The 57,671-nt window shown below is 44.5% G+C and carries 41 protein-coding genes and 1 pseudogene (1 of these 42 running past the window's edge); 18 read left to right on the top strand and 24 right to left on the bottom strand.

The annotated features are described in order from the left end of the window. Window positions 1-1,425, top strand: the final stretch of a protein-coding gene (locus ACNKW2_RS03000; protein WP_419147229.1) for an efflux RND transporter permease subunit. It extends 1,656 nt beyond the left edge of the window; 1,425 of the gene's 3,081 nt are visible here — the last part of the coding sequence; the start codon falls outside the window, past its left edge; the stop codon is at window positions 1,423-1,425. Between the two features lie 769 nt (window positions 1,426-2,194). Here the strand turns inward: ACNKW2_RS03000 and ACNKW2_RS02995 are convergent. The 6 genes from ACNKW2_RS02995 to ACNKW2_RS02970 all read right to left on the bottom strand — a co-directional run bounded on the left by ACNKW2_RS02995 (window position 2,195) and on the right by ACNKW2_RS02970 (window position 10,382). Then, window positions 2,195-3,283, bottom strand: a complete 1,089-nt coding sequence (locus ACNKW2_RS02995; protein ID WP_419147228.1) for an alkene reductase — start codon at window positions 3,281-3,283, stop codon at window positions 2,195-2,197. A gap of 19 nt (window positions 3,284-3,302) precedes the next feature. Beyond that, window positions 3,303-4,211 (bottom strand): EamA family transporter, encoded by a 909-nt coding sequence (locus tag ACNKW2_RS02990; protein WP_419147227.1) that lies wholly within the window; start codon window positions 4,209-4,211, stop codon window positions 3,303-3,305. Beyond that, window positions 4,208-4,906 carry a uracil phosphoribosyltransferase gene (upp, locus tag ACNKW2_RS02985; RefSeq protein WP_419147226.1) on the bottom strand — a complete coding sequence of 233 codons (699 nt, stop codon included), beginning with the start codon at window positions 4,904-4,906 and terminating at the stop codon, window positions 4,208-4,210. The genes ACNKW2_RS02990 and upp overlap by 4 nt, the downstream gene beginning before the upstream one ends. A gap of 52 nt (window positions 4,907-4,958) precedes the next feature. After that, window positions 4,959-5,636 (bottom strand): phosphoribosylanthranilate isomerase, encoded by a 678-nt coding sequence (locus ACNKW2_RS02980; protein ID WP_419147225.1) that lies wholly within the window; start codon window positions 5,634-5,636, stop codon window positions 4,959-4,961. A 522-nt stretch (window positions 5,637-6,158) separates the two neighbouring features. Further along, on the bottom strand, window positions 6,159-9,860 hold the full coding sequence (locus tag ACNKW2_RS02975; RefSeq protein WP_419147224.1) for a YobI family P-loop NTPase: 3,702 nt from the start codon (window positions 9,858-9,860) through the stop codon (window positions 6,159-6,161). Window positions 9,861-10,058: 198 nt separating this feature from the next. After that, on the bottom strand, window positions 10,059-10,382 hold the full coding sequence (locus ACNKW2_RS02970) for a helix-turn-helix domain-containing protein (protein WP_281547215.1): 324 nt from the start codon (window positions 10,380-10,382) through the stop codon (window positions 10,059-10,061). Window positions 10,383-10,478: 96 nt separating this feature from the next. On the opposite strand from ACNKW2_RS02970, the gene ACNKW2_RS02965 reads away from it, so the two are divergent. The 4 genes from ACNKW2_RS02965 to ACNKW2_RS02950 all read left to right on the top strand — a co-directional run bounded on the left by ACNKW2_RS02965 (window position 10,479) and on the right by ACNKW2_RS02950 (window position 14,246). Continuing rightward, on the top strand, window positions 10,479-10,739 hold the full coding sequence (locus ACNKW2_RS02965; RefSeq protein WP_419147223.1) for a transposase: 261 nt from the start codon (window positions 10,479-10,481) through the stop codon (window positions 10,737-10,739). 374 nt (window positions 10,740-11,113) lie between these two features. Then, entirely contained in the window at window positions 11,114-11,518 is a 405-nt protein-coding gene (locus ACNKW2_RS02960; RefSeq protein ID WP_419147222.1) for a hypothetical protein, read from the top strand. 190 nt (window positions 11,519-11,708) lie between these two features. Then, window positions 11,709-12,203: a hypothetical protein gene (locus ACNKW2_RS02955; RefSeq protein WP_419147221.1), complete on the top strand. Its 495-nt coding sequence runs from the start codon at window positions 11,709-11,711 to the stop codon at window positions 12,201-12,203. A 543-nt stretch (window positions 12,204-12,746) separates the two neighbouring features. Then, window positions 12,747-14,246 (top strand): reverse transcriptase domain-containing protein, encoded by a 1,500-nt coding sequence (locus tag ACNKW2_RS02950; RefSeq protein ID WP_419147220.1) that lies wholly within the window; start codon window positions 12,747-12,749, stop codon window positions 14,244-14,246. A 392-nt stretch (window positions 14,247-14,638) separates the two neighbouring features. On the opposite strand, the gene ACNKW2_RS02945 is transcribed toward ACNKW2_RS02950, so the two are convergent. The 6 genes from ACNKW2_RS02945 to gorA form a co-directional block, all read right to left on the bottom strand. Beyond that, the gene (locus ACNKW2_RS02945) at window positions 14,639-15,562 is read right to left on the bottom strand and encodes a hypothetical protein (RefSeq protein ID WP_419147219.1); all 924 of its coding nucleotides are present in this window, start codon (window positions 15,560-15,562) and stop codon (window positions 14,639-14,641) included. Between the two features lie 272 nt (window positions 15,563-15,834). Continuing rightward, complete coding sequence (locus ACNKW2_RS02940; RefSeq protein WP_419147218.1) at window positions 15,835-16,305, bottom strand: hypothetical protein; 471 nt, start codon at window positions 16,303-16,305, stop codon at window positions 15,835-15,837. Then, window positions 16,302-18,356, bottom strand: a complete 2,055-nt coding sequence (locus ACNKW2_RS02935; RefSeq protein WP_419147217.1) for a hypothetical protein — start codon at window positions 18,354-18,356, stop codon at window positions 16,302-16,304. Before ACNKW2_RS02935 ends, ACNKW2_RS02940 begins: the two co-directional genes overlap by 4 nt. Then, window positions 18,353-20,116 (bottom strand): hypothetical protein, encoded by a 1,764-nt coding sequence (locus ACNKW2_RS02930; RefSeq protein WP_419147216.1) that lies wholly within the window; start codon window positions 20,114-20,116, stop codon window positions 18,353-18,355. The genes ACNKW2_RS02935 and ACNKW2_RS02930 overlap by 4 nt, the downstream gene beginning before the upstream one ends. Continuing rightward, a complete protein-coding gene (locus tag ACNKW2_RS02925) occupies window positions 20,106-21,431 on the bottom strand; it encodes a tyrosine-type recombinase/integrase (protein WP_419147215.1) in 1,326 nt (441 codons plus the stop codon). Before ACNKW2_RS02925 ends, ACNKW2_RS02930 begins: the two co-directional genes overlap by 11 nt. Before the next feature lie 98 nt (window positions 21,432-21,529). Beyond that, a complete protein-coding gene (gene gorA / locus ACNKW2_RS02920) occupies window positions 21,530-22,891 on the bottom strand; it encodes a glutathione-disulfide reductase (protein ID WP_419147214.1) in 1,362 nt (453 codons plus the stop codon). Window positions 22,892-23,083: 192 nt separating this feature from the next. Between gorA and prlC the strand changes: the two genes are divergently transcribed. From prlC to ACNKW2_RS02900, 4 genes are all read left to right on the top strand, one after another. Next, window positions 23,084-25,123 carry an oligopeptidase A gene (gene prlC, locus ACNKW2_RS02915; RefSeq protein ID WP_419147213.1) on the top strand — a complete coding sequence of 680 codons (2,040 nt, stop codon included), beginning with the start codon at window positions 23,084-23,086 and terminating at the stop codon, window positions 25,121-25,123. Window positions 25,124-25,239: 116 nt separating this feature from the next. Next, the gene (locus ACNKW2_RS02910; RefSeq protein ID WP_419147212.1) at window positions 25,240-26,391 is read left to right on the top strand and encodes a response regulator transcription factor; all 1,152 of its coding nucleotides are present in this window, start codon (window positions 25,240-25,242) and stop codon (window positions 26,389-26,391) included. Between the two features lie 96 nt (window positions 26,392-26,487). Beyond that, complete coding sequence (locus ACNKW2_RS02905; protein ID WP_419147211.1) at window positions 26,488-27,243, top strand: class I SAM-dependent methyltransferase; 756 nt, start codon at window positions 26,488-26,490, stop codon at window positions 27,241-27,243. 153 nt (window positions 27,244-27,396) lie between these two features. Beyond that, the gene (locus ACNKW2_RS02900) at window positions 27,397-29,319 is read left to right on the top strand and encodes a methyl-accepting chemotaxis protein (protein WP_419147210.1); all 1,923 of its coding nucleotides are present in this window, start codon (window positions 27,397-27,399) and stop codon (window positions 29,317-29,319) included. A gap of 130 nt (window positions 29,320-29,449) precedes the next feature. Here the strand turns inward: ACNKW2_RS02900 and ACNKW2_RS02895 are convergent, their stop codons facing one another. Next, complete coding sequence (locus tag ACNKW2_RS02895; RefSeq protein WP_419147209.1) at window positions 29,450-31,576, bottom strand: S8 family peptidase; 2,127 nt, start codon at window positions 31,574-31,576, stop codon at window positions 29,450-29,452. Between the two features lie 578 nt (window positions 31,577-32,154). On the opposite strand from ACNKW2_RS02895, the gene ACNKW2_RS02890 reads away from it, so the two are divergent. Next, complete coding sequence (locus tag ACNKW2_RS02890) at window positions 32,155-33,342, top strand: BaiN/RdsA family NAD(P)/FAD-dependent oxidoreductase (RefSeq protein WP_419147208.1); 1,188 nt, start codon at window positions 32,155-32,157, stop codon at window positions 33,340-33,342. Between the two features lie 12 nt (window positions 33,343-33,354). Here ACNKW2_RS02890 and ACNKW2_RS02885 read toward each other — a convergent pair whose 3' ends face one another. The 7 genes from ACNKW2_RS02885 to asnC form a co-directional block, all read right to left on the bottom strand. Then, window positions 33,355-34,005, bottom strand: a complete 651-nt coding sequence (locus ACNKW2_RS02885) for an alpha/beta hydrolase (protein WP_419147207.1) — start codon at window positions 34,003-34,005, stop codon at window positions 33,355-33,357. An 82-nt stretch (window positions 34,006-34,087) separates the two neighbouring features. Further along, window positions 34,088-37,186, bottom strand: a complete 3,099-nt coding sequence (locus tag ACNKW2_RS02880) for an efflux RND transporter permease subunit (RefSeq protein ID WP_419147206.1) — start codon at window positions 37,184-37,186, stop codon at window positions 34,088-34,090. Continuing rightward, window positions 37,186-38,286, bottom strand: a complete 1,101-nt coding sequence (locus ACNKW2_RS02875) for an efflux RND transporter periplasmic adaptor subunit (RefSeq protein WP_419147205.1) — start codon at window positions 38,284-38,286, stop codon at window positions 37,186-37,188. Before ACNKW2_RS02875 ends, ACNKW2_RS02880 begins: the two co-directional genes overlap by 1 nt. An 18-nt stretch (window positions 38,287-38,304) precedes the next feature. Then, window positions 38,305-39,030 carry a TetR/AcrR family transcriptional regulator gene (locus tag ACNKW2_RS02870; RefSeq protein ID WP_419147204.1) on the bottom strand — a complete coding sequence of 242 codons (726 nt, stop codon included), beginning with the start codon at window positions 39,028-39,030 and terminating at the stop codon, window positions 38,305-38,307. A 170-nt stretch (window positions 39,031-39,200) separates the two neighbouring features. Next, the gene (gene recG / locus ACNKW2_RS02865) at window positions 39,201-41,288 is read right to left on the bottom strand and encodes an ATP-dependent DNA helicase RecG (protein ID WP_419147203.1); all 2,088 of its coding nucleotides are present in this window, start codon (window positions 41,286-41,288) and stop codon (window positions 39,201-39,203) included. Between the two features lie 24 nt (window positions 41,289-41,312). After that, window positions 41,313-42,011: a tRNA (guanosine(18)-2'-O)-methyltransferase TrmH gene (trmH, locus tag ACNKW2_RS02860; protein WP_419147202.1), complete on the bottom strand. Its 699-nt coding sequence runs from the start codon at window positions 42,009-42,011 to the stop codon at window positions 41,313-41,315. 50 nt (window positions 42,012-42,061) lie between these two features. Then, window positions 42,062-42,520 (bottom strand): transcriptional regulator AsnC, encoded by a 459-nt coding sequence (gene asnC / locus ACNKW2_RS02855; protein ID WP_336567603.1) that lies wholly within the window; start codon window positions 42,518-42,520, stop codon window positions 42,062-42,064. Between the two features lie 162 nt (window positions 42,521-42,682). On the opposite strand from asnC, the gene asnA reads away from it, so the two are divergent. From asnA to ACNKW2_RS02830, 5 genes are all read left to right on the top strand, one after another. Next, window positions 42,683-43,678 carry an aspartate--ammonia ligase gene (asnA, locus tag ACNKW2_RS02850; RefSeq protein ID WP_419147201.1) on the top strand — a complete coding sequence of 332 codons (996 nt, stop codon included), beginning with the start codon at window positions 42,683-42,685 and terminating at the stop codon, window positions 43,676-43,678. A gap of 310 nt (window positions 43,679-43,988) precedes the next feature. Then, window positions 43,989-44,612: a guanylate kinase gene (gmk, locus tag ACNKW2_RS02845; RefSeq protein ID WP_419147200.1), complete on the top strand. Its 624-nt coding sequence runs from the start codon at window positions 43,989-43,991 to the stop codon at window positions 44,610-44,612. 108 nt (window positions 44,613-44,720) lie between these two features. Beyond that, on the top strand, window positions 44,721-44,996 hold the full coding sequence (gene rpoZ / locus ACNKW2_RS02840) for a DNA-directed RNA polymerase subunit omega (protein ID WP_336567599.1): 276 nt from the start codon (window positions 44,721-44,723) through the stop codon (window positions 44,994-44,996). Window positions 44,997-45,205: 209 nt separating this feature from the next. Then, a complete protein-coding gene (gene spoT, locus ACNKW2_RS02835) occupies window positions 45,206-47,308 on the top strand; it encodes a bifunctional GTP diphosphokinase/guanosine-3',5'-bis pyrophosphate 3'-pyrophosphohydrolase (RefSeq protein ID WP_419147199.1) in 2,103 nt (700 codons plus the stop codon). A gap of 10 nt (window positions 47,309-47,318) precedes the next feature. Continuing rightward, on the top strand, window positions 47,319-47,711 hold the full coding sequence (locus ACNKW2_RS02830) for a RidA family protein (RefSeq protein ID WP_336567596.1): 393 nt from the start codon (window positions 47,319-47,321) through the stop codon (window positions 47,709-47,711). Window positions 47,712-47,778: 67 nt separating this feature from the next. On the opposite strand, the gene ACNKW2_RS02825 is transcribed toward ACNKW2_RS02830, so the two are convergent. Then, a complete protein-coding gene (locus ACNKW2_RS02825) occupies window positions 47,779-49,398 on the bottom strand; it encodes a FapA family protein (RefSeq protein WP_419147198.1) in 1,620 nt (539 codons plus the stop codon). Window positions 49,399-49,576: 178 nt separating this feature from the next. Next, window positions 49,577-50,470, bottom strand: coding sequence for a LysR family transcriptional regulator (locus ACNKW2_RS02820; protein WP_419147197.1), 894 nt, complete (start codon window positions 50,468-50,470; stop codon window positions 49,577-49,579). A 102-nt stretch (window positions 50,471-50,572) separates the two neighbouring features. Between ACNKW2_RS02820 and ACNKW2_RS02815 the strand changes: the two genes are divergently transcribed. The 3 genes and pseudogenes from ACNKW2_RS02815 to trpS all read left to right on the top strand — a co-directional run bounded on the left by ACNKW2_RS02815 (window position 50,573) and on the right by trpS (window position 56,092). Further along, window positions 50,573-52,144, top strand: a complete 1,572-nt coding sequence (locus ACNKW2_RS02815; RefSeq protein WP_419147196.1) for an NADH-quinone oxidoreductase subunit L — start codon at window positions 50,573-50,575, stop codon at window positions 52,142-52,144. After that, window positions 52,144-54,567, top strand: coding sequence for a YbcC family protein (locus ACNKW2_RS02810; protein ID WP_419147195.1), 2,424 nt, complete (start codon window positions 52,144-52,146; stop codon window positions 54,565-54,567). Before ACNKW2_RS02815 ends, ACNKW2_RS02810 begins: the two co-directional genes overlap by 1 nt. 505 nt (window positions 54,568-55,072) lie before the next feature. Further along, window positions 55,073-56,092 (top strand): annotated as a pseudogene (trpS, locus tag ACNKW2_RS02805) (tryptophan--tRNA ligase). Window positions 56,093-56,240: 148 nt separating this feature from the next. Here trpS and ACNKW2_RS02800 read toward each other — a convergent pair. Beyond that, window positions 56,241-57,206, bottom strand: coding sequence for a S41 family peptidase (locus tag ACNKW2_RS02800; protein WP_419147194.1), 966 nt, complete (start codon window positions 57,204-57,206; stop codon window positions 56,241-56,243). Between the two features lie 56 nt (window positions 57,207-57,262). Beyond that, a partial coding sequence (locus ACNKW2_RS02795) for a hypothetical protein (protein ID WP_419147193.1) occupies window positions 57,263-57,671 on the bottom strand: 409 nt, incomplete at its 5' end.

Genomic DNA, 57,671 nt, shown 5'->3' with positions numbered 1-57,671 from the left:
GAGTTAGCTCCGGTAGAGGATCAAAGCCAAATCTTTGTTTTGGTACAGTCGCCACCAGAATCATCACTTAACTACAACGAAGACAATATGCGTGCTGTGGTTGACAACCTGCTGGAGATCCCAGGGTCGACGCAAATGTGGCAAAACATTTTTACTAACAGTGCCTTTGGTGGGGTTGAGTTTACCAGTGCTTCGCAACGTGACTATACCACCATGTCGTTGATCCCAGAGGTGTATGGACGATTAGCACAAATTCCAGGTATTAATCCTTTGCCAATCTTACCTCCGCCGTTACCCACTGCTGGACAGTTCGATGTCGAGATGGTGGTGAAGTCGGCCGACAGCTACCAAGAGATGAAGCCTTATGCAGATAAACTCATAGGCAAAGCTTTTGCCAGTGGTCAGTTCTTATACGCAGATACGGATCTGAAAATCGATTTGCCGCAGATAGAAATCATGCTCAAGCGTGAGACGATAGCCGATCTGGGGATGGATCTTGCTCATGTTAGCCGTCAACTGGGCATTCTGTTGTCGAACAATTACGTCAATCGTTTTGATGCGCGTGGGAAAGCCTATCAAGTGATCCCCGTGGTGGATGGGTATGTCAAAGCCGATCCATCGAAACTTCTCAGTTTACAGATTAAAGCCCAAAACGGTGCCATGGTGCCCTTATCTGCCATTGCCGAGATAAATTGGACTACGGTGCCACGGCAATTGAGTAGTTTTGGACAACAAAATGCGTTTCGTATTTTTGGTGGTATAGCCCCTGGGGCGACCAAAGAGTCTGCGTTAGCCGCGTTGGAGCGTGCCGCTCAAGAGGTGCTACCGCCCGCTTACATGATTGACTACGCGGGAGAGTCAAGGGAGATCCGCAAACAAGGCAACAGCTTACTTGGGGTGATGGCGCTTTCGATGCTGATTGTCTATTTGTTGCTGAGTGTGCAATTTAACAGCTTTCGCGACCCGCTGGTTGTCTTAATTGGCAGTGTGCCACTGGCGATGATGGGAGCGCTGGCGTTATCCTATTTTGAGTTCACCACCATGAATATTTACTCACAAGTTGGCCTTATTACACTAATTGGTCTCATTGCTAAAAATGGCATCTTAATCGTGGAATTTGCCAATCATCTCCAGTTGCAGGGGATGAGCCGTACGGAGGCGGCTATTTCTGCTGCCGCGACTCGTTTGCGTCCAGTGTTGATGACCACTGCAGCAACGGTTCTTGGTCACTTTCCTTTAATGCTGGTGAGTGGCGCAGGAGCGGAGGCGCGAAACAGTATTGGTATTATTCTCGTCGCTGGGATGATGGTGGGTACATTGTTTACCTTATTTGTGCTGCCAGCCTTTTACGCCAAGCTAGCGACAAAACGCGCTAAGATTGTGAGCTCAAAAGACAATCGTGTTTTACTCCCGGAGTTAGCATAACTCGTTAAACATGTTAGTAATCTGTCTCCTTGACCAAAGAGCCTCATAGGCTCTTTTTTCGTTTCATAGCGGTCACTGCCTCAGCGCAATTCAGCAGTATATTAGCTGCTAAAACTTACCTGATCATACCTCGCACATAGCCTACAAATCACAGAACGGTTATTTCTGTTCGGTAGAGGTGACAGCAAGCCTATACAGCAAGTCAGGTCGCGCTCAATCAGCCTGTGTCTACTAAGCAAAAACACACGTGCTAGGCTCAAGCTTTCTTCATTAAGTAACAGTTGCAGTTAATAGAGTAATGGTTAGGGGAAGTGTTTGTAGCCGTATCGATAAAACACGCAAAGGGGATTAAGTGAGTCGCACGTTAATAGCAAGCGTTAGGTGCTTGCTTCGGTGTAGCCAGCAAGTGGACTGCTTGCAAACACACCAGAGTTATAATAACAGTGGGGCTTCGCGCTTGATTTATCGCCATGGTTGCGCACCAACATAATGGCCCGGCGCAGTAAAAAGGGTTAAGGAGTTGAAAATCGCTTCAAGAAGATTGCTATTTTAACCTATAGCGACCGCGGTTAGGCTATGGCAGCGTTGCTTATACTGAGCTGCAGGTAAGGTATGGAGTTCAAATTAGTGCGCTAACTTGAGCTGGTTTGGTTTCAGGAGCACTAAGGGAGAGAGGAGCTGGTGGTTGTTAATGAGCCAATAACGCCATGGTGGTTTTGGCACATTAAAAAAGGGTGACTAAGCACCCTTTTTTAATCGTAGCGCTTTGTTAAGCGGACATTTTGGCTTGTGCCAGGGTGGGGTAGTCGATATAACCTTTAGCTCCACCACCATAAAAAGTACTTTCATCCACTGGGTTAAAGCTTGCGCCGATGTGGGCGCGCTCAACTAAGTCTGGGTTGGCCACAAACAAAGCACCAAAGCCGATACCATCGCCTAAATCTTGCTGCAGTACATCCGTGGCAATGTCAGGGGTAACAGGGCCATCTTCCCAGCTATTGTGCGGATTTATAATCAGTGCGCCTGACCATAATGAACGGATCAACGCGCTGGTGCTGCGAGTGGCCGCTTCCATGATATGTAAGTAGGCCAAATCAGTAGGGAGCGCCTTGATTAATTCAGGGTACAACTCAAGAGTATCGGTTTCGGCAATATCATTGAATTGGTTGTGCGGCGAAATACGAACACCCACTTTGTCTGCACCAATGGCCTGGGCAACGGCGTTGACCACTTCAACGGTGAAGCGAATGCGGTTAGCGATACTACCGCCATATTCATCGTCACGTTGGTTGGTGTTGTTGGCTAAAAATTGATGCAACAAGAAGCCGTTTCCTGCGTGGATCTCAATACCATCAAACCCTGCCGCAATAGCAAGTTGCGCGGAGCGCACAAAGTCGGCGATGGTGTCTTGTATCTCATCATAAGTGAGTGCTCTTGGCGGCGCAAAATCTTGCAGGCCATCAGGAGTGTACGTTTGTCCTTGAGCTGTAATAGCTGATGGTGCAACCGATTGATGCGCACTTGGGTATAGGCTTGGGTGACCAATACGGCCGCAATGCATAATCTGCGCAACAATCTTGCCACCTTGTTGATGTACCGCATCGGTGACCGGCTGCCAGCTGTTTGCTTGTTGACGAGTGTGTAAGCCAGGCGAGTTCATGTAACCTTGCCCTACCTGTGAGGGCTGGATCCCTTCTGAAATAATTAATCCAGCCGAGGCTCGTTGACCATAATAGGTTGCCATCATCTCGGTGGCCAGACCTGACTCTGTGGCACGATTACGGCTCATGGGTGCCATGACAAAACGATTGTTTACCTTGATACTGCCATATTGAGTTGCGTCAAATAATGTTTTCATCACGATATCCTTTTGTATTTTAAACTTTTTGTGGAGTTTTAGTCGGGGCAATAACCGTTGGAGATTTTTTGAATAACTGTTGCTGTGAAATAGCAATGGCTAACACGATCACCAGTGCCCCTGCGATTTGACTGGCCGTGAGGACTTCACCGAGAATAAAGAAACCCAGCAAGGTGGCGGCCAATGGGCTGGCAAAAGAAATAAAAGAAACGGTTACCACGGGTAATTTCTCTATTGCTTTAAACCACAGCACATAGGCAAGTAAAGCGCCAACCAAGCTCAAATAGGTATAACCAATAATATTATTGCTGGTAAGGGTGGTCGGGAAGCCTTCTTGTATGAGTGCAATAGGTACTAAAGCAAGACCCCCAACCACCAGCTGCCAGCCGGTAAAGGTATACAGCGAGACTTCACTGGGTTTGCCCCACTTTTTGGTTAACACAATGCCAGTGGCCATGGATACTGCACCAGCTAAGCCAGCAACAATCCCTGCTGTAGGTAATACCATGTTTGGCTCAAGAACTAACAGCGCAATACCGATGGCACCCACTAAGCAAGCAACAAAGTGGCGAACTTGCAGTTTGTCATTTAATAGTAAAGCGCCCAGCAGCATAACGATGATAGGCTGGCAAGACATCACTAAAGCAGCCACCCCTCCGGGTAATAAATACGCGGCAACAAATAAGCAGTAGAAGAAGCCGCCGATGTTAAGCATTCCTAATACTGTGACTCTCAGCCACCATATTCCCCGCGGTAAGGTGTGACCCAGTACCGTCAATAAAATGCCAGCCGGCAGAGCTCGTAATACCGAAGCGACCAATGGCTTATCAGCAGGTAAAAGCTCGGTAGTAACAATATAAGTACTGCCCCATATGGTGGGGGCTATCATCGCAATGAGCAGCCAAAAGATAAGTTGTTTATTACTCATACCGCCCCCAAATCGGTTGTACCGAAGTAGCGATCACCAAAGTCACCAATCCCTGGGATCATAAAGGCATGTTCGTTTAAACATTGTTCTATAGAAGAGGTTTGGATCACCACATCGGGAAAGCGTTTGGTGACATTAGCGAGCCCTTCAGGGGAGCAAAGCAAGTTGACAAAGGTAATGTTCTCAGGCTTGACACCACTATTGCATAATACTTCTAGGGCACAAATTGCTGACCCTCCGGTAGCTAGCATAGGTTCAAATACTAAGACATGGTATTGCTCAATATGCTCTGGCAATTTTGCATAATACAATTTAGGTAATTTGCTTTCAGGATCACGCTGGATAAGAATTTTTCCGATTGGAATATTCAGGTCTATCCGACGCAGCTCGTTCTCCATGCTTTCTCCTGCACGGACTACCGATACCCCACAAATAGGCTTTGCAAACTGTTTGCCTTGATAAATGGCACCAACTGGAGTGGTAACCTGCTTATTGTTAAAGGTTAAGCGCTGTAAGCTTTGCTCTAACAGTAAACGGATAACTTGGTCAGCATAGAAGGTAAATTGGCGCTTTGACGCCGTCTTATCACGGATTTTGGTGTGTAAATATTTTAGTCGATCCGTTTGCTCCAACTCGAAAACGTTTCGAGTATCAAATTCCGAATTAGAAGCTAGATTCAATGGTATTGCAGACATAAGTGCTCTCCTTAGGCAGGTGCCCGCGGTGGGCACCGAATTGTAGGCTGGATTAGCGATTAATTTCAGCGAAAGCCTGTTGTGCTTCGCGGATGAATTTTTCGATCTTGTCTTTATCTTTTCTGCCGTTGGCACCCTCTAGCCCTGTGTGAGCATCAATGGCGGCAGGTTTAACCTTACGGATGGCATCGGCGACGTTTTCTGGGCTTAAGCCCCCAGCCATCATTAACGGCTTCGGTGAGCGACGCACTAGTTCAGCACTTACGTCCCAGTTATGTGTGAGCCCAGTTGCACCTTTTGCACCTGTTTTTGGATCAAATGTGTCGGTGATGAACATATCAACGTAGTCGGCCATTTCATCTACTAGCTGTAGCAGCTCCTCAGCATTGTCTTCTTTAACGACCAAACTTTTTAGAATATAAAGATCGGGGCGAAGTTGGCGTAACTTTTGTAGCTCTTCAACACTAATATCACCATGCAATTGCACGGCTTTTACACCCAGCTCTGAGCAAAAACCACTAACCTCTTCAGCATCAACCATATAACTTATCAGCACACCAGCCTGTGGCTCGCTTAAGTTTTTAATAATGCTCGTTGCATCGTTTTCAGAAATATCGTCTTTACCTGAAGGCAAGCGCAGTGGAAAGCCCAACCACTCGATACCGAGATCTAAAACGAGCTCTGCTTCTTCACGGTCAATGATGCCTGCGACTTGGATAATATTATTCATTTGCTTTTCTCCTGTTAATGAAATTAAGTTTTAGTAAAGAATCTTTATATAAAGGTATTTATTATTTATCTTTAAGTCAAGTATCTTTTTATAAAGTTAATTTTATTTCCTAGTGCCAGAGCAATGAAATAGTCAAAAATTTTTATTAAGTGACTGTTTTATATGTTTTTATATAAAAAGAAGCGCTAAGGAGTTTTTCCCCAATAAGTTCATGCCGGGGATAACTTAGAGCTGCCATTGGCAGTGATGAGTAAGTCTTGCAGCGAGGAGGAGAGGGCAAGAAAAAAGCGCGAGGCCTTTGCAAGCTCGCGCTTTTTAAATATTTATAAGTAACTATGAATCAATTGTTTAACGCATGGTATTCAAGTACTGCCACACGTTGCATCTGGAAGATTTCTGTAAAGCCTTTAGTTATAAGGGCTATGCGTGTTTTCCAGAAAAATAGCAGATTCATACAATTTTTCCCGAAAAAACAAATCGCCTATCGTATTTTCCAGATTTTATAGGGGGCGGCTTCACGTCCTATAAGCTGGATACATAACCATTTTTCTTGAAGTGATAGACTTTAATCTCATCACCTTGGACTTTCATTGATGATATCAAATTATGTTGTAAACAGACCAGCAGTAGTGCGTACACTTCTGGTGTATACTCGCAAGCTTTTTTGCTAAGTGACCACTCTGTGCCTATGGTCTCTTCAATCAAGACTTTGATTCGATTCTTATGATAACTAGCTTGGCCTATCAGGAGGTTCAGCTTATCATTAAGCTCTAAAGGCACATTTTTCAACAGTGATAATATTTGTTTTTCCTCCAGTTCAAAGGTTCTGCGAACTCCTATCTCATCAAGGTGTTTTTGAACGTTATGTCCATTGTCTTTTTTGATAAGCCCAGAAAGTGGTTTATCAATTAAAATGCTTTGGCTTAAAAGGTGAAACCAATACTCTTTAGGAGTGGAACTACCTAAATAAGATTTCCAGCCTAGCAAAACCTTATCTCTAAACTGTTCATCAAGTAACGGCAAAATATTTGAAAAGTCATCTGAATCAATTTCAAAGTCGTTTTCATCGATTAGTTCGGGGGATTGCTTAACTAATTGATATGCAGCATCAGTGTGCCCGTTGAGCTTAAAATTATTAAACAACTCAAGAGATGGTTTTATATGTCTAACATCAATCATTGAGATTATATGTTTTTGGCTAAGCTCAAGTAATTCATCGTTTGAAAAATGGATGTTCAAATGGTGGATGTAGTTTGCAAAGACTTTTGTACTAGCTACATGCTCCAGCAGTATACTCTTAAGCAAAGTTTTACATTCTTGACTGCAATTAGCATCTTCAGCCAACAGAATTTGTTGGCAATTTTTATCTTCTAAAACGGACACCACAATTTGTGTGTCTGGTTTTTCTTTAATTTTGAGTAGCTCCTCAATTACAGTCCAACTAATTAGTATCTTGTTGGCAGAAATTAAATCAGCCCAATACTCCGTAGGTACGGCCTCCAATGTTTTGAGTTGGAACTTGATGGGAGTTAGTGCATCAATAATTAGGTTCTGACCTAAGTCAGAACCTAATATTTCTAGAATAAACGAGTTGGGGACGTTCTCGATGTAGCCCTGTTTTACTAGTTCGACAAACTTGCTGAAATACTTGTTGGCAAAAGACTCGATGCTTTTAAACTGAGTTATCAGTTCAAATGAGACAGGGAACTCAGTTTTCCTTTCTAAATATACGCTTAATGCCGATGTGAGAGTGTCGGAAGTAAACTCAACGATGCCTGCTTCAACAACACTTTTAACCAATTCTCTGAGATGAGGAGCCTCATCAAGGCTGCTTATTAGTATACCTGCCTCTTTAAAAGAACTGATAATTCTCTGGTGGTGGTTTTGACGAGAAAGAGCTTCGAGTAAACATGCTTCTGACCCTAAGTAATTTTGTAGATAAGAAATTTCGTCATCATCTTCAGCATAACAGGTTAAATCAGACAGTAATTCGCAGCCTTCTAGAGATGATAGCTCAGATATACTACTTTTAATATCTAAAATTACTGAACCCCAAAGAACTTCTTCCCAGTTAGGAATTGTTTGCCGAAGCCTATAAAGGCGTATTGCACATGAAGGGTGGTCGATAAATTGGAATTGTTTTAATTTTTCCAGAAAAGTCCCATGACTATCAGACTTTAACAGGAATTGGAGTAGACCGTAGTTAAATGCCGCTGGTGAAGACGCGTCACCGTTGCTTAGAAATGACATGATCTCTGAATAGTTACTTGACTCATACATTGGATCAAACTCTTGTCGATCTCTTAGTGCTTGTAAAAATTCAAAGTCCCTACCTGTCAGTTTTCCTTCTAAAACGTGATTTAAATAAAGGCCATAGTGCTCATCTATAAGGCCATCCCGCAGCAACATTTTTAATACAGGCATGCCTTCTGGTACCCAATCTTCCAGAGGGTTACACTCCATTGCTTCCGACAAAGACCAGGTGATTGAGCGAGTTACTGATAGCTTACTTTTTAACTCATACATCTCTCTTATACGTTGCTTTGTTCTATCCTTGTCTTTTGAGCGAATGCTATGAAGCCTTTTCCTTAGCTCATCAGCCGAGAGGTGAGGGTCTTTAAAGTCTTTACTAAATGCAAATTGGCTGTTTGTTTTCGACCCTCTTATAAACCTTATTTGTGCCTGGTTGTGATTTAATTTTTTCGACAGCAAACTTACTAAGTCATCAATCCCAATTTCTTCGACTGAACTACCATAGATAGTCAATATTTTATCTACGTTGAGTTCTTTGCTCAGTCGTCCAAGCACTATCAAAAAATAATCTTGTTCATTATTTAGTAGTTCGTTAGCTGCATCTTGATCTTCTTGTAGCAAAGTGTCATAGCGATCGGATAACTCTTTAGCTCTTTGCTGTCGGATTCGTTCTTTGACCTGAACAGCATGGTCGATAGCACTAATATCGTTGGTGTATAGTTTGGCAAAATCGTTGCTATATAGGTTTTTATAAACGATGAAGGACAGTAGTCGTTCATAATTATTTCCACCGTTTTGTGCGTTAAGAATGGTTTTATATGCATAAAACTCGTTGACAATATTCCTCAGCACTCTCATGTCCGGTACCGCCACCGAAACTTTTCTAATAACTCCCTCTAATTGCTCGGCCAAACTAGAGTCTGGGAAAAGCCCTTTAAATCTTTCGTAAGCGTTAAACGGGGACATTACGGGTATAAGTGGAATGATTGCATCGAAGAACTTGGTTCGATCACACCCTTGGAAAATATCATCACGGACTGCGTAAATAAAGCGAACAGGGTTATCTATTCTTGCACTTTGATTGACTATTTTATTTAGTTCTTTCAAGCTTTCAAAAACTTGCGGAATATTAAACCTATCTAGATCTTCTATAACAACGATATCGGATTTAGTTGCGATAAAGAACCTTAATAGTTCTTCAAGGTGTAAACTAAAGGAAATACTCTCTTGGGCAATCGGCTTAAAATCAAAACTACCACCTTTTGGATTGACGCTAGTCAGCCTATTTTTAGATAAATATCGAAATACATCAGTAAGAACGCACACTGGCACCGCTAACAAGTAGCTAAATATGCCTATCTTCCATATCGGTACATTATTACTAAGCAATCCATCTTTGGTCCACTGGAGAAGGTCTCCCTTGCCTGATAGAAGGCAATATCCAGCTAGCACTCCCCAAAAAATAAGTACAATAGCTTGAATGTATGATAATAGCTCATCCCTTTTTCGGTAAACTGGAAAGCTAAATTTTGATCCAAGACTCTCCAGACCTGAATGTTGGTATAGAAGCTGTCTCGCTATGGCCTGTTCTAACTCTTTTACTTCTTTGTCACCTTCACTACTTTTGTTCTCCTCGGCGTTTGTTGGGGGAAGATAAGTTCCTAAGGAGATAAATTTGGTTTTTAGATGGGGCCTGCTTTTAAAATATGTGCCTAGCAATGTCGATTTACCACTACCGTATGGGCCTGTTATTGCTATTTCTTTTACGCTTTCAGAGCAATCAGTTATAAAGTAGTCTAGCTGCTTGAAGTAATGTTTATAGTCTTCGGGGGGAGTGGTAATTACAGGCGCTAGATGTAGCATTTCATTGTGATTATCATCAAATGAGTTTAGTAAAGTACTCAGTCGCCCTAAAACATATTGTAAAAATGAGGTGACCATTTTGACAATAAACATCTTCGCTCGATCCATGTATATATGCTCTATTTATAATTTACTCCTCAACATAGCATGTAGGTGAATATTGTGCAGCCTTATGGCGTTCAACGGAACTGTTACTGTTTATCAATTGGGAAGCAGTTTAGAATCTGGCATATGAATTAGTGGTTATGTTATTGAAAAATTACCTAGGCGAACTTAGTGGTTGATGGGCTTATAAGGCTGAACTTACTAATTTGGTGAGGTCTTTTGTTTGTTTTCCAATTCACTTAGTAACTTAGTTTTTTCTTGTTCAGTTAACAGTTCAAATAAAATAACAAACTTGGCCATTTCATCGCTTTCGCAAAAGAAGTAGTTTAGCGGAACACCCAGCTCTTCAGCTATTCGTTTTAATGTTTGCAGATCAGGTGTATGCCTGCCTTTTTCGTAATGATTCATACGCCCACTCGCAGAGCCTGGCTCCAGGCCAATTCTAATTCCCAAATCTCGTTGAGAAATATTTGCTCTTGTCCTAGCTTCTTTAAGCCGAATTGGGAGGGGGTTAATAAAATCCAAAGGTAAATCATAATAAAAAGCTGGTACTTAGATTCTCTAAGCTTTACTCTATCATGTATACTTAGGAATCCTAAGCTTTGATCGGGGAATATGAAAGTGAGTAAAACTTACTCAAGTGAATTTAAGTTATTGGCGACAAAAAGAGTACTGTCCGAGGGAGAGCGAGTAGCTGATGTAGCGAAAGACTTGGAGGTAGGCCAAAGCACGTTATATGCTTGGATCAAAGCGGCTAAACAAGATGACAGCTTAAACGGTAGCTTGGTCGTTAAATCATTAAAACAGCGCCTCGAAGAAGTGTCAAAAGAGCGTGATATCCTTATCAAGGCTGCGTCAATATTTGCCAAAGAGCTGTACTGAACTGAGATTATTGTTTAAGTTTCTGACTACTAGATAATTATAAACTTATTTCTTGGGTTGCCTTAACTCATTTGAATATACCTCCTCTAACCTTGCAACCAGCTCCACATGCCGTGTAGGCGAATCTCCTGCTATTTAGAGTAACTATCTGCTTTTTATTTCGTGTGCCGCACAAGGCGGCTGCACTCGCTAAGTGGGTATATCCTTGATACTAAAAATTAACACTTGTAGAACAAGGCAGGATTGTTTAACAATGAGTAGATAACATTAATTCGAGCTCAATTTGACAGTACTAGAAGCTAAGTCACTAAATAAATGTGAATTAGTCTGTCTCGCTCATGAGTGCATAACGGCACTAATTTAAGGATATTTGCATGATAGAAATGTTGATGGATCACAAAGAGTGGATTTTTAGTGGTATTGGTGTAGTTCTCTTGGCGTGGCTCGCAAAACTGAATGTGATTAGTCTTTTTTATCTGGAAAGTCACACTGCAAATAATATGAACATTGATCTGCGTCCAAGACATAAACCTTTCGAGTTATGGCTGGATGGGTTGCCCAAGTTTAAACTTTGGTTGCGAGGCGCAAACTTCAATCCGTTTGATATCACGATAAAGCAAATAACTATTGAGTTTAACTATGGCGGTGTGGATGTTAAATGTGACAACTTCATACATAGGTGCATAGTCCCTAGATTATCTTTTAACGATGTTATTCTTGTTGAAGGCAATTTGACCGCTGAGCAAGCAGATCATATTGCAGGTTTGGAAAATGGGTAAAGTTGCCATGTAAGCATTAAAGCCGTTTTAAAAACTCCCACCAAAGAAATCACTTATGAGCATAACTATATGGATGGTATTGAGCCGGCTCTTGTAAATGCTAATGGCCGTAAAGATAAAGTTCGGAAAAAATCTACGCTTGCAGAAGTTGAAAGTGTGAGAGTGTAGCTAATCATCGGAGAAATTGTGCATGGTAGAGTTAATACAGAAACTAGCGTCAATAGATGAATTGGAAACATGGAAGCTACATTGTCAAGGATATAGTGCTCAAGATAAGAAAGTAGCATTTCAAACAGCTCAACCTCTGTGGGTAAAACGAAAAGCCTCTGAGGGAACGCTATATTTACACCCTGAAGTGATTGGCCAGCTTCGCGATCAAAACTGGATTCCGAATGATCTGCAACTGCGTATGATATGGGCAAGTGTTTTAGCGTCAGCAGAAGGTCTTGACAGTAAAGTTCGTTTTAGATCAATTAAAGCTAGTCTGCGAAAAAGATATGGGCATGATTGGTGGGAAGATGTTTACCACCGGCAAAAGTCTGCATTTGCAGCCAAAGAGCGTATTCGTAAACAATCAGCTGAAAATGGTTTTGCAATTAATACGCTGATTGCCAATACTCATTTATTTAATGGAGCAATGAAAGATCAGGTCAAAGCAGCATTGAGCATGATACCAAAGAGTTAAAATTACATGGCAAGCACAAAGCTCTAATTCAACACTCTGGAAAGTACTTTTAAGTGAACAAGTTTTAACTTAATTTGTCGGATTCGCTAAATAGGAATTTATTAAATTGGGCCTGTTCAGTGCCAGGAGCATCAGCGTAACTCGCCTCTGCCCCTAAACGAGTTAAAAAATCAACAACTCTGACCCCATTGATTCGAGAATTAAAAATTAACGCGGAAATTAGAAATTAACGGAAATTAACATGGACACCCACCTCAATTTTTTCAGTGTCAACAATTTAGCCTTTTAATAGAGGTGTTAACTGGCTTTTTACATTATTGATTGATTTAAATGAACCTTAGTGTATATTTTCAATAAGTTTCCCATGGAAACAACGGTGTTGCCTTCTGTCAGTCAGCGATGATTGATCTTCAGCTGTGAAACTCACACTGATGGGGGTGGAACGTCAAACTTTCATCAACCAAGTGGTAACTTACTTTTACTTGGGTATTATACCGTGGAAAGGCTCGAGCTAGCGCTCGGGCTTTTTTGTATGAGGAATATATGAGCTTAGAAAAGCATTTAGCAAGCATTATTAAAGAAGAGGCTGAAAAGCTGATTGAGAGATATCATGAGTATCATAACCGCTTGCATTTGGAACATGAGAGAAACCAAAAAAGGCTTGGAATCTCTGCTCCTCCAAAGATAGTGCATAAACCAGACTACTGGTCTTTGGACAAAAAGTTTAACCCCTTTTATGTTCGAAAAAAGCATAAAAGTATCGCCAGATCTATAGCGAAAAAGATAGAAGCACGCACATATACCCCAAACCCTCCTCACATTAAAATTGTCCCTAAATCTGATGGCGGGGAGCGAAAAGTATCTATCTATCAAATTTCTGATGCAGCAGTATCTAAGTTGTTCTTTAATCGCTTGTTAGCAAAAAACAAGCACAGATTCAGCTCATTTTCATATGCTTATAGAAATGACCGAAATGTTCACTTTGCAATTCAAGACATATCTGTTGACTTAAGAAGGAATGAACGCACTTTTCTAGCTGAGTTTGACTTCTCAGACTATTTTGGTTCGATATCACATGATTACCTAGTAAAACAGTTTGATCAAAATGGTTTCTTCATTAGCCCAGAAGAAAGATACATAATTAAGGTTTTTTTAAAAGACCGTTCTGTAGGTATCCCACAGGGAACGTCTATTAGTTTATTTCTTGCAAATCTAACGTGTTGGAACTTTGACTCTGATTTAGAGAAGGAAGGTGTTAAGTTTTCCAGATACGCGGACGATACGATCGTGTGGACTCCAGACTACTCAAAAATATGTAATGCTTTTGGCTTGATAAACCGTTTTTCAAACGATGCGGGTGTAAAAATAAATGCAGCTAAATCTGAGGGTATCTCATTACTGACAAAAGAAGACTTTCCTTCAGAAATATCGGCTAAGAGTAGCTTAGATTTTCTTGGCTATACCCTTTCTGTAGATAATGTTTCGATCAAGGATAAATCTGTACTAAAAATTAAAAAACAGGTTTCCTATATCTTATATCGTAACTTAATTCAACCCTTGAAGCAGAACTCTTTAGCTGGACAGAAGATCCCTGCAAACGACAGGGATATAAACTTTCTCAGTGCTATGATGCAGATTCGTCGATACATGTACGGTGGTTTAAGCAAGAAGCAAATCAAGGATTACTTGTCTGGTCGTACCAAGCGCATTTATTTCAAGGGGGTGATGAGTTTTTACCCCCTTGTTAATGATACTAAACAACTGACAGAGCTTGATGGTTGGTTATTATCAGTGATCTATCGTTCCGTTCAGCTGAGGGAACAGTTGCTGCGTGTGAATTGGAACTATAATCGCTCACATAGTTTTCCATTTAATCAATCACGAGAACAATTACTACTTACATGTGCTAAAACTAAAATTCGCGGTAAGTATTTACTAGAAATTCCAAGCTTTTTATTGATACACCAAGCACTCAAAAAGGGGCTGTTAGAGTCTGGCATCGAAAAAGTAATGAACCCTGACTCTCTGAATTACGATTACTGATAGAAGTCAGTTTATGGGGGAGTTACAAGTTAACAATCTGTTTAAGAGTGATTCGCAACGCCTGGCATTTTTGCTATGCGTTTTATGTTTAAGGTGGCCTGCGGGAACTCCGGTATAGCGTTGCTCACACCTCTACAAGGCGTTAACCATACTTAAATTAATCAGAATTGCCACGGGATACAAACCAAATTCTAACTCAGAAATGTCCAAAAGAGTGTTAGATCGTCTGCTATTCTCTTTCTCGACGTTGAGATATTGCCAAACTTTAAAAAAGCGAGGAATGAACCCTCGCCAAAATTAACTCTATCAATTAGCACATAATTGCCAATCAGTTGGATTCTATACTTATTAGTTGATACTGTTAGCTCAGCTCTTAGTTACTACAGTTTAAACTATTGATACGTTGTTTTTTGTTTGAAGCAGAAGTAATTATTTGCAGGTTCAAGTACGTCGAACATTTTATCACCTACCTTTTCCCTCCATTCTATTTGGGAGCTATGTTCTCTAGAATAATTGCTTGAACCTAACTTGTATGCAAGAAAGCCTGCAGTATTGGTTGAACATTTAGCACCTAAGATCACTCCCAAGATCAGATGGTCAAGATTGTTTCCTTGTGTTTGCCAGTCCCAATAAGGTCGGATATCGTTGGCTCGACTTTCGAACAATAAGTTATCTTTAGGTACAAGTGCGATAGTTCGCATTTCTTGTTCTTCACTGAATGACTTATCTTTCCATTTTGCGATGTCCGCGAGAAATTTAAAAAGTTCCTCTGCTTCCGAAGCAGAGAGATTTCGTAAATTTACGATTCCTTCACTGCGAATGTTTAGCTGATTTAGGAACTCTTTGTGGTTGTTAATAATTTGCGTGCAGTAATGATCTAGATCCGTATATTCACAGTCCTCAAGCTGTGTGAATACAGGCTCTCGAAATATCGAATTATTCGGTGAATCAAACAATTTAACGGCAGGAAAAAGTCGACCATTTGACTCGCTAGCTAGCTCCCATGTATTGGTTGAGAGAGCAATAGCTGCACCTCTACAGTCATCACCGTAAAGCCTCATTTGAGCGAGCGAGTCACAAGTCTTTGACACGCAAAAGAAAGCAAGCGAATAACTCGCGTTTAGAGTCTTGTATAAGTCAGTTAGCATCGTTTGCATCTTAGGTTCAAGCTCTTTTAGTTTTTCATATGCTCGCACAAACTCACCAAAATCATTTAAAAAACGGTGGTCTGTAAATCTTAGAGTTCTATGTTTAACTATTCCTTCCAAGCCCTTCGTTGTTGTGTAGTGATATACATATTTTGTGTTTTGTGGCATCTGTAATATATCCTTTTATATGTGGCTAAAAATTAACTCATTTATTCCTTTTAACTTTTCGTTTTAGATAATTTGGAACGGCTATGAGTAACTTGCTTTGAGTAATAAAAAGCCGTTGATAAAGATTGAATTTAGGCTGTTTTTACACATATTTCTAAGTTTTGTCCTACAACAATTGTTCATCGCTGTTTTGGCGTTACTACCGCCCACCATTGGCACAAGAGTGTAGTCAGATTTAGTTGCGCTTTACCAACCAAATCTGACTGGTTAAATTAAGATTTCATTGAGTTGATCGAAGTGATCTTGCTTCTTTTAAACTCGACCAACTCAGCTTTTAAGCTTTCGTTTTCAAACCCTAATTCATCAACTCTAGCTAGTGCTTGTACTAACTTATCATTGAGGTGGTGCTGCGCTGCGGCAAACAAAGCTAGCTGTTCTTTGGCAGTTTCATACTTCTCTTTATAGTTTTCCTTTATCCGCTTTTGCTCTCTAAGTTTCGTGCGAACAGCATCAACCTCAGGCAGCAAAATTTCACCTTTCTCAGATGCAATATCACTTTTAACTTGTTTTACCTTTTGAACGAATTCAGGGTAGTAATAGCCACTACCATTACCTAAGTTAGCTTCTTCTTCAATCGCTCTCACACTCATTTTTCGAGTTGTAGGAATGCGTTTAGGGTTGCCAGTGAGTATGCGTTCCAGCGCTGCTTCTAGTGCGATTAGGGTATTTTCACTTTTGCTCATGTGTTTTTTATCCTTAGGTCAGGTTCAAATGCAAATGGCTCGAACGGCATATTGAAGTCGCTCATCACGCTCTCAGCAGCCCTTATTTGTGTAATGAAATGGCTTTTCTCTGTGACTGAAATATCTTCTTCTGATTTTAGGTAGTTTAATAGGCTGACGTGTTTTCTCTGCCACCACTTGGCTTGTTCCTCGTCTATTATGCTACCTTGGCTTGAGCAATCGACACAGAATTGTGGCATTACAATGCCATCCATATCGCAGTTATAGCCATTTTTACAATAGCTATGTGCAGTTCCATGCAAAGTCAAAAGCCCTTTTTTAACTGCCTCATAGATTGTTTCCCACGAGCTGTAAACATGGGGTATATCATCGCGCATTTTAACAATTGCTTTTCCAAAAGAGCCGGATAAAGACTCATCAGAGTGCCATTGCTGAAAAATTTTTTTCGCAACCATTTCGTTGCTTGCGGCATCAAGCGCCTGTTGCACTTTCTTATCTACAGAAAGATCTAAAAGAGAAGCAAGTTGGCCACCGTTGGTATACCACTCAGTCATCGCAAGACGTAGGTGTTTGAATTGCTGTTTTATGGCGACCTTCGTTCCAAGCCGATGTTTAATTGTGTAATAGGCGAGCGAACGCCTAAATTGGTGTGTGGATAGGGGCCAGGGCTGACCAATAATGACGCTGGTTTTTATTTTGTTCGTTGAATTGGGGTTAGACTGAATACACTCTTTGTAATCTTCGTCAGTTACAACTAAGTCAAAATGTTTGCAAAAACGTTTTAGCCTTCCGGGCCAAGTGGTAATGAGGCATGGTTTCTTTGACCGTAAAATCTGATTACACCATAAAGTATTTTGGTAATCTGGGTGAGGATAATCAATTTGCTCTCGCCAGATTTTGGTTAACTCACTGGCAAGTTGAATCGCAACTTTTGCAACAGGAGCTGTAATCCAAGTCTCTCTTTTCTCACCAAGTTTAAATGTGCCGGATTGAAGAAAGTGAAAATCACGCTTGTTAAAAGAATCTTTGTAGTAGCTATTACTGGATAGCTTCTCTAGTTCAGAGTCACGCATACCAGAAAATGCTCCACATACGATATAAGACGCCGTAATTAACTGCCCATAATACCGCTGAAAGTCATGCCCATTCCTAATTTTTACATCTGGAATTAAATTTGTGAGCGGTGAAATAATTGAGCTTACCTCTCGCGGGAGGTAGTCCGCTATAGCCGTTATATATTTACGTTGGTCTACAACTTCACCTTTACGATTTACGCAGGTTAACTTGGCCCCATTTTGAATTTTTGTATCTAGAATCTTTTTAGCTGCATCATAGTTTTTCTGCAGTTGGAATTCTGTGCTTGCAATCAGCTCTTTATACATGAAGGCATCTTCTACTAACTTTATAGCTTTTCCATAAATCACATCGGCTAGACGTTCAGGTATTACAAGAGTTTGCTGAAGCGTTCTCTCACTCATATTCTTGGCTAGCGATACAGCTTCCAGCTTTTTAGCAAAGCCAAATGAAGCCCTTAGCCAAGGTTCTAATTCAGTTGCTTTGTTAATGGCAACAAATATAAGTTCTAGACTCCTTTGGCTGTAATTCTGCCTTACCAGATCCAACTTAAAGTCCTCAAAATGAGCTGTATTTGCCAGGTATGAAAGAGATTTTGCGTTTACTTCTTTTAAGAAACGATAAGCTGCTTTAATTTTATAAAGCCTTTGTTCTACGGTGGAAAATTTTACTGCTATGCCGATTACACTTTTGTTATAAAGCCAGCCAAATACGAGTGTCTTTAACTCTAGCTGGAGTTCCGGGGTATCATTCCATTCTGTAAAATTTAAGTAACGTTTAGCTTTACTCTTAGAATATGGAAGCAAGTCCCACACGTCTTGTTCAAAACGCGCAGTAACTTTCCCGTTTAAATCTTCACAAACGACTAAATGGTTTAAAGTTTCCCAGTCTTGCTTATCTATTAGGTCAATAATGTCGAAATCGTCGATTTTATTACCATTTTCAGATGTTGAGAAAAGCATGTTCAGTTTATTCATCTCGGTATAGCTCCAAGCTCTAAATCTGGTGGGGTGTTAGATAGCAGGTTTAAGATACTGCTAGGGTCATCCCACATAGGGTGGGGCCCATCCATATCTAGTTTCTGCTCAGCTTGCTTTAAAATATCTTTCTTAACCTTTGGTAATATTTTCGCGGAAATAAATTCCAAAACAGGTCCAAAATTGTTTCGAAAATGCTGATTATTCAAGTGTAAATACTGCGATTCCTCTATACAGGACTTGAATGACAGTAGGCACCAAATGTCACTTACGGACTGCACAATCACCTGCTCAGGACATCCAAAGCACTTAAGTAAATCTGCACATGCAAGCTTTTCTCCCTCTTTGAATAAGCCGTGTCGCCTTATCTTTCTATTAAATAATTCAGAAGCACTGCCAAAAGGGTTGGCACAACTTATACCGTTGGGGGTTCTTGATAGATTTGGAAGGCTAATCTTCTGCTCTTGCTCAATGGCTAAAACTTCGATACCCAGATTTAGTTGAGCCGTTTTTGCATTCTGTCTATGTTGCGCTTGATGTTGGCGAATAGAAGCAACATCCTGCATCATCGCGTTATTACTGAATTTGTTGCCTGTTGAATAATGTCTTCTGCGAGTTTGAGGGTTGTTATCTAGAGTGATATCGCGTGCTAATTCACCTTGATAAGCCTGTGTTATAATTGAACCTGTCTCTCTAAATCGACTTACAATAGGTTTCAGGCGCCGCCCTGTTTGATCTACAAAGTTAAAGTGAACTTGTAACCAACGACGGTTGAAGTCTTCTAATGTCGTATTTGTAACGGGTCGCAATTTTTTATATGCAACGGTTTGAAATAATGGAGCATCTTTGGAGCTATCTATTGTCCTAGATACTTCAAGCAACCTATCAAAAAAAGCTAAACAATACTTGGGCACATCAAGATAATCGTGCTCACCGATTTCGACGTGAACCATTTTAAAGCTGCGCCGCTTGAAAGCTGGCATGGTGTACCACTTTTCACCAAATGAAGTTGATGCTTGGGTTGGTCGTCGTAACTGCAGTAGAGTACCAGTATTGGAATACGTATAATAACTCATTAAAAAAGCAGCAGCGCACATCATCTTAGAGACTCCCGCACTCAGCTGATAAACTTTTCCTTTCCACTCGAAATTCATAGTGGGGACAGTATTATGGCCTCGCAAATGGACATCAGGATCAAGTAAAAATTGCTCTGAAGTTTGATTGAAAAGTTGTCGTAAAAAAGGCAATAACTGATTTAGGTCACTTCTGGTATAAGCTTCAAAGGGTGACAATTGATCTTTCCCTGCAGTTGGTATTCCTAAAAACCATTTTATAGGTAACTCTAGGTGATTCCTAAAAACGACAAACAAGTTAGATCTTTTGCGCGTATACGTAGTGTTCTTTATTTTGCCTCGTATTACATCTTTAAGAAGCGCTGAGAAATATCCCTCTATTGACTCTTGTGTGAAGGCTTCAACGTGGTGCTCATCACACCATTTCAGGTAATTTGTTAGGCTGTAAAATAGGTGATAAAGAGTTACTTCTGATACCCCTTCGTTCAGCTCACTTTTATACCTATCTTTCAATGCATAAATATATTTATCACGGTTTGCTCTTTTAAAACCGTGACCGCTCTGTATGAGTTTGGTGGGTGGTATTCCGATATAAAAAAGTCTATTGAAATCGCAAAAGCGAACGTGATTCGCGACCATCTTTATACACAGTTCAGGATCCCACTTTAGTGCCTCTCTATAGCTCATCGTCATTTCCCAGTGCTCCGTGCATGATGGTGTCTAAAATTCCGAACTTGGCTTTAAAGACGTCTCGCCGTTTCAAGAATTTCAAGTACTTCCAAGTGGTATTTTCGCTATTATGGCCCATCCAACTCATCAACAGCTCTAAAGATTCAGTGGTTCCTAGCCCAGCCTCTAATAAATCATTTAGTCTGTAAGTTCCGTAAGTCGCTCTCAGGTCATGAAACTTGTGTGTAAAAGAGGTGTCATGCCTTTGCATGCTAGCGCGTAATTCAAGCCATCTAGAGCTGATAGTTTCTCGAGTAACTGGGTTGCCTTGCTGGCTTATGAATAATGGTTCATGGCGCTCACAATGTTTGAGCGAATCTATGAATTGATGTGTGCCAGATATTTCCATATCTGAGATCTGCTTTAACTTACGATAGAGCTTATTAGCCCGACGGAGTCGCCGTTCTGATATCTGATACTCTTGTAATACTTTGAGTAGTTCTATGGAAATTTCAACGGTTCGTCTTTTTCCAAATTTGGTTTTCACGCCATTAGATTGTGGACATAGTGTAACTTCAAACCTATGGCAGCTTTCTGCAACTGGGTAGGCCGTCTTTAGTGCTCCTAAGCTGAAACTGGCTACTTCTTCAATTCTCATTCCGGTATCTAATGAGAGAAGCACTTGTAGTTTTAGTTCAACAGGAGTTTTAAACAGAAATAAGGTTAGTGTTTCTATCGAACTTTGACTTAGAGGTGATAAAGGCCTGATGTTTTGAGAGCCACTCTGTTTGGGAACTTTTATCCGAAGGTCACTGGTTTCAACTGTAAATTTTGGCCTCAAATGTGCGAACATACTTTGATTCTGTACTTGGACAAATTCAATTTTAAAAGGTGCTTCCTGCTCACTGTTAACTACCAAATAGCGTTCATGTATTGCCCATAGGTAAAAGCTCTTAACTTGATTGATATACGCATTGGCTGTGCTGTGCGCGAGCTCCCCAGATTTCACTGCTGAAAGTAAATAGGAGCGAAAAAGGTAGGTAGGTTTTAGTCTTTTAATAGGAGGGAAGTGATCCCAGTCAAGCTTCTCTTCTTCTAGAAATTGATAATACTTGAGAAGCGCTCGGCTACAGGGACTGAGATCTTTTGCTTTTTTGACTGTCTTCAAATAGAAAAGGTAGCTGTTTGGCTCAATTAAAAATTGGCCACTTCTTGAAAAAAAGGTAGGCAGTGACCCGATGTTGTTATCAATGGGTATGCAGTGGTAATACCCTTCGTCAAAATTTAATTTTGTATTTCTAAATACATTACTTGAGTTTATTAACTGAACCATTTATTTACCTAAAAAGTTGAACCATCTAAGCCGGTTTGACTTAGATGGTAAATGTTAACCTTCCAGATTTATAAACGTGTGACAGTATATTTTCTACACTAACCCTTCATAGTAACGAATTCTTCAGAGCCGGTAGGGTGGATCGCCACAACGGCGTCAAAATCGGCTTTAGTGGCGCCCATTTTCATCGCTACAGCAAATCCTTGGATCATTTCATCGACCGTGAAGCCAATGCCATGGAGACCGACAACTTTTTCTTCGGGTCCGGCGCAAACTAGCTTCATACGGCAAGGCTGACGGTGTTGTGTTAGCGCTGTGTACATTGCCGCAAAGGTGGAGTTGTACACTTTAATGTTGTCTTTACCGTATTTAGCCTCGGCTTCAGGCTCAGTCAGGCCAATAGTACCAATCGGTGGGTGACTAAATACCACGGTTGGCACTAGGTCGTAGTCCATTTTCGCTTCTGGTAATTCTGGGTTAAATAGGCGCTCTGCCAGTAAGCGACCTGCTTTTACTGCCACTGGGGTGAGCTCAATGCCACCTTCCATAATATCACCTAAGGCATAAATGCCTTTGGCGGTGGTATTTTGCCATTCGTCGACTTTAATGTGGCCACTTGGAGTGGTTTCCACATCGGTGGCTTCAAGGTTAATTTTATCCGTCACAGGCTCGCGACCAATGGCCCAAATCAGCTTATCTACGGTGTAAGATTCGCCATTTTCTAGGTGGAGAGTCACTGAGCCATCGTCTTCTTTGGTGACTGACTTAGGCACGGCGTGGGTATGTAAAGTTGGACCTTCTTTTTCCATCACCTCGGTTAGGGTTTCTACTAACACAGGATCAAAGTTACGCAGTGGCGCGTGTTTACGTACGAACAAGTGCGTTTCTGTGCCTAGGCTATGTAATACCCCGGCAAGCTCTACGGCAATATAGCCAGCACCCACAACAGCAACGCGGCGCGGCTGTTCGGTTAGCTCGAAAAAGTCGTTAGAGTCAATGCCGTGCTCGGCACCTGGAATATTAGGAATGGTTGGGCGACCACCAACGGTAATATTAATGTGGTCCGCAGTGTAGTGTTCACCGTTCACTTCAATGGTGTTGTTATCAACAAATTTAGCAAAACCATTGATCACCGTTACGCCGTTACTGGCGAGGTAATTATTGTAGCCTTTGTGAATACGGCCAATGTAAGCTTCTCTGCTTTCTACCAGTTTGCCCCAATCAAAGTTTTTTAGCTCAACGTCAAAGCCATAGTCTGGGGCATACAGTTTAATTGCCTCGGCAACTTGGGCGCCATGCCACATTGCTTTTTTTGGTACGCAGCCGACATTAACACAAGTACCACCTAAGTGCTTTGCCTCTACTAGCGCTACTTTAGCGCCACGCATTGCCGCTCGGTTTGCGGAGGCAATACCGCCGCTGCCGCCGCCAATGGCAATATAGTCGAAATGTTGAGCCATAAAAATTCCTCACCAATTATTTGTTTTGCTTTTGCTTCACTAACCTTACTACAAAGAGGATACAAAAGTTCATCGTCTAGTCTATTAGATAGTGACCAATATAACGCAAAAATTCATTCAGATACTTGTAAATGCGGTCAGTCATCCCTATTTCAAGCTTCTAAGTAGAGTAAAAAGAAAACGAGTGTGCCCATGAGTAACCCATTAATCGCGCTGGAAGGATTACCTCCTTTTTCTAAGATTAAGCCTGAACATATTGTCGACGCCCTAAAAGCCGCCATTGACCACTGCCGTGAAACGATTGACGAAGTGCTAAAGCAGCCTACTTACAGTTGGGATAATTTTGTTTTACCGCTGGAGGAAGCAGACGACAAATTGGCGCGGATGTGGTCGCCTGTGTCTCATATGCACTCGGTGGTAAACTCAGAGGCATTGCGTAAAGCTTACGATGAGTGTTTACCGCTTATTTCTGAATACTCCACCTTTGTTGGTCAACATCAAGGGCTTTATGAAGCCTATAAAGCCATTAAAGAATCGGATGACTTTGCTCACTTAACCTTGGCGCAGCAAACCTCGATTGATAACGCCTTCAGAGATTTTCAATTGTCTGGTATTGCCTTGGCCCCTGAGCAACAAAAGCGCTTCGGTGAGATAAGTGCACGGCTATCAGAGCTGGCGTCAAAGTTTGGAAATAATGTCATGGATGCCAATCAAGCATGGCACAAGCACATTACTGATGAATCGCAATTGTCGGGTTTACCTGAGTCGGCGCTGGCACTGGCTGCCCATACGGCTGAGGCCAAAGGTCTGGATGGCTGGGTCTTCACACTGGATATTCCATCTTATTTGCCATTAATGATGTATGCCGACAACCAGGTATTACGTGAAGAAGCCTATCGCGCGTATGTTACCCGCGCTTCCGATCAAGGCCCCAATGCCGGTGAGTTTGATAACTCAAAGATCATGCACGAAGAGCTGACGTTACGCCATGAGCTGGCGCAGCTATTGGGCTTTAGCAACTATGCTGAGAAGTCATTGGCAACCAAGATGGCAAAAAGCCCAGCTCAAGTATTTGAGTTCTTGAACGATTTGGCCGCTAAGTCAAAGCCTCAAGCGGAGCAAGAAGTGGCTGAGTTACGTGCCTTTGCTAAGCAAGAGCACGGTGTTGAAAGCCTGAAGCCATGGGATTATGCCTATTATGGTGAAAAGCTAAAACAAGCGAAATATGCCATTTCAGACGAAGAATTACGCCCGTATTTCCCTGAACACAGAGTATTGTCAGGCCTATTTGAAACCGTTAACCGTTTATTTGGTATTACAGTAAGCGAAGTGGAGGGGGTTGATACCTATCATCCTGATGTTCGATTCTTTGCTATTCATGATGGCAATGGTGAGCTGCGCGGTAACTTCTATCTTGATCTCTACGCCCGTGAACACAAACGCGGTGGCGCTTGGATGGATGATTGTATGGGCCGTAAAGTACGTGCCAGTGGCGAGTTGCAAACCCCAGTTGCCTATCTGGTATGTAACTTTAATAAGGCCGTTGGCGATAAGCCCGCGCTCTTTACCCATAACGAAGTAACCACCTTATTCCATGAGTTTGGTCATGGTATCCACCATATGCTAACTCAAGTGGATGCTGCTCCTGTGGCTGGTATCAATGGCGTTGCGTGGGATGCCGTTGAGCTGCCAAGTCAGTTCTTAGAAAATTGGTGCTATGAAGAAGAAGCATTGAATTTCATTTCTGGCCATTATGAGACGGGTGAGCCATTACCCAAAGAGATGCTTGATAAGTTATTGGCAGCGAAAAACTTCCAATCGGCCATGCAAATGCTAAGGCAGCTTGAGTTTTCATTGTTTGATTTCCACATTCATGCCGACTTTGACCCGACGCAGCCATGTCAGATCCAAGCGACGTTAGATGCGGTACGAGAACGCACTGCGGTGGTGAAAGCACCAGAGTTTAACCGTTTCCAGCATGGTTTTAGCCATATATTTGCTGGTGGTTACAGTGCTGGCTACTACTCATACAAATGGGCTGAGGTGCTGTCTGCGGATGCTTTTTCGCGCTTTGAAGAAGAGGGTATCTTTAACGCCGAAACCGGCCGCGATTTCCTTGAGCATATTTTAGAGAAAGGCGGCTCGGAGGCACCCATGACTTTATTCACGCGCTTTAGAGGTCGTGAACCCAAAGTCGACGCCTTATTACGCCACAGTGGCATCGCCGCATAACCGCTACAAGAAGCGCTCTATTTAGAGCGCTTTTTTTTGCTCAACTTCTGCTTTTGGCTAGCAAAATTGGTTTCTCTGTCTATCCTATAAAGATATGAATTATTGGGGAAATTCACATGACTAAACTGGTTCTCGCCATTGACGATGACAAACTTGTGCATCACATCATTGATGAAGCACTGTCGGGTAGTTGCAAATTGCTGCATGCTAAAAATGGTGATGAAGGGCTGCGGTTAGCGCAAAAGTACCATCCAGACATTATTCTGCTGGACGTGGAAATGCCTGGGATCTCCGGTTTTGAAGTGTGTAAACAGTTGAAGCAACATGCCAATATCAGCGAAATTCCGGTGATGTTTTTATCTTGCCGTGCCGATATATCGGAGCGGATGCGGGGATATAATGCCGGGGCCGCCGACTACATCGTTAAACCCTTTGATGCCGAAGAATTACTGGCACGGATTAAAGTGCTCGACGACTATCGCAAAACATCGCTACAGTTAAAACAAGACGTGCAACGGGCACAAACCACTGCTGAAATCGCCATGATTGACTCGGGCGATATGGGGCGCATTATGCGCTATGTGGGCCAGTCTTATCATGCCCACGATCTCAATACTTTAAGTAATTACTTTCTTGAGTTTTTTATGCCCATGGATCTCGATGTCGCGGTGGCGTTTTGGTATCACGATGAGGCAGTGTTCTTCTCCAGTGAAGGGGCTATCCAGCCCATAGAGCAAGAGCTATTTGAGAAAAACCGTGGCGACAGTCGTTTTGTTGATTTTGGCCCGCGCACCATCATTAATTACCCCAAAGTATCGCTGCTGATTAAAAATATGCCAGTGGATGATATGGCGGTTTATGGCCGTTACAAAGACTTATTTCCGCACCTTTTAGAGGCCACAGACGCTAAGCTAAAAGACATGGAGGTCAGTGAACAAGCACTTAAACAAGTGGAGCAAATTGGCCAAGTGTTTGCGGAGTTAAGCGATCATCTCACTGGAGTGGGCGATCATTACAGTAACAAGGTTGAAGAATTTCAAAGTATTATCAACAGCGATAAGCTTAACGCACTAAAAAGCAGTGATGCTGAACAACTGAAAGAGCTGTATGAACACTTTACCTACCTCAGCGATGAGTTGGCCATTGTTAAGTTCCGCTTAGGTGAGGTCACCGAAGTGCGACAACAATTAATTGAGAGCTTAAACAAAATAGCAAAACCTTGGCAGGAAAGTGACGTGCCCAGTCAAAATGATATTGAGCTATTTTAAATCATGTGACTGCACGCCAACATCGATACGGTAGGCGCAGACAGCATCTAATGAACTGTGTATACTGCCTGCGGTAATTATGTTTGGGAGTCGCGCTTGTTTATCCACACGCCTTTTACAGAAAATCGCCCCTATCTCGATAACATCACACAACGATTTAAGTTGTCAGAATTACACACTGACGACTCACTGTTTCGTTTAGTTTATGACGAACTAGGTCTGCAGTTACTGAAACAAGATGAGCCGAAGCTAGGCGCGATCCGAGTCGACTTTGTCACAGGTGCAGTTGCGCATCGGCGTAAGTTTGGTGGCGGCAAAGGTCAAGCCATTGCCAAGGCAGTGGGGTTGAATAAAGGGGCAATACCTACGGTATTAGATGCCACCGCCGGACTGGGGCGCGATGCCTTTGTGTTGGCCTCCATGGGTTGCAAAGTGGTATTACAAGAGCGCAACCCAATTGTTGCGGCGTTACTGTACGATGGCTTAGAGCGCGCCTATCAAGACGCCGAAATTGGCGAGTGGGTAAAAGACTGTATGCGTTTAGAGTATGGTTCGAGCCACGACCTGCTTACTCAAGCACAATGGCAGCCGGATGTGGTGTATCTTGATCCTATGTTTCCCCACCGCGACAAGTCGGCGCAAGTTAAAAAGGAAATGCGGGTTTTTCAGCACCTGGTTGGCGATGATCCCGATGCCGATGGCCTATTGCCCAATGCCCTTAAGCTGGCCAGCAAGCGGGTAGTGGTAAAACGCCCTGACTATGCGGGTTTTCTCAATGATAAAACCCCTAGTATGCAGATAAAAACCAAGAAAAACCGCTTTGATGTTTACGTCAATGCGGCGATGAAATAAGCAAAGTGAGTGTGGTTTTTTAAATGTCTAGATGGCTATCATCATAAAGTCGTATTTTTCCTACAGTTCCTAAATTAGAGAGTCACTTTAATCAGATTGTCATAAATTCTTAATACTCTGTACGGCGTATGGAAAAATTAGGGTTGTGATTATATGCGTGTGTCTACTTTTACTCGATTGCTGGCTATCTTACTTGCTACTGCCAGTGTTTTTCTTGCTATCAGTTTATACTGGGCTAGCCAAGTACTGACTGAGTTAGACACTCAGGACAATGCCTATAACCAAGTTAAAAATGCAGTGATCATTGAGTTAGAAGGCACCATTGAAGACTACCTCAGTGCTGGCGATAGCCAGTACCTTGGTCAGGCTGAAGAGCAGATCACCGCGTTACAGCAAAAAGCGCAATTACTTCCCGCCGACATTGCTTCACGATTAACTACCCAGCTGGAACAGTTGCAAAGCGATATTAGTGGTAAATATCGCGCGCTAGGCAAGTTATCAGGTAACGAACTGGCATTACTCGACAATGCTTTACGGCAAATGTCGGGGTCGGCATCAAGCTTGGTGAATTATGCCAATGAAGCTGAGCAACAAAACGGCAGTGGCCAGTATTTTCGTTTGGCTGCCGATTACTACAGCGAAGTGTCTAACCTCAGCCTCTACACCTATAAATTGGTGATGGAATACGACCAAGCTGTTGAGCAAAGCTTGATGTCGAGTCTAAACCGTTTAAAAACCATTTCACAACAAATTGACCAGCTGCCAAACCTTGGTTTAATGACTGAGGTGGATGAAGATGAGCTGTTTTTTGGTGCTGAACCTGAAGACAAAGCATTAGAAATTAAAGCCGAGTTGGTGAGTTGGCCGAAACGCTTTGCTCGCGACCTCAGTAATACTTTAGAGCAATCAAAGCAGCGTCAAGCGGGAATGCTAGCACTGCGAGGCGATATTAAAGCAATCTCACAGCGTATTCTCGATGCCGAGTCATTATTGAAACAGCAGCAAGGTGAGGTAAAAGAAAACGTCTTTATGTTGTTTGGCGTGGCCATTGGGTTATTGGTACTACTGGCTGTAGGGGTTTATTTAGTGCAGTTTAAACAAGTACTGACGCCACTGAGACAGCTTCGCGATGGCTTTGCGCAACTTATTGAAAGTAATGAGCTGCGCAATATCGAAAGTAAAAATCAAAACACTGAAATTGGTGAAATAGCCAGTTATTTCAACCAGCTGATTGAGCGCCAGCGTGGCGAAGCCGATGAGCGAGCTGAGATGCTCACCATGATCAGTGACTTTATGGCAGAAATGAATCGCAACTTGGCAGAAATATCAGCGCAAGCCGGCAATACCTTTGAACAAGTGGAGCAAAACCAGTCTCAACTCGACTCATTGCGTACTTTGGGTGCCGATGCCAATCACATTAATTGCCAAGTTGCCGATAATGCCAATCAAACTTTTGAGGCAATGAATCAAAGCGTTGCCTACGCCGACTCCATGCTCAGCGCTTCATCTACAACCCAGCAACGGGTAGAGCAGGGATTGGATAGCCTTAATGAGTTACTGACTGGGGTGTCCGATGTTAGCAATGTGATTGACATGATAAGCTCCATCGCAGAGCAAACCAACTTATTGGCTCTAAATGCCGCCATTGAGTCAGCACGTGCTGGCGAACATGGTCGTGGCTTTGCTGTGGTGGCCGATGAAGTGCGGAAATTGGCACAACAAACTCAAGCATCGTTAACCGATATTCATAAGCAGCTTGATGCTCTGAGTGATAACTCTAACAAGGTTTCCACGCAAATATCGGCTCTTGCGGATGAAGCACAGCAACAAACCACCCATGCCCAGGAGCTTAAACGTAATTCAGAAGGGGTCGCAGAGAGCGCGCAAAGCGCCAATCAAGTGGCCGCTCATGCCATGGAGCTTGCCAACCAACAATCGGATCTGCTCGATACCTTTGGTCATGCTATGGACAATATGAAAGGGCAAGTGAACAGCTCACATCAGCAGGTGCAACAAATTCAACAAAGCTTAAAAGAGAAAATGCATGAGATCCGCAGTACTCTCGGGCTAGCGTAATCAGGTAGGCAAAAACACTAGCTAACAACCGTTGCCTCAATAACTGGATGAAAAGGCCATAAAAAAGGCCGCGTTAGCGGCCTTAAATTGGGGAACATAGGCCACACGTCAGGCCTATTATGTCATTGAGTTATGGCTTGTACTGCGCGTCTAGTGTAACACCAGAGAACGTTCTGTAAGCATTGATGCTTAAGTGCCAAGTACCTGCTTGTGGATTAGTGAAGGTACAAGTTTCGTTGTTGCCATTTTCATACGGACGACAGTCGTAGCTGCTTGACGTTGGCTGTGAGCCAAACTTAACGAATAAGTCGCCATCACCTGTGCCACCAAATGTCTTCACAGTGAAGTCGCTCATGCCTTCTGGCACCTCAATGGTGTAGTGTTTCCACTGACCACGAGATGCTGAAATATCTTCAACTGTGCCACCGCCAGCTTGCGGAGTACCAGTGCTAGATTCAGTTGTAGTCGCCACTAAGCTAACACCAGAGTATGCTTGGTAACCATTGATCATGACATGGTAAGTACCTGCTTGTGGTGCGTCAAAGCTACAAGTTTCGGTGTTACCGCCTTCATATGGACGACAGTCGTAGCTGCTCGCAGTTGGTTGGCTGCCTTGTTTAACGTAAAGGTCAGCATCACCCGTACCGCCGCTCATAGAGAAAGTAACATTGCTCTTGCCGGCTAATACTTCAAAAGTGAAGAACTGATCGCTGCCTGCTGAGCCGCTAAGGCCAGTTTTAGCCACACCGTCTTCAAGTTCATTGCCAGTTGGTGGCGTAACAACATCACCAAGAGCTGCATCAATAGCTGCAGACGCATCAACAACACCGGTACCACAGCTCGAGCAAGTGCCTGCAAATGCTTTGGTGGTATTTTTTAGGATAGATTCAATTTCATCTGGTGTCGCAGTTGGTTTTACTTGCTTGATTAGCGCAGCAACACCGGCAACGTGTGGTGCAGCCATAGAAGTACCTTGTGAGTAGTGATAGCTATCACTCACTGGTGCATCTGAACCTGAGTTGTGGGTAGACAAAATACCTTCAGGGTCGTTAGCGAAGCTTTGAGCACCACCAGGGGCTGCAACATCGATGTTAGAGCCGTAGTTTGAGTAGTAAGCACGGCTACCATCGCGGCCTACAGAAGCGACATTGATGATGCCACTACAGTTACCCGGGTTATAATTTGCTGAGTTATCGTTATCGTTACCTGCAGCGATGACAATCGCAGCGCCATTATTACGCGCTTGATTAATGGCATTTTGTGTAGTTGAGCTACACGCACCAGAACCACCTAAGCTCATGTTAATAACATCAGCTGGGTTAGCGTTAGCTGGCACGCCAGAAACCGAGCCACCTGATGCCCAAATGATACCATCGGCGATATCTGAAGTTAGACCACCACACTTACCTAGCACACGAACAGGTACTACTTTAGAATCATAAGCAACACCGGCAACACCTTCACCATTGTTGGAAACCGCTGCTACGGTACCTGCAACGTGTGTTCCGTGCCAGCTTGAGTTTCTAGCACTATGGCTGTATCCACACTCGTTTGCAGAAACGGCATCACCTGGATCGCGGGCATCGCTATCACGGCCGCCACCGTCATTGGCTACAGAAATGTCAGAGATCATGTCGTAGCCAGGTAAAATGTTAGCGTTTAAGTCTGTATGTGGACGGTAACCCGTATCCAGTACCGCAACTACAACGCCACTACCGGTTGCTTTATCCCACGCAGCTGGCGCATTGATCCCCGCCGCTGATTCGAAATAGTGCCATTGATCGCTGTAACGCGGGTCATTAGGTGTGGCAAACGGCTGTAGCATTTGGTCGATTTCAATGTACTCAACATTGCCAGACGCCATTACTTCGTCCATAAACGTTTGCGCTTCAGCTGCTGAGAGCTTTTTGTTTGCACGCATAACGTGATGGTTGCTCAGTGCCATTGGACGCACATATTGTGCAGTAGCATTGGCTTTCGCGCTCTTAAACCCTTTAACAAAGCTTTCAGCACGTTGTTGCATCTTAGCTGGAGCCATATCTGTTGATGATAGGCTCATGGTTTGGAAGTTATTATCTTTGTATTTAATGATGAACTGCGTGCTCTGAGTGTTTTGATCTGACAGCTTTTTAGCTGTTGCTGCTAGTGCAGTGTTGTTCATGGTCTCAGTTGGTGCCGCGGTTGCTGCTGTTGCAGTAAATAGTGTGCTTAGTGCAACACTAAGCGCTGCACGCTTAAAATTTTTATTGATTGTCATAATGTTTCCCTAGTTTCTAACTTGTTGTTCAGCTGTTAAAAAAAAGCTGATGGCTACTGAAAGTAAACGTTGCGTTATAAAAAAGAAAGCGCTGTTTTGTTATTTGCACTAATGATTTGGTTATATAGAGATGTATATATGTCTTTTTATTTTTTGTAAGGTGCTGATTAATATAGTTAAGTTTCATTTTTGTGGCTGGGTGGGTAAGTTTTTATTACAATGTAAATGACTGTAAACAAAATGGCTTTAATAGAGTTTCCCCACTAAAAACTCTTTCACTCTAGTTTTTTGCTAGTCCTAAAGTGTTGGTTTTTATTCTGTGATTAGTTATTAATGGTTTGTTTTGGGGCGTTAATATGGCTACAGTGTTAATTGTTTTTACATCCATCCATTTGTAAATGGCAAGTTGCAGCAGAGGGCTTGCTGTGAATTGTGGCATTATCTGGGTATAATTCGCTTTTGCTTTAATTTTTGTAGCGGATGCCTATTTAGTCAGTGGTTCGCTTTTTAAAGTCACGACATCAAAACGGCATTGGTAGGCAAGGGGCCAAATAATAGTGGGTGGTGAGAATAGATATATGCAGCAGCTAGATGTCGTTGTTATTGGCGCAGGCGCCGCGGGGCTAATGTGTGCAGCACAAGCAGGCTATCGCGGTCGCAAGGTGGCGGTTGTTGATATGGGCAAAAAGCCTGGCCGTAAAATTCTTATCAGTGGCGGCGGACGCTGTAACTTTACCAATGAAAACGCGTCGCCGAGTAATTACCTCTGTAAAAACCCCCACTTTGTGAAGTCGTGTCTCAGTCGCTACAGCCAACATGATTTTATCGAACTGGTAGAGCGACACGGGTTGCAATATCACCACAAAACACTCGGACAGCTGTTTTGCGATAACAGCGCGCAAGACATTGTCGATATTTTACTGACTGAATGCCAGTGGGCCGGAGTGGATGTTCACCTGCGCCAAGAAGTTGTGTCAGTAGAGCAAACGGAAGACGGCCGATATCTGGTTAACACCAATACCCAACGCTTTAATTGTGAGTCCTTGGTGGTTGCCTCTGGTGGATTAACGATGCCGAAACTCGGTGCTACACCAATAGGGTATAAAATTGCCGAGCAATTTGGTTTAAGCGTGTTACCTACCACCGCGGCGTTGGTGCCCTTTACTCTGCATGAGCATGACAAAGCACGCTTTGATGGTTTGTCGGGGATCAGCATCGACAGTCTTGTTACTAGCGAGAGCGGAGTGCAATTTCGAGAAAATATCTTGTTTACCCACCGCGGCCTTTCTGGTCCTTCGATTTTGCAAATCAGCTCATTCTGGGAAGCAGGAGAGTATGTTAGTATTAACTTACTCCCTGATGTGAATGTTACAGAGCAATTGCATCAGTGGCGAACGGAGCAGGGGCAAAAGAGCTTGAAGAACCTACTTTGCACCCTGTTGCCTAAGCGTTTTATTGAAGCGCTGATTAACGATGGCAGTATCCCGGATAAAAATGCCAACCAGCTTAGCCACAGTGAAATCGACCTACTAGCAACAACACTCACGCAATGGCAAATAAAGCCCAATGGCACTGAAGGCTACCGAACCGCAGAAGTCACTTTAGGTGGTGTGGATACTGACGAGTTAAGCTCAAAAACCTTTGAAGCTAAAAAGCAAAAAGGCCTGTATTTTATTGGTGAGGTCACCGATGTAACCGGTTGGCTCGGCGGTTATAACTTCCAGTATGCCTGGAGCTGTGGCTGGGCCTGTGGGCAGGCTTGTTAACTAAACAATCACTTAGCGCGATTTCAGCCACTCTTTAACTGGGCTCAACCACTGCTCCTGCGGTAAATAAAACGCGCCATGCTCTTTACCGGTGCTAATGGCTATTTCGCTAAAACTGCTTATTGCAGGGCTTCGGGCTTGCACAAAATCGCATGAGCCTACGCTATCTGAGGTTTCATAAATAGAAAGCACATTGCCGAACAGCTGTAGGTCGGCGTGGCGTTTTACTAGGCCAGCGCAGCCGGCCAAAATCACATAATTCATTTGTGCGTTTTTAAGCTTATCGCTGGCCATAATGGTTAACGCACCACCGCGAGAAAAGCCTACTAAGGTAATATTTCTAGCGGCAACACCAGCATCTAACAGCCGCCCAACGGTGCTTACGAGTGCGTCGCGGTGCAGGTGTGGAGCGATATTCGCAGCACGATGCTGAGCGATTAATGTGTATGACTCATCGGCAAGGGCTTGCTTAATTGCCGGAAAGTCATAGGTGCCAAAGCGCTGATGGACTGGCTTTGGGTTATCCCCTTCGACAATAAAACCATGAGAATAAAACACGTATTTTGCACTGGGATCAATCACTTCGGGTAGTTCTATTTCGCTCGGGTTGGCGCTTGCGGTGGCGCTTAATAGCGCGCTTAAGAAGGGGAGTAAGAATTTCATATTTTTATTTTTTTCAATAAGTTGAATCTAGACAAGGCACGTAACCGCTCAGTTACGTGCCGCTGTGTCTCAGGTTAATTCGCTACAGCTGGTTGGCGAATTGCGCCTCGTTGAGCGCTTGCTCACTTTCTAACTCACCACGGTGGTCACTGGCAAGCTTTTCATATAGCAGTGGCAACACAATTAAGGTAAAGAAAGTACCAATCAACATCCCAGCCACCAAAATAATGCCTATGCTATTTCGGGCCTCGGCACCAGCGCCAGTCACCAGCACCAGTGGGAAGTGGCCAAGCACCGTAGCGCCGGTGGTCATTAAGATTGGTCTCAGACGAGTGGCGGCTGCGCCTTTTACCGCGTCGAACTTCGATTTACCTTCCAGTTGTAGGTGGTTGGCAAACTCCACAATCAAAATGCCATTTTTGGCAATAAGACCAATGAGGGTGATAAGGCCAATCTGGCTGTAGATATTGACCGTGGTTAACGATAAAAATGGCAACATTAACGCCCCAGCCAGTGCCAACGGCGCACAGCCCAACAACACCACCAGTGGGTCGCGCAAGCTATTGAATTGAATAGTCAGTAAAAAGTACACCACCACCATCGCCACCAGTAATACGCCTACCATGGTGTTGCCTTCCTTTCTAAGTTGTCGCGACTCACCAGCATAATCAATTGAGTAATACTGCGGTAAAACCGCTTTAGCAATGTCTTCAACTTGCGATAGACCTTGCTCTTTGGTGATGTGCGGCAATGTTCCCGCCATAATACGAAACGAGCTTTGTTGATTAAACGAACCCAAGACTCGCGGGCTGGTAAAGGTGCGCAAGGTGGCAAAAGCAGAAACTGGGATCAGTTCGCCGCTGTCGGTGCGGATCTGCATGTTGAGTATATTCTCAGGATTATAGCGCTGATTATCACCGACAATGGGGATCACGCGATAGGCCTTACCGTCTTTGTTAAAGTAATTAGCAAAGTTATTCGACATATAAATGCTGAGCTGCTGGTTCACTGCTGCCAGATCTAACCCCAAATCGGCAACCAATTCACGGTCAATTTCAAGCTCAGCTTGAGGCAGGTCGAGTTTCAAATCGGTGTTTACAAACATAAAACTACCGCTGGCATTGGCCTGCTTTATGATTTCATCCGCGTACTTTTTCATGGTTTCAGGGGCGTCATTGGCGCGCAATACTAACTCAACATCAAATTGACCAGCGGTGGGTAAAGAGGCTGGCAGAATAGGGAATAGGCTAAGACCGGTGACACTGCCTAAACGACCATATAAGTCATAAAGTAAGTCATGCACTGAGTGTTCGCGTTGCTCAAATGGCTCCAGTTCAACGCCACCAAAGCCCGCTGCGGCGGTGAGTATTTGCCATGTAAACTGCGCCCCCTCGGTGTTATTCATAACCCGTGCGGTGTCATTCATTTTCTCCGCCGTGTAGGCTTGCGAAGACTCCGGCGGCGCTTCTACAACCACTTGTATGCTGCTTTGGTCTTCAATCGGCGCGAGCTCTTTTTGCGACAAAATATAAAACGGCGCTGATAACAATGAAAACACAATGGCAATGAAAAACACCTGTGGTCGCCACTGAAAGAGTGTATCTAAGGCTTTTGAATAAAAGGCTTGGAGGCGGTCAAAATAGCCATTGACGCGCTGAGTAAACTTGCCTTCTTTACCTCCTTCGGGGTTTACATAAGCACTCATGATGGGCGACAACGTAATAGCCACTAAGCCTGAGATCAGCACCGCAATGGCCAAAGTAAAGGCAAATTCACGGAATAGGAAACCCGTCAGGCCGGTTAAAAAACCAATCGGTGCATACACCGCCGCCAAGGTCAGAGTCATGGCAATAATTGGCACTAATAACTGTCTTGAGCTGATCAAGGCTGCTTGTAGGCGAGGCTTGCCTTCGCGCATATGGCGAGCGACATTTTCTACCACCACGATGGCATCATCTACCACCAATCCCACCGACAAGACAATAGCTAAAATAGTTAATAGGTTGAGCGAAAAGCCCACCACAGAAATCACCGCAATGGCGCCAAGGATCGAGATAGGGATCGTCACCAGTGGTACCATGGCGGTTCTAAATGAGCCCATCATGGCAACTACTACAATGCCCACCAATAACACGGTTTCCGCTAGGGTAGTAAAAATTTCTTTTATGGAATCGCGCATGTAAAGGGTGCCATCGTAACCAATGGTGATGTGCATGCCATTGGGAAGCAGGGTGTTGATTTCATCGAGCTTAGCGTACAAGGCATCGCCAATTTCTATCTCATTGGCACCTGGCAGTGCCCAAACGGCTACAAATACCGTATCGTGGTAATCCAATCGCGCGGTCACCATGCCCTCAGCTTCACCCACTTTAACCTCGGCCACAGCATCTAGAGTCAGTTGGGTGCCATCCACTTCTTTGACCACTAAGTTTTTAAACTCGGCAACGCTCTTCAGGCTAGTATTGGCCATCACATCAATACGTTGGTGGTTATTTTCACTATAGCCTATGGTGGCGATGGTGTTGTTTGCCTGCAAGGCGCGATAGACATCGCTGGCACTTAAGTCATAAATGGCGAGCTTTTCCGGGTCGAGCAAAACGCGCATGGCCGGGTTGCGGCCACCTTCCAACGTTACCTTTTGCACCCCGTCGATATCCGACATGGAAGGCACCACGTTGCGAATTAAATAATCACTCACTTCATGGCGGGGAAGGCCTTGTGATTCAACATCAAGATAAAATACCGCATAAGGGCTATCGGTACGCACGATTTGAATCGCAGGATCTTCCGCACCGGTAGGCAGTTCAAACTTAATTTGATTCAACCGAGTGGTGAGTTCTGCTAGGGCATCGGTGGTATTGTGATTGAGCTCTAACCAAGCGGTCACTTTACTCAGTCCTGAGGTAGTCACCGAATCAACATAATCCACCCCAGGTACCGTTGAAGCTACTCGCTCAATGGGTTCTGTGACATAACCTTTAACCACATCGGCGGCAGCACCGGTGTAAACGGTATTTATCACTAAAGAGGCGCTTTCTATTTTTGGATACTGCTGTATTGAAATATCACGAGCGGCGTTCACTCCGGCAATAATAATCAAGACACACAACACCACCGCGAGCACCGGACGGTTAATGAAAATATCCATCAATGAGGGTTTGTTTTCATGTAATGAGCTCATTATTGCGCCTCGCTTTGCTGTCCTGCTGCTGCGGTTTGCTCGGTATAAACTAACAAATCTTCTTGCAGTTTAAAGGCGCCCTCGGTGGCGATAAATTCGCCTCCAGATAAACCCGATAACACCAGCTGCTGATCCGCCACTTTTTCACCTAGGGTGACCTTTACCGGTTTCGCCCGCCAATTTTGTTGTTGGTCTTTTTCTAAGCGGTAAACAAATTCACCAAAGTGATTGCGGGTAATGGCGTTACTTGGCACCACCGCGGCCTTCACCGTTTTGGTCGGGACGAATACCGCAGCCATTTGGTTATGGCTGTACTTTGCCGCTGGGTTGGCCAGTAGCGCGCGGTAACCTTGCTGTCGTGAGCCCATATCTAACGCGGCATTTTTAGCAATGACTTGGGCATCCACGGAGCTGTTGCTGCCTGCGACTTTAACGCTCACCTTATCACCCAGCTTTGGCTGTGGCAGGGTTTGTGGCACTTGAAAATCCACCCAAATGGCGTCGTCATTGCCCACCAAGGTGGTAATGGCACTGTTGGCATCAAGCAACTGACCTGATTGATATTGGTCGAGACCGGTTTGCCCGGCAAACGGAGCGCGAATGGTCTTTTTTTCTATGAGTGCTGTTAGTCGTTGTACTTGCGCTTGATTAACGGCGACCTCTGCCGCTGCACGGTCAACTTCATCTGGGCTAATGCGCTTCTCAGCCAATAGCTTTTTAAAGCGCTGGTAGGTGGACCCGGCTAGCTTCACTCGGGCTTTTGCTGCTTGCAAGTCCGCTTCGTCAATGCTGGTATCGAGTTTAATTAGCACCTGATTGGCGCTTACTTGCTCACCTGGGGCAAATCCTACGTAGGTGATGGAACCTGGGTATTCATTACTAATGGTGAGCGTTTGGCGAGCCTGAAGCTGACCCACCACTTTGACCGATTGTTGATGCTCTGTGGTGGTGACATACGTGCTTTTTACCGCCGCTGAAGGTTCGGGAAAAGATTCTCCAAAGGCAATAGCCGCTTGTATTTGTTTAAATTTTATCAAACCCAGTGCAGCAATGACGATGATGATGATAAAACTGGCACTAAGCCAACGCTTGATGTTCATACTTTCTCCTCTAGTCCTTTAACGCAGCTCAAGCTTTTCAAGCTCGCCTTCAATCCGAGTCAGTGACTCATCAGTGATGGGGTATCGCCAAGGGTAGCTGTTTAATAGCCGTACTGCACTACGAATAATGGGGTGGTTAATAGCCAAGGGCGCTTGTAATGATGCATTACCTTGGGTGATTTGTTTGGTTTGCTGGATCCGCTGTACTTGATCGTGACCAACATTCAGTGCCCAGCCGCTGATCATAATTTCTTCGATGATCTCATCTAGGTTAGGTACGTCGAGCAGCTCTTTGGCGTCGACACTTTGCAGTAAGGTTTGCTTAAATAGCTCCTCACAGCGGCCGCAGGTGTTGATCACTTTTTCAGTCCAAAACGGTGAGGCGCGGCGGATCACCGCTTCATTGGTAGAGAGCGATTGCAGATCGTAATCAAATGCGAAGCGCTGCATTTTTTCTGGCGCAACCAAGCAAACCGCTAACACCCGCTCTGGGGTATGCAGTGGCAAGGAAAGCACTTGCTCATAAATGCTCGATGCATGACGAAAGGACTCGCAGGCCAGTGCCAATACAAGGTCTTCTTTTGATTGCACAAACTTATATACCGAGCCCATGGATAGCCCGGCGCAGACCGCCACCTTGGCCATGGTAAAGTCGGTCACAGAGGAGTCATTAATGCATTGCTCTGCAGCTGAGAGGATCATGCGCTGCTGAGTTTGCTGATCGTATTTAGGTGCTGGTGCCATAGCTTCTCTACTGTATAAAAACGAATAAGGTTCGAATGAAGTTCAATTATAATCAAAAAAGTGATTTGGTTAATGATTATACCTACGTGTGGTGAGTGTTTTTTGTTCAGAAAAAATTGGCAAGTAGGGTTGTTTTACGCCCTGCAATCACAGTGAGGCTGCAAGCTGGCTTAGGCTCTGGCCAGCTCGCTACGATCGCCCATCCAGCGTAAAATGATGGGCTCAATAATATCACCGTGTTGCTGAAGCAAGGTGAATGCGAGGCTTCTTACTTGGGGTAATAAATGTTTATCGCGACTTAAATCGGCAATTTTCAGCTCCGCCAATCCGGTTTGTTTGGTGCCAAGGACTTCACCTGGGCCGCGGATCTCCAAGTCGCGCTCGGCAATCACAAAACCGTCATTACTTTCTCTAAGTACCCCTAAGCGCTTTTGTGCCGTAGCCGAAAGCGGCGCATGATACAGAAGCAAGCAGTGTGAGGCGATATCCCCTCGACCGACGCGGCCACGCAATTGGTGAAGCTGCGCCAAGCCAAGGCGCTCTGGATTTTCAATAATGATTAAGCTGGCGTTAGGCACATCAACGCCCACCTCAATAACCGTTGTGGCCACCAAAACATCCGTTTTGCCTTGCTTAAAGTCGTCCATAATAGCTTGTTTTTCGGCGGCTTTCATGCGCCCATGCACCAGCGCAATTGCCAGCTCTGGCAGCGCCTCGGCGAGCTCTTTTGCGGTATCTTCCGCAGCCTGACACTGTAATGCCTCAGATTCATCAATTAAGGTGCATACCCAATAAACCTGACGCTTATCCGCGCTGCAGGCGTGCTCTACTTTTTCTATTACCTCGCTACGGCGGGTATCGGGCACCGCTACAGTGGTAATAGGCGTACGCCCCGGAGGCAGCTCATCAATAATGGAGGTTTCTAAATCGGCATAAGCCGTCATTGCTAAGGTTCTTGGAATGGGGGTGGCAGTCATTACTAGTTGGTGAGGATAACAGTCGCCAAACTTACCTTTTTCTCTGAGTGCTAAACGTTGATGGACACCAAAACGGTGTTGTTCATCAATAATGATCAGTGCCAGATTGGCAAACTGCACCTGCTCTTGAAACAGGGCATGAGTACCCACCACCATTTGCGCTTGCCCGGATGCGATGCGCTCCAGTGCTTGGGCACGCTCTTTGCCCTTGGTTTTACCACCCAGCCACACGGTTTCAATACCCAAAGGCTGAAACCAGCGAACAAAATTAAGGCCATGCTGCTCAGATAAAATTTCGGTGGGGGCCATCAAGGCCACTTGATAGCCCTCGGCAATCGCAGTTAACGCACTTAATGCCGCCACTAAGGTTTTCCCTGAACCTACGTCCCCTTGGACTAAGCGCATCATCGGATAAGGATGTTGTAAATCGCCTTTTACTTCGGCCACCACACGGCTTTGGGCATTGGTTGGCGCAAATGGCAAGGTGGCTAAAAACCGTGCCTCTAAGGGGTGGCTTGGCGGCAAGGAAACCGCTTTTACCGCTTGGCCTTTTTGCCTCAGCTGTAGCAGGCTGAGGTTTTGCGCGAGCAGTTCTTCAAACGCTAACCGCGCTTGTGCCGGGTGCTGGCCTAATTCCAGTTGCGATAGATTGACTTCATGGGGTGGGCGATGCAGCAATAATAACGCGTCTTTTAGGCTCTGTTGTGACGGTCGATATTGTGGTGGCAAGTAATCTGGAACGTCGTATTTACGCAGCAGTTCCACAGCCTGATCGGCAATGGCGCGAATACTTAACTGTTTCATCCCTTCGGTGGTAGGGTACACCGGTGTTAGCGTTGCCAGTGCCGGATCGGTTGGCGCCGAACGCGACTCTTTGATGCTGTATTCTGGGTGCGCCATTTCAAAGCCATAGCGGCCTCGGCGCACCTCGCCAAAACAGCGCATCACTTTACCTGCTTGCATGGCGTTCTTTTGCGCGGCATTAAAGTTAAAGAAACGCAGGCCAATGCGACCTGTACCATCATTGATATAGCACACCAGCATGCGCCGCTTACCTTGGGTTATCTCGCAGCGCTCTATTTCGCCTTCAATACTCACGTGGCTGTGCAGTTGCAGCTCGCAGATCGGATAGGTTCTGGCTCTGTCTTCGTATCGCAGCGGCAGGTGAAAGAGCATGTCTTGCACCGACTTAATACCGAGCTTTGCAAGGCGCTCAGCGGCTTTTGGGCCCACACCTTTTAAATCGGTAATGGGGTAAGTGGCCAAATTAGGTGTCGACATGCTCATCCTCTAGCGCCATTGCAGTTATTTCTTTTGACTAAACTTAAGAATATCCCAAAATGTGTCATCGGCGACAATCTCACCGTGTTCGTCCAGTGCCGGGTAAGGCAATCCCTTGTCGCGACAACGAGTTGCTATAATTGGATGACAGCCCTCAAAAAGCAACTTATGTTTGACCACAGGATCCATCATATCGGTGCGCTGATACAAACCGGCAGCGTCACGTTGGCGCTGTGCTTCATACAAAATAAGGGCTGCAGCCACCGACACGTTTAATGACTGCACCATGCCTTGCATCGGAATAACAATGTGCTGATCGGCATGTTCAAGGGCACGGTCAGAAATTCCCAAGCGCTCTTGGCCAACGATAATGGCGGTAGGCTTAGTATAATCAATCTCGCGAAAATCGACGGCACTGTCGCTTAAGTTGGTCGCCAGTAGTTGTACCCCTGGATTTTGTTCGCGGATCGTCGCTACCGCGTCATCAATATGCTCATGCATGTGGGTTTCGACCCAGTTTTTACTGCCACCCGAGGTGTTGTTGGTGAGGCGGCGTTGCTCTTGTGGCCATACTGCATGAATGTGATGACAGCCAACGGCATCTGCGGTACGCACGATAGCCGATAAGTTGTGGTGTTTGTGTACTTCGTCCAAACACACCGTGAGATCGGTTTGGCGTCTATCTAACACGCTTTTTACTCGATGGAATCGTTTCTCTGCCATCTATTTTCTACTCTAATCAAAAAACTGCCGCGATTATAACAAAAAAGCGGCTAGGGCATAACGGTACGCTGAATCGGGTTTTGCAGCGAGATCAGGGTTTCGGTGGATTGAATGGACTCTATGGTTTGCACCTTGTTGATTAAGACGTCTTGCAAGTGATCAATAGAGCGAGCCATCACCTTAATAAAAATACTGTAATTACCGGTGGTGTAGTAGGCTTCCACCACCTCTTCAAACGCCTCTAACTGTGCAATGGCACCAGGATAATCACCGGCATGTTTGAGGTTAATGCCAATAAAACAGCACACGTCGTAGCCTAACTGTTTGGCGTTAATGCTTACCTGAGTGCCCTCGATAATGCCTGCCTGCTTCATTTTTTCTACCCGAACATGAATGGTGCCGGCGCTCACCGAAAAGCGTTTTGCTAATTCGGCGTAGGGCGTGCGAGCATTTTCTTTTAATGCGTGCAGTATCGATTTATCTAAATTATCGATTTCGTAATTTTCCATGGGACTTCTCTACCTTGATTAAGGATTATTTAAAATTTATAGCATATTTTTGTTGAAAATAATTATGTAAAGCTGTTTTTGTTATGGGTTATTGCGTTTTTTGTTTGATTCTTTAAATATGAGCTCAAGCAGTTAAGAATAATTGGGAATGAGGACCGAATTATGTTGAGCAAGTATCAAGAAAGCCAAAAGCAAATCGCCCGCGTTAAGCAAGTGTTTTCCAGTCAGTTAACCGAACAGTTAGGATTAATCGAGGTGCAGGCTCCTATTTTAGCCCGCCTTGGCGATGGTATACAGGATAACCTCAGTGGTCATGAGCAAGCGGTAAAAGTAAACGTTAAAACCTTGCCGGAAGCACAATTTGAGGTGGTGCACTCTTTGGCAAAGTGGAAGCGTAAGACCCTAGGTGACTATGGTTTCGCCGTCGGGGAGGGGTTATATACCCATATGAAAGCCTTGCGTCCGGACGAAGATAAGCTGTCGCCAATTCACTCGGTGTATGTGGATCAATGGGATTGGGAAAAGGTTATTTGCGCCGACTCAGAGCGCTCGCTTGCGAAATTAAAGGAAACGGTTGAAACCTTATACCGCGCAATAAAAAAAACCGAACAAGTGGTGGCAGACGAATTTGGTCTCGAACCGTTCTTGCCAGACACTATCACTTTTGTACACACTGAAGCGCTGCGTAAGATGTACCCTGATTTTAGCGCTAAGCAGCGCGAAAAAGCCATTGCACAAGAGTACGGCGCGGTGTTTTTAATTGGTATTGGTGGGGCGCTGGGAGATGGCCAAATTCATGATGTTCGCGCTCCAGACTACGATGATTGGTCAACGCCAACGTGTGAGCAATATCAGGGGTTAAACGGCGATATTTTAGTTTGGAACCCGGTGCTTGAAGATGCCTTTGAAATTTCTTCGATGGGTGTTCGAGTGTGCCCAGATTCCCTAGCACGGCAATTACAGCTAACCGATGATCAAGCGCGGTTACAATTAGAATGGCACCAACAATTAGTGGCCGGTGAATTGCCGCAAACCATAGGCGGTGGTATTGGTCAGTCACGCCTAGTGATGTTGCTCTTGCAAAAGCAACACATTGGCCAGGTGCAAGTAGGAGTTTGGCCAGAAGAAGTTCGCCGCAGTGTGGACGGGCTATTGTAGGCGCGGTTTGAAATCGTAAGGCAAACTCACTGCTACAATGGAATATTGTTGTAGGCGCGGCTTTATGCCGCGCTAGATTGAAATATAGAGCAAAACAGTACAACGCATTGCTCCTTTGATTTCGAGGAATAAACCACAGTTGCATAGGTTTCTGGGTTACACATTATGCGCGGTTTATTCCTCACTTTTTTCTTCTCACCATTGATAGTGTATTCTTACTTGTTAAGACGGTATAATCCCCAGTTTTAGCGCACCTGATGGCTCGAGAAACGCGTATTTTCTCGGCCCACACTGACTCTTGAGAACGACTATGACAGCACCTACACACGGTAATTTATTTATCCTTTCGGCCCCTTCTGGTGCCGGAAAATCGAGTTTAATAAAAGCCTTGTTGGAACAGCACCAAGACATAAAAGTGTCGGTGTCTCACACCACTCGTGCTCCGCGTCCTGGTGAAGAAAACGGCGTGCACTATCACTTTGTTTCGGTAAATGAATTTAAACAGTTGATAGAGCAAGGTGACTTTTTTGAATGGGCGCAGGTATTCGAAAATTACTATGGTACCTCGAAAAAAGCCATTGAGGAGCAGCTGGCAGCTGGCATCGATGTGTTTTTAGATATTGATTGGCAAGGGGCGCGCCAAGTGCGTGAGCTGATGCCCGAGGTGAAAACCATTTTTATATTACCGCCTTCCACTGCTGAGCTAGAGCAGCGCTTAAACGGCCGTGGACAAGACTCACAAGAGGTCATTGCTGGGCGTATGGCCGAGGCAAAGTCGGAAAGCTCGCATTATGATGAGTTTGATTATATTCTGGTCAACGACGATTTTGACCAAGCCCGCAAAGAGCTTGAGCACATTGTGCTGGCAGCTCGGTTAGAACAGCAGGCACAAAAAGTGCGTCACCAAGACTTAATCGCCGAACTGCTAAAATAAGATAAAACTTAGCTGAAAGTCAGGTTTTTTAATCATCAATACTTGGCGAAAGGCTAGACATACAGTAAACTAGCTTTTTGCAAAATGAACTGAATTTGGAGTGCTTCGATGGCTCGCGTAACTGTAGAAGATGCAGTAGATAAAATTGGTAACCGCTTTGACTTGATTTTAGTAGCAGCGCGTCGCGCTCGCCAAATTTCTGTAGGCGGTAAAGATCCTATGGTTGAAGCTGAAAACGACAAGCCAACCGTAATCGCGCTACGTGAAATTGAGGAAGGTTTTGTGACTACGGACTCGCTTGATATCATCGACCGTGAAGAGCAGCAAAACCAAGAAGCAGCGGAAATGGCTGCTGTAGCTGCAATCGTTGGTGGCAATCGCTAAACCAACCGCACTATACCTTAGTATACGAGTAATAATGCCAGCTTTTGCTGGCATTATTCTTTTTAACACCACGCATTTTTTCTCGATGAAGATACTGTGACTGCGGCTAATTGGTCATTGGCATTGCGGGTGTTTCGTCGTATATTCTATTGCTATAACCTATAAAGCTTGGCTGCTGCGCGTAGCTTCTGAGGAACATTGGAGTGTGAATGTATCTGTTTGAAGGCCTAAAAAAGAAAATATCAGAATATCTGTCGCCAGAAGACGTTGAGCTGGTGCAAAAAGCCTACGTGGTAGCCAGAGAAGCCCATGAGGGACAGACGCGCTCAAGTGGTGAGCCTTATATCACGCACCCCGTTGAAGTTACGCAAATACTTGCTAGCATGCGCCTTGACCATGAAACTTTAATGGCGGCGTTAATGCACGATGTTATTGAAGACACTGACTTTAGCCAAGATGACTTGGCGGAGATCTTTGGTGAAACCGTGGCGGAACTGGTTGAAGGCGTGTCGAAGCTTGATAAACTCAGCTTTAAAGACAAAAAAGAATTCCAAGCCGAAAACTACCGCAAAATGATCATGGCGATGACCCAAGATATTCGGGTGATCCTCATTAAACTTGCCGACCGCACTCACAATATGCGCACCTTAGGTGCACTGCGCCCTGATAAGCGCCGTCGTATTGCTCGTGAAACGTTAGAAATTTACGCACCAATTGCCAATCGTTTAGGTATTCACGATATTAAAAATGAGCTTGAAGATCTCGGTTTTCAGGCACTTTACCCAATGCGTTATCGTGCACTCCGTTCTGAAGTAGCCAAAGCGCGGGGTAATCGTAAAGAAGTGATCAGCAACATCCAATCGGAAATCGAGTCACGCCTAGAAGAGGCGGGCATTGTAGGTTCAGTCAGCGGCCGCGAAAAGCATTTATACAGTATTTACCGTAAGATGCTCAATAAAGAGCTGATGTTCAACGAAGTGATGGACATTTACGCCTTCCGTATTAACGTTGATAGTTTAGATACTTGTTATCGTGTACTGGGTGTTGCCCACAACCTCTATAAACCCATTGAAACCCGCTTTAAAGACTACATTGCCGTGCCTAAAACCAATGGTTATCAGTCATTGCATACCTCATTAGTTGGGCCACATGGTATTCCGGTTGAGATCCAAATTCGAACCCATGACATGGATCACATGGCAGACAAAGGGGTTGCTGCCCACTGGATGTATAAAAAAGCGGGCGATAACGCCGGCCATACCGCGCAGCAACGTGCAAGGCAATGGATGCAGAGCTTACTTGAGCTGCAACAAAGTGCTGGATCGTCGTTTGAGTTTGTGGAAAACGTCAAAACCGAATTGTTCCCAGAAGAAATTTATGTCTTTACTCCGGATGGTCGCATTGTTGAGTTGCCAATGGGCGCAACCGCGGTCGATTTTGCCTATGCAGTACATACCGACGTGGGTAATACCTGTGTTGGCGCACGAGTAAATCGCAAACCATATCCGTTAAGTAAAGCCTTAGACACAGGACAAACCGTTGAGGTGATCACCAGCTCAGGCGCACACCCCAATGCCACTTGGTTAAACTTCGTGGTGACTGGCAAGGCGCGCTTAGGGATCCGCAATTACCTCAAGAGTCAGCAACAAGAAGAAGCGATTCAGTTAGGTCGCCGGTTACTCGACTCAGCTCTTGGCGAATACAAGCTGGAAGATATTCCACAAGAGCAAATCGACAGTGTGCTGGCCGAGCACAGTTTAAATACACTGTTGGAGCTGTTAGTGGAAATTGGCAGCGGCAACATTATGAGCCTCTTGATTGCTAAGCGCTTGCTGCAAGATGACAAAGCCGTAGAAGACATCGCCAAAGACGCCAAAGCCGCTATCATCGGTACTGAGGGCATGTTGGTAACGTATGCCAAGTGTTGCCGCCCGGTGCCTGGAGATGAGATCACGGCGTATGTGAGCCAAGGCAAAGGGCTTATGGTTCACCGCCAAGAGTGTAAAAATATTAAGGGTTGGCAAAACGAACGCTCGAAGTATTTCGTAGTGAAATGGGAAGACAACCCAGAGAAAGAATACATCGCCGCTCTGCGAGTTGAGATCATTAACCATCAAGGTGCGCTGGCTAAGCTAACCAATGTGGTGGCTGCCGCGCAAGCGAATATTGTTGAGATCGCAACGGAAGAGAAAGAAAGTAATTTATACGTGATTGATTTTGGCGTCACAGTGAAAAACCGAGTTCATGTCGCCGACATTATGCGACGGATCCGAGTGATGCCAGACGTACAGCGCGTATACCGTAAAAAATAAAGGAAAACGAATGAACAAAGCAATTATATCAACAGACAAAGCACCTGCTGCCATTGGGACTTATAACCAAGCGGTAAAAGTAGGCACTGCGGTTTATTTGTCTGGTCAGATCCCACTGGTGCCAGAGACCATGGAATTTATTTCTGAAGATTTTGCTGAGCAAACCCACCAAGTATTTAAGAACCTCATTGCGGTTTGTGAAGAGGCTGGTGGTGAGCTGCAAGATATGGTCAAAGTAAATATTTTCTTAACGGATTTAAGCAACTTCGCTACCGTTAACGAGATTATGTCACAGTACTTTAGAACGCCTTACCCAGCCCGTGCGGCGATTGGGGTTAAAGAGCTACCGAAAGGCGCACAAATTGAAATTGATGGCATCATGGAGTTACCATCAACCAACTAATAGTTTGTAATTGATAGTAAAAAGCCGCTATTAAGTGGCTTTTTTTATGTCATTGTAGCGAGCTTGTTTATTGACCCGCGGTCTTAAAGTCGATTTTTACTTTGCTTTCTTGCAGTGTGGCAGTGCAGGGCGGGTAGCTGCGAGTGGTCTTTTGAACGCGGTCGAAAATATGGATCTCCACACCACTGTGCAGTGCTTTATTAGCAGAGAGCTTAGTGCCTTCAAGCAGGGCATGAAGCTCTTGCTCAAGCTGACTTAATTGCTTTTCTAGCTGCTCTGCCTGTTGGCAGTAATGCATTTGTGTGGCGCCGATCTTGGTTTTAAGCTGCTGCTTTTTCTCGTTATCTTTAACTAGCTCTGCTTTTTCAATGGCTTGTTGAAGCTGATCTAATGATTCATTAGTGGCCGCCACTTCTTTAAATAATTGGTCGGTGTCTTCGGTGATCTTGAGGCCTTTACGGGCTAAGTACACCATCATCTTAGCACCAGACTCACTGCCTATTTCTCCTGCCACCACCATTTGTGCATCAACGATGGTACCACCAATAAGTTTACCGTTTGGATGCTCACCGGTACCCACTTGAATAAGCTTATTGGCTTTAATATCGCAATGGTTACTTTGCTTACTGATAAAGACGTTGTCACCTTCAAGGTAGGTGTATTGGCCATGGGCAATGTCGATATTGCCTTTGGCGATCAATTGGCAGGTGAGGCTTTGATCGTTATTTTGGTGATCTAAGTGACCAATTACGCCGCCTTTTACTTCAATATTCCCGCCAGCTACGAGCTGTCCCGATTCCACCGTGCCCATCACAGTGATATCACCTTGGGCTGTTACTTTCATACCAGGGTCGACATTGTGGGTAACAATAACGCTGCCATTAAAGTCAACGTGGCCACTTTTAACATTGACGTCGGCAATGGTAAAGACATCATCAACCCGCATGCCATTGGCAATATCTGAGGGGCAGCCAGCAATGGTTGCTATCAGCTCAAGTGGATTGTTGGGGTTTATCTCGGTGCCTTCTCCTGGAGTTAATTGAAAGCTTTCTCCGGCTTTGGCTTCAATAGTATCGCCGGTAACAGTAAAGCCCTCTTTCCCTGGCGTTGCCGGTTTTTGGGTTGCCAATAAGTCGCCGGGAGCGACACTGGCTAACTTACCAAAGTCGCGCATATCAACGGTGCCGTCTTCTCGTAACTTCGGCTGTTTAAGACGCTCTTTTAAGGTTTGCACATGGGGGAGCAGTTTTGCCGCTTGGCCATCTTGGGGTGGCCGACCTTGGGCAATGAGCCCTGAGGCCTCTTCGCCTGGTGACAGCTCAAACTGCTTACTGAGGATTTGCTCCAAATAGGCTTGTTTGTAACCGCGACTGACTCCCGCTTTAACAATGACTTTTTTGGCGTCATCGAGGCTTATTTTTTTGCCACCCTTAGCGGTGACAAGTTTGCCATAAGCTTGCATTTTGTCATCGGTGAGGGTCACTGTAAATTCAGCATCACATTGTTTTGCAACAACAATCTGGCTTTCAGGAAAGTCGCTGTCAAAGTAGGCGTTAATGGCATCATGGTCTATTTCGCAGTCGGCATACGGCGACTTTTCCAGTGCCTCGATAATAAAAGCAGCACTTGGCGGTGAAGCACTCTTCACATCCATTAAAATATTACCGTTGTGTGCTAGCTTAAACACCAGAACTTCCCCATCAAAACTTCTTTCCTAATAGCTTCAGCTTGCAAAATAAACACCAAATGGTCAAGTGCTTAGGCTAAAAATCTTGATATTAGTCAGCATTGCTAACGTAAGCAGTGAAATTGGACTTTTTCTAATACTTTTAACTGATTAGAAAAGAACGCTCTGGGGATTGGAGTCACAGATCTGGGACTGACAAGTGAGCATGTTGCAATAACATTTTTAACGCTTCTGGCACCACCTTTTTATGACTGGAAATGGCATAAAAGTACTCATAAATACCAGGCAGGGATTGATATTGACTTAGGATCCCTTGCGCTATTTCATCTTTAACGACCACCGCAGGCAGTACCGCAACGGCGCCACTATCACGTGCAAGCAGACGCATCATTGCCATGTCGTCCACTTCGGCGAGAATGTCTGGGAAGTATTGGTATTGCGCACACAAGGCGTTAAAAGCTGTGCGCAAATCGGAACTGTTGGGCGGTAATATCCAGCGAGTATCGGCAAAACCGTAGGGGAAAGTGCTTTTTGGGTCCAGCTCTGGAGGCCCAATAATTGCGAGAGGTTGTTTCGCTACCTGTTGGCACTGCCAAAAAGGGTCGGAAGTATCGGCGTTGACGGTGCGGTTGGTAAGTACTAAATCGATTTCATAATTGCTTAAGCCGTTTAGTAATTCCGCCATGCTGCCGGTTTGCAATTTTATTTGCACATCACTGCGCTGCATTAGGGGGCTTATAAACGCCTCGACAAAGTTTCGCGATAGCGTTGTGAGTACCCCTATGGTGATGTGTGTGGTCGACTGTACTCCTTTACTCAATAACGCTTCTAACTCTTGACCTGTGGTGAAGATATCATTGGCGTAGGTGAGCACATGTTTGCCTTGATCGGTAAGCATAAGGCGGCGACCAACCCGCTCAAATAACGCCACATCCATGTTGTGCTCAAGCTGCTTTATTTGCGCTGAAAGAGCCGACTGGGAAATGTGCAGGGCTTTTGCTGCCTGGGTTAAATTGCCCACTTTGGCCACTTGCCAAAAGTAAAAGAGATGATGGTAATTCAGTCGGCTCATTGCTAATCCATACATAAAACAGAACGAATGCTTAAATTATATCTATTTTTCTTGAGTTAGAAAGGCTGAAATAATAACGACAGTCTAAAAAGGGGATAGCACGTGATATTAAACGCTTTAGTTGTCTTACTACTGTTACTGTTTATTGCGGCGGCCTGGTTTATGGGGCAGCCAAAACGAAAAAATACCGCATTGTTTCGGGCTACCAATCTGTTTTCATTAACCAGCCTGACGCTACTGCTGTTGCTTTGGGGAGCGTGGTGGCAAAACAGCGCAAAGCTAAGTGTGCTGTTTGAGCTGTCGTTATTGCGCTTAACCATACTCTCTTTAATTGTCTTTATGAGCTTTGTGCTGCTGCGTTATTCCATTCATTACCTCGATGGCGATAAAGACAGAGGCCGTTACTTTCGTAATTTACTGACCACGCTGTTTAGTGTGTCATTGGTGGTGCTAAGTGACCACCTAGTGCTTTTTTGGTTGGCCTGGATGGGCATTAGCTTAAGCTTGCACCGACTGCTGTTATTCTATCCAAACCGTCCTCGCGCCGCCTTGGCAGCCCATAAAAAGTTTATCTTAGCGCGCCTAGCCGAGGGAGCCCTACTGACGGCATTTATCTGCTTATACCTCAGCACCGACAGCCTACAGATCAGCACTATCACTGCGTATTACGCTCAACATACAGGGGAATTGCAGCCCTTAGAGCAAACCGCGGCTATTTTACTGGCCTTAGTGGCGCTAATTAAGTGTGCACAGTTACCGGTGCATGGTTGGCTTATGCAAGTGGTGGAATCACCAACCCCAGTCAGTGCGCTACTCCATGCTGGCATTATTAATCTCGGTGGTTTTTTGATTATGCTGTTCGGCCCTCTAGTGCTAAATGTGCCAGCGGCAAAGTGGTTACTGCTGGTAGTGGCTGGTTTCACCACCTTGCTAGCGGCATTGATTATGACCACCCGGATCAGCCTTAAAGTGCGTTTAGCTTGGTCTACCAGTGCTCAGATGGGCTTAATGCTGGTGGAGTGTGCTTTGGGATTATACGAGCTGGCGTTACTGCATTTGTTAGCCCACTCTGCTTACAAAGCCCATGCCTTTTTAAACTCAAGCCAATGGGTGCACGAAGACTTAAAACGCCGTCTATGTGCGCAGACGGAGCCGACACTGTGGCAATGGTTTTTCAGTTTGGTCATGGCAACCGCGATCACCGTAACGGGCGCGCTGCTGATTAATTATCACGGGCCTGTGAGTATTTGGGTGTTGTTTAACGGTGCCCTTACGGTATGGCTGGCACTGCGTTTTGAACAGCAAGCGCTGAGCAGTTATGTGCGTATTGTGATGGTTGCCGCCTTGTTATTAGGAGCTTACAGCGTACAAAAATGGCTTTTCTCCTTTGCTGTAACGCTACCTAGTGAGCTCAGAGCTGAGGCTCTTGGCGCCGCCGATATTTGGGTCATGCTGCTGGTGATAAGCTTAATTGTGGTGAACTATCTGCTTTATTACCGCGCCGGCTCTGCCAAAGTGCAGCGCATGTCACGAGCTTTGTATGCTGGCTTGTATCTCGATGAATGGATGACGCGCTTGACTATCTTGCTTTGGCCAGTGCACTTACCCACCAGTAAAAAACAGAAGCGTCTTGCGATGCACCATTATGTTGCCACTCATGAGGAGCAAAAATAATGTCAGCGACACCGTTAACGTCACCTGAGCTTGAATTATCTGCACCGCAGTTAGAGCAGTTAAATGCTGCAGAGCAGCGCATTGCACCGACTTGGCCATTAGATCAGTTAATCGCAGTGAATCCTTTTTGGGGAATGCGCGAGCAGCTGTTTGATAATGTGGCCACCAAAATGAGCGCATTGGCACAGGTGCGCATGCTGATGCCCATCGCTTTTTATTTACAACAGTGGCAGCAAGGGGAGATCACCGAAGCGGGCTTACTGGCCGCGGCTAAGCACTATCAACTTAATAAGTCGCCGCGAGAGTTGCTCAATTGGCTGAAAACCAGCCAGTGCAACGACCTGCCCCACTGGCATACCCTTGCGGATTTATTTGACCGCCACCGCTCACAGCATAAAATGCCGTGGCAAGAAGAAATAAGCCATCAGATCAGTCAGTTTTGTGCCGCCCACTATCAGCAAGTGCAGCCGGTGTTACAGCAAACGCAAAATGCCGAGAAGCTGTGCTTATATCGCCATTGGCACGAAACCGTATCGCGTGATTTAGGCATTAGCATTGTGATGGCAGAGTCTGGCTTAGTTGAGTATTTTAAGCGCCTGCCCACAGAGCCAGAAGCCTTGTTAGCACAGGCCATTGATACCTTAGGGGTGGATTTTACCGAGCTCAGTGATTACGCCCATATGTTATTGCTGGATATTAATGGTTGGGCATCGTGGGCCGCCTATGAGCGCTGGCAAGCGGATTTAAATCAAGCTCCCGAGTCAGACATGCAAGCTTTGCTAGCAATTCGAATGGCTTGGGAGCTGGTGATTTGGCAATACGTCAGTGACCGCCATCCCACTACCTTTACGCGCATTCAATACCACTGGAGTAAGCAAAAACTGCAATTAGCCGAAATTGTTGCCGAACATAAAAAGGCGTTGCAGCCACGTATGGTTTTTCAGCGAGCGTTGGAGCTCAGCTATCAAGCAGGCCTTTGTAAGCAACTACAAAACAAACAGCTTCAAGAGCAGGCTAAACCTCGCTTACAAGCTGCGTTTTGTATCGATGTGCGCTCTGAGGTAATTCGCCGCGCTTTAGAAGCTCAATCTGGCGAAGTACAAACATTAGGGTATGCAGGCTTTTTTGGCTTGCCCATTGAGTATCAAGCCGAGCAAAGTCGGTTTACACGACCTCAGCTTCCGGGATTGCTTAAAGCGCCTTTAACGGCGGTGCAAACTGCAGCAGACAGCAACCTAAAAAACCACCGCCAACAGGCGAGCCGCTGGCAAAGCTGGTCACACTCGGCTGCCGCGTCTTTTTCTATGGTGGAATCCATGGGGGTCAGTTACTTTTATCAGCTGCTAAATAAGGTGTTTGGTCGCCACGGCGCAGAGCACCCCGTTGATGGTCATATTGACGGCAAAGCGTGGCAGTTAAAAGAGGGAGAGCGTGATATTACCGCAGCCGAGCAAGCGCAACTGGCCGCGGGGATCCTGGCTGGCATTGGTTTAAACGAGTTTGCCCCCACGGTGCTGCTGGTGGGACATGGTGCCACAACCACCAATAATTTACACGAAGCCGGACTGCAATGTGGTGCGTGTGGCGGCCAGTCTGGTGAGGTAAACGTAAAGGTATTAGCACAATTACTTAACGATAGCGCGGTGAGAGCCGAGCTCAGTTTGCTGGGGGTAACCATTCCGGAGCACACTCAGTTTATTGCCGCGCTGCATAATACCACCACCGAGGCCATTACCACCTATGCTGCAGTGGGTGAAGGCGTGAGCAATTGGCTGCAACAGGCTTCCCACCAGGCACGGGTTGAGCGCGCTCAAACTCTGGCGTTAAATCCAGACTCATTAACCGCAGCCCAGCTTGAAAAGCAATTTACTAAGCGCACCAAAGATTGGTCGCAAGTCCGCCCCGAGTGGGGGTTAGCCAATAATGCCGCCTTTATTATCGCGCCCCGAGCCAGCACTCAAGGGTTAGACTTACAAGGGCGGGTATTTTTACACGAATACCAATGTGAGCAAGACCCTGATGCCAGCCAGCTAACCGCAATTTTAACCGCTCCCATGCTGGTGACCAACTGGATTAATATGCAATACAACGCTTCAGTTACCGACAACCACAAATATGGCAGCGGCAACAAGGTATTGCACAATGCCGTAGGCGGCAGGATCGGGGTGTTCGAGGGTAATGGCGGCGATTTACGCATTGGCCTACCCATTCAATCATTGCACAATGGCGAGCAGTGGATGCACACACCACAGCGCCTAAGTGTGATTGTGCGCGCCAACACAGAGGTACTTGAGCAAATCATGGCCGAGCATGAAGTGGTGAAACAGCTGATTGAAAACGAATGGCTGTATTTACTAGCGCTGGCACTGGATGGTCAAACCGTTCAGCGTTATGAGAAGGGTTATTGGGTTGCTGTGAGTTAGTTTTGCAAGTGATTCAACAAGCTCAGCCTGGCTGAGCTTTTGCATCTCTTTTTTCAGAGCCTGTTTTCGTGCTTTATACTAGCCCGCGCACAGGTAAGCTAAAACGTAAACACTAAAAATATAGCTAACAAAATGATAATACGGTAAAGAAAACAGGAAAAATACCAAAAGGGCTTGGTTAGTAGTTAGTAACATGGAACAGTAGAAAAAATGGTGGCCCCACCTGGACTCGAACCGAAATGTGGTATGGGTATTAGGCCACCAATAATCAATTAATTTCTTTCATTGGTGTTTACATTACTTTCCTCGAATTGATTGAGGCCCTCCATATATTTTGATACGCTTTAGTTTATGAATAAGACACTTCTTAATACTATTTTTTCTAATTGGTGGCGCTCACTCTGAGCGGCACGGAATTCGTACATTCTTTTGCTGCTGGAAGGTGGCTAAGTATGTATGTTCTTTATATCTCCAGTAGCACATTTTATTCACTCGGAGATATTTCATGAACAATCAAACCAACACTAAACGAGAAACCATACTAACTGGCGACAGAGCGACTGGTCCTCTTCATCTAGGCCATTATGTTGGTTCGCTGAAGAAACGTGTATCTTTACAAAACGAACACGACCAAACAATCCTCGTCGCTGATATTCAGGGACTGACTGACAATGCACATAAGCCATCAAAGGTGTCATCCAACATTTTAAATGTAGTGGCTGACTACTTAGCTGTTGGAATAGACCCTCTGAAAACTACTATTTGCTTGCAATCACAGCTACCTGCTCTTGCTGAGTTAACAATGTACTATAGTAACTTAGTAACCATTTCAAGACTTGAGCGCAACCCAACAGTAAAGAGTGAGATAAAAAGCAAAGGCTTTAATCGCTCTGTTCCTACAGGCTTCTTAACATATCCAATTTCTCAAGCTGCTGATATTACCGCATTTAATGCTTCACTAGTTCCTGTTGGTGATGATCAGCTTCCAATGCTTGAGCAAACGAATGAAATTGTTAGAAAAATTAATTCATTGGCAGGTAAGTCTGTACTCAACGAGTGTAAACCATTGTTAAGTAAAGCGTCACGACTACCAAGTACTGACGGCAAAAATAAAATGAGTAAGACAATGGGAAACGCCATTAACCTCGGTGCTACTGAAAAATAGATAAGAACCGCTGTTCATAGTATGTACACCGACCCAAGTCACCTAAGAATTGAAGATCCAGGTAAAGTTGAGGGGAATATTGTATTTACTTATCTAGATGCGTTCTATCCGGACAAGGAGTATGTTAATAAACTTAAAGAGTCATACCAACGTGGGGGCCTAGGTGATGGTACAACAAAGAAAATACTTGAAGAATGCTTGCAAGAATTGTTGAAGCCAATTCGAGAGCATAGGGAGTTTTACTTGAATGACAAGGCACAGCTTATTGAAATATTGCGAGCAGGAAGTGAGATCTCAAAAAGCAGAACCAACACTATGCTTCATCGAGTGAGAGATGTATTTGGGTTGAATATACTTTGACGATGAGCTTTAAACAGTACAATATCTTCCTTTTTGGTTTTAGCGGCCAACTTTTGATTTCGGTAAAACTAATAAGTTCTATCTAATTTAAAAACCTTAATGCTACCTAATACATAGCCCAAGATATAACTTGGGCTATTTACTCGATTTATTTAGCACCTAAAGATTTAGCAAATGCAGCATCAAATGCATCAATAGGATCTGTATGAAAATCTGGCTGGATTCCTTTCTTTTCCCAGTTTTCCCCTGAAATAGGTAAAGTCGGTTTAGCCAAAGAGATACGAAATGTTAGCTCATCTGTAATCTTTCTTACGCCAACGTAAAAGCCTGCACCAGCAGTTACGCCGCCAATAACTTTAGCCTTACCTCTGTCTTGTAAAACGCCTGCGAATAATTCAGAAGCACTTGCTGTAGTTTGGCTAGTTAGCAGCCAAACAGGAAAATCTTTCACAAAACGCTTGTGAACAGGTGTTGCTTCAACGGTAATGATATCATTGAGTGAGTTATCTCTTTTTTCAACCGTCCAGAGCACTGTACCTGAGTCGAAAAAATAGCTGAGCATATGTTGCACTAGCTTAGGAGAGCCACCAATTGTATCTCGCAAATCAATAATTAAACCATCACTGTTTTGCAGAAAAGAAAATGCAGTATCTGCCGTTTTAAGCGCATTTTCAGCCGGGTGAAACTTATTAAGTTTTAAATAGCCAATATTTCCATATATATATTTTACTTCTTCAAAAGCATGATTATATGAAAACCGGCCACTCTTTGAGGGAAGGATATGTGTTAATGGTTCATCAGGGTTTTGTACCATTAAGCTAAGATGTACATCACCTGAAATATTGCGTATATCACGACCAACAACTTCAGCAAACTCAGCCAGTGTGGTGATGTCTTTATATACGCCCTGTTCCAATCGAGAACTGATGACTGAACTTACATATTGAGTTGCGTTAGCATCAATGTAGTTTTCGGAGAAGACTACTAACGTTTGGTTTATTAGCTCAGTAACCTGTGTTGCTGATAACCTTTCATCGCTATAAGCAAGAGTACTAAAAACAATTAAGCACAGATAGACGGCTTTCGTAAGCCATCGACAAAATAGATTTTTCATAAATATTCTCTTTTAATAATTTAAGTTGAGGTTTCTTCAATACTAAAAAAGAGAAATTATCCGATAAGTGCGAGTTGCCGATACTGGCCGATGTTTTTCTTCCATTGGCTGGTTCGATAAGTTGCAGATGCAGTAGTATCGAACCAGTTGTGATGAATGGGTTCAGAATAAAAATATTCATCTACTTTATACGAAACAACGAGCTCATGGTTTGTTTCGGAGAAAAACCAACGGGCCTGTTGCTTACTGTGACGAAATAGGCTTGCGAGAGAAGTTTGCGTAACTGTCTTTTCTATCTTTACGACGTTGTCTTCAAGCTGAAATATAGTCAATGAGATGTTGAGTTCAACACGATCATTTGCTGATAAACTAAAAAAGCAAATAGTTAAGCTAATCGTCAATAAAATCAGTTGGTAGTGTTTAGAAATCTGTGTCATTTCACTAGAATACACAAAAGAGGAATGA

Origin of the sequence: Pseudoalteromonas 'SMAR', from assembly GCF_048515945.1 — a bacterium.
GTDB lineage: Bacteria > Pseudomonadota > Gammaproteobacteria > Enterobacterales > Alteromonadaceae > Pseudoalteromonas.
The sequence above is the reverse complement of the archived record's forward strand: the minus strand, read 5'-3'. Positions and strand labels throughout refer to the sequence as shown.

Excerpts from the sequence above, each read along its gene's own strand:
- ACNKW2_RS02995 (WP_419147228.1), bottom strand. The coding sequence starts at position 3,283 with ATGAAAACATTATTTGACGCAACTCAATATGGCAGTATCAAGGTAAAC.
- ACNKW2_RS02990 (WP_419147227.1), bottom strand. The coding sequence starts at position 4,211 with ATGAGTAATAAACAACTTATCTTTTGGCTGCTCATTGCGATGATAGCC.
- upp (WP_419147226.1), bottom strand. The coding sequence starts at position 4,906 with ATGTCTGCAATACCATTGAATCTAGCTTCTAATTCGGAATTTGATACT.
- ACNKW2_RS02980 (WP_419147225.1), bottom strand. The coding sequence starts at position 5,636 with ATGAATAATATTATCCAAGTCGCAGGCATCATTGACCGTGAAGAAGCA.
- ACNKW2_RS02975 (WP_419147224.1), bottom strand. The coding sequence starts at position 9,860 with ATGGATCGAGCGAAGATGTTTATTGTCAAAATGGTCACCTCATTTTTA.
- ACNKW2_RS02960 (WP_419147222.1), top strand. The coding sequence starts at position 11,114 with ATGATAGAAATGTTGATGGATCACAAAGAGTGGATTTTTAGTGGTATT.
- ACNKW2_RS02955 (WP_419147221.1), top strand. The coding sequence starts at position 11,709 with ATGGTAGAGTTAATACAGAAACTAGCGTCAATAGATGAATTGGAAACA.
- ACNKW2_RS02950 (WP_419147220.1), top strand. The coding sequence starts at position 12,747 with ATGAGCTTAGAAAAGCATTTAGCAAGCATTATTAAAGAAGAGGCTGAA.
- ACNKW2_RS02945 (WP_419147219.1), bottom strand. The coding sequence starts at position 15,562 with ATGCCACAAAACACAAAATATGTATATCACTACACAACAACGAAGGGC.
- ACNKW2_RS02940 (WP_419147218.1), bottom strand. The coding sequence starts at position 16,305 with ATGAGCAAAAGTGAAAATACCCTAATCGCACTAGAAGCAGCGCTGGAA.
- ACNKW2_RS02935 (WP_419147217.1), bottom strand. The coding sequence starts at position 18,356 with ATGAATAAACTGAACATGCTTTTCTCAACATCTGAAAATGGTAATAAA.
- ACNKW2_RS02930 (WP_419147216.1), bottom strand. The coding sequence starts at position 20,116 with ATGAGCTATAGAGAGGCACTAAAGTGGGATCCTGAACTGTGTATAAAG.
- ACNKW2_RS02925 (WP_419147215.1), bottom strand. The coding sequence starts at position 21,431 with ATGGTTCAGTTAATAAACTCAAGTAATGTATTTAGAAATACAAAATTA.
- gorA (WP_419147214.1), bottom strand. The coding sequence starts at position 22,891 with ATGGCTCAACATTTCGACTATATTGCCATTGGCGGCGGCAGCGGCGGT.
- prlC (WP_419147213.1), top strand. The coding sequence starts at position 23,084 with ATGAGTAACCCATTAATCGCGCTGGAAGGATTACCTCCTTTTTCTAAG.
- ACNKW2_RS02910 (WP_419147212.1), top strand. The coding sequence starts at position 25,240 with ATGACTAAACTGGTTCTCGCCATTGACGATGACAAACTTGTGCATCAC.
- ACNKW2_RS02900 (WP_419147210.1), top strand. The coding sequence starts at position 27,397 with ATGCGTGTGTCTACTTTTACTCGATTGCTGGCTATCTTACTTGCTACT.
- ACNKW2_RS02895 (WP_419147209.1), bottom strand. The coding sequence starts at position 31,576 with ATGACAATCAATAAAAATTTTAAGCGTGCAGCGCTTAGTGTTGCACTA.
- ACNKW2_RS02890 (WP_419147208.1), top strand. The coding sequence starts at position 32,155 with ATGCAGCAGCTAGATGTCGTTGTTATTGGCGCAGGCGCCGCGGGGCTA.
- ACNKW2_RS02885 (WP_419147207.1), bottom strand. The coding sequence starts at position 34,005 with ATGAAATTCTTACTCCCCTTCTTAAGCGCGCTATTAAGCGCCACCGCA.
- ACNKW2_RS02880 (WP_419147206.1), bottom strand. The coding sequence starts at position 37,186 with ATGAGCTCATTACATGAAAACAAACCCTCATTGATGGATATTTTCATT.
- ACNKW2_RS02875 (WP_419147205.1), bottom strand. The coding sequence starts at position 38,286 with ATGAACATCAAGCGTTGGCTTAGTGCCAGTTTTATCATCATCATCGTC.
- ACNKW2_RS02870 (WP_419147204.1), bottom strand. The coding sequence starts at position 39,030 with ATGGCACCAGCACCTAAATACGATCAGCAAACTCAGCAGCGCATGATC.
- recG (WP_419147203.1), bottom strand. The coding sequence starts at position 41,288 with ATGTCGACACCTAATTTGGCCACTTACCCCATTACCGATTTAAAAGGT.
- trmH (WP_419147202.1), bottom strand. The coding sequence starts at position 42,011 with ATGGCAGAGAAACGATTCCATCGAGTAAAAAGCGTGTTAGATAGACGC.
- asnC (WP_336567603.1), bottom strand. The coding sequence starts at position 42,520 with ATGGAAAATTACGAAATCGATAATTTAGATAAATCGATACTGCACGCA.
- asnA (WP_419147201.1), top strand. The coding sequence starts at position 42,683 with ATGTTGAGCAAGTATCAAGAAAGCCAAAAGCAAATCGCCCGCGTTAAG.
- gmk (WP_419147200.1), top strand. The coding sequence starts at position 43,989 with ATGACAGCACCTACACACGGTAATTTATTTATCCTTTCGGCCCCTTCT.
- rpoZ (WP_336567599.1), top strand. The coding sequence starts at position 44,721 with ATGGCTCGCGTAACTGTAGAAGATGCAGTAGATAAAATTGGTAACCGC.
- spoT (WP_419147199.1), top strand. The coding sequence starts at position 45,206 with ATGTATCTGTTTGAAGGCCTAAAAAAGAAAATATCAGAATATCTGTCG.
- ACNKW2_RS02830 (WP_336567596.1), top strand. The coding sequence starts at position 47,319 with ATGAACAAAGCAATTATATCAACAGACAAAGCACCTGCTGCCATTGGG.
- ACNKW2_RS02820 (WP_419147197.1), bottom strand. The coding sequence starts at position 50,470 with ATGAGCCGACTGAATTACCATCATCTCTTTTACTTTTGGCAAGTGGCC.
- ACNKW2_RS02810 (WP_419147195.1), top strand. The coding sequence starts at position 52,144 with ATGTCAGCGACACCGTTAACGTCACCTGAGCTTGAATTATCTGCACCG.
- ACNKW2_RS02800 (WP_419147194.1), bottom strand. The coding sequence starts at position 57,206 with ATGAAAAATCTATTTTGTCGATGGCTTACGAAAGCCGTCTATCTGTGC.